Origin of the sequence: Paenibacillus hodogayensis (assembly GCF_039536325.1) — a bacterium.
GTDB classification, from domain to species: Bacteria; Bacillota; Bacilli; order Paenibacillales; family NBRC-103111; genus Paenibacillus_AB; species Paenibacillus_AB hodogayensis.
Genome location: NZ_BAAAYO010000002.1, coordinates 773,158 through 830,828, shown reverse-complemented (window position 1 = coordinate 830,828; position 57,671 = coordinate 773,158). Strand labels below are relative to the sequence as shown.

Here is a 57,671-nt window from a genome sequence, read left to right as displayed (position 1 = left end):
GAGCATAGCGGAAAGGTATTGCCGGCTTCGAATAGTCCGGTTATCGTCCGATTCCGGAGATGACCGTATCGAGTTTGGGGAAGGAGGGGGCCGGATTGTCGAAGAAAAGCGAGGGCAAGCTGCTTGCGCAGAACAAAAAAGCGTCCCACGATTATTTTATCGAGGACACGTTCGAGGCGGGGCTCGTGCTGACCGGTACGGAAATCAAGTCGCTGCGCGGCGGGCGCTCGAATATTTCGGACGCGTTCTGCACGATTCGCAATGGCGAGGCGTTCGTGAACAACATGCATATTAGTCCGTTCGAGCAAGGCAATCGCAGCAATCCGAGCGACCCTACCCGAGCGCGAAAGCTGCTGTTGAAGCGGGAGCAGATCCACAAGCTGCTCGGCTTGGCGAAGCAGCAGGGCTATACGATCGTACCGCTGAAGGTGTATATCCGCAACGGCTTTGCCAAGCTGCTGATCGGTCTGGCAAAGGGTAAGAAGCAGTATGACAAGCGCGAAAGCGACGCCAAGCGCGATGCTCAGCGGGATATTCAACGGGCGCTTCGGGAGAAGCAGAAAGTGGCAAGGTAATAAGCTGCTTCTGAAGACGCGTTGCTTTTGGGAATGGCACGGCTCCCAGCAACAAACAGCCGTGTGCGGCCCGATTTTGTGGTATACTGTGTTTACGACGTTAATGATTAGTTTATGACGCTAATGATTAGCATCGTCGGTATCCGGCACCGTAAGCCGTGTAGCGAAGCCACTCGTGCCAGCAAGCCGAGACTTCCGATCTCGGGGGCGTTCTTGGATTCGACGGGGATAGTTCGAGCATGAGTAGCGGGTAGTGGGGCTGCGTCCACTTCATCAACGCGAACGCCAATTAACTGGCAAACAACAACAATCCTACGCTTTCGCAGCTTAATAACCTGTGAGCGTGCTCCTACCTTCCATCGCCCATGTGGCGGGATAGGGGCTCAACTCTAGTGGGATACGCTGTCACATCTCCGCCTGGGGTGTGCTGAAGAAGACAATCAGGCTGACCCAAAGGGTAGTCGGTTACAGGACGACTCTAGGGTGACATCAAAGCTGTAACTACACCCGTAGAAGCTTGTGTGGCGTTATCTTCGGACAGGGGTTCGACTCCCCTCGCCTCCATCAAAATACGAAAAAGGCACTGACCGAACATGGGTCAGTGCCTTTTTCGTATACAAGGAGGTGGGAGGAGAAGCCCTGTCCGAAGGAGGACATTGGGGTCGATCGCGCGGACCGGAGCGAAGCGCAGGGAGCACGCAATTGAAATCAACCGCTGCGATCTGCATCGGGGAGTGGGCGTCTGGAGCAAGTTCAATGAGGATTTCAATACTCCCCTCGCCTCCATACCAGTACGAATAAAGGCACTGACCGAACATGGGTCAGTGCCTTTATTCGTACACAAGGAGGCTTTGGAGGAGAGGCCCTGTCCGAAGGAGGACATTGGGGTCGATCGCGCGGACCGGAGCGAAGCGTAGGGAGCACGCAATTGAAATCAACCGCTGCGATCTGCATCGGGGAGTGGGCGTCTGAAGCAAGTTCAATGAGAATTTCAATACTCCCCTCGCCTCCATACCACTACGATAAAGGCACTGACCGAAATATGGGTCAGTGCCTTTATTCGTATCCAAGGAGGCTTGGGAGGAGAAGCCCTGTCCGAAGGAGGACGTTGGGGTCGATCGCGCGGACCGGAGCGAAGCGTAGGGAGCACGCAATTGAAATCAACCGCTGCGATCTGCATCGGGGAGTGGGCATCTGGAGCAAGTTCAATGAGGATTTCAATACTCCCCTCGCCTTCACCACCATGAACACCATCCGCATGAGGATGGTGTTTTTGCTTTATCTCTTTAGATGAATTTGGTAGACTGTATATATATAATAAAAGTTATTACAGTTATAAGGTATAACTGATGGAATGCGGATTATACTTATAGAGAGGAGAATAACAATGAATGGTGTGGTCAAGGTGACGAATGATAAATCGAATGTGATGCGATATGCTCGAAAAATAGGTCGAATGGGTAACAGTCTTGGAGTGAGCTTGCCAAAAACTTTGGCTAAAAAGCTGAATGTCTCTCAAGGCGATGAGATTGAATTTGTGGAAAATGATCGCGGAGAAGTTGTCTTAAAAAAGGTTCGGCAAAATCAACTCCCCGATAATGTAAGGCCAGAGGTTCTTGAAGCGTTTTTTGACGTATTTGAAGAAGATGAAGGTATTCTTGAAGACTTAAGAGACCGATGAAATGATTATATTCCTAACTAAAGAAGAGGTCATTTCAGCCCACTATTTCATGATGCGAAAAATGAACGACGCAGATCAGTCAGGAGTGAAGGATCACGGCTGGCTAGAATCTGCGGTACACAGACCGCAACAAAGTATATTTGAAGAAGATGCTTATCCTGATTTATTTGAAAAAGCTGCGGCACTACTAGAGTCTCTGGTGAAGAATCATTGCTTCCACAATGGTAATAAACGTACAGCCTATTTGGTTACTAAATCATTCCTAATAATTAACGGTAAACATTTAAAGATGGAACGCGAATACGCTGTGGAGTTTATTGTAGATATCGCAAAAGGAATTCATTCCATGGATGCTACAGCAAGGATATTAAAAGAGTTTTCTGCAGATAGATAATTCATAGGGCGTTTGCTTGGGTGGCATCAAAACTGTGACTACACCCGTAGAAGCACATATGGAGTGATCTTCGGACAGGGGTTCAAATCCCCTCGCCTCCATACCAGTACGATAAAGGCACTGACCGACATTGGTCAGTGCCTTTATTCGTATCCAAGGAGGCTTGGGAGGAGAAGCCTTGTCCGAAGGAGGACATTGGGGTCGATCGCGCGGACCGGTGCGAAGCGCAGGGAGCACGCAATTGAAATCAACCGCTGCGATCTGCATCGGGGAGTGGGCGTCTGGAGCAAGTTCAATGAGGATTTCAATACTCCCCTCGCCTCCATTTTAGTACGAAAAAGGCACTGACCGAACATTGGTCAGTGCCTTTATTCGTATACAAGGAGGTTTGGGAGGAGAAGCCCTGTCCGAAGGAGGACATTGGGGTCGATCGCGCGGACCGGAGCGAAGCGCAGGGAGCACGCAATTGAAATCAACCGCTGCGATCTGCATCGGGGAGTGGGCATCTGGAGCAAGTTCAATGAGGATTGCAATACTTCCCTCGCCTCCACCATGTAGATCCACTACCGCATGAGGTAGTGGATTCTTGCTTATTTTTTCTATTATTATTGCCGAACCGGACGTGGCGCTCGTGATATAATTGTTATGCAAGTTGGCGTTATAGTCATCGATAATATGAAAGCGTATTCTTATAATATGGATTTTGAGGGAAATTTTAAGTCGAGGGAGCTGATCATCGATGGACGTTGTTTGCCAATTTGAAGAAGTAGCCAGACTTCCTTTGCCCGGGGATAACTGCGCCGTTGCGATTCGCCAATTGAACTCCGGTACTGTCATTCAGTACGAAAGCCAATCCTTCGTCTTGGATTATACGGTTATGGAAGGCCATCGATTTGCGGTAAAAGCGATTGCTCCTGGCGAAGAACTGCTTTCGTGGCAATTGCCTTTCGGCGTGGCGCTTAAGCTGATTCATCCCGGCCATTATGTGATTAACGAAACAGTTCTGGAAGCGCTCAATGTACGCAAGTTGGCATTCGTGCTGCCGTCGGATCCCAATTTCGCGGATCAAGTTCATCCTTATATCCTGGATGAGGAGAACTTCCGGCCGGCTCCGGCATCACCGGCTTATACGGAGACGCGCACCTTTATGGGATATCGCCGCCAAGAAGATCGCGGGGTCGGTACGCGCAACTATATCGTATTGCTTGGCACCACCTCGCACACGGGCAGCTATGTGAAAAAGCTTGCCGCGCGTCTGCAAGGCGAATGCGCGAACTATTCGAATATCGACGGCATAGTTCCCGCGGCTCATACGGAGGGCGGTACTACGATGCCGAACAACGTGGACTTGCTGCTGCGGACGCTCGCCGGTTTTATGATCAACCCGAATGTCGGTGCGGTATTGCTTGTCGATTATGGCAATGAATCGGTCACGAACAAGATGGTGGAGGCTTATGCACGCGAGCGCGGCTACCCTATTGATGAAGTGCTTCATAAGTTCGTATCGCTCGCGGGCAGCTTCGAAGAGGAACTGGTTAAAGGCGAAGCGCTAGTACGGGAGTGGCTGCCAACGGTCAATGCGATGCAGCGGACGCCCGAATCCATTCGCCACTTGCGAATCGGCTTGCAGTGCGGCGGTTCGGACGCCTTTTCCGGCGTATCCGCGAATCCGCTGCTCGGCTGGGTTTCGGAAGAACTGGTGCGTTACGGCGGCGCGGCCAGCCTGGCTGAAACCGATGAATTGATTGGCGCGGAGCCCTATGTCCTGTCGAAAGTGCGCAATGTGGAAACCGCGCGCAAATTTCTGGAACTTGTGAATCGATTTAAGGAGCGGACGTCTTGGCACGGCACCAGCGCGGAAGGTAATCCGTCCGGCGGTAACATGTATCGCGGGTTGTACAACATCTATCTCAAATCCATTGGCGCCGCAATGAAGAAAGACCCCGCAACGAGAATCGATTTTGCAACCGAGTACGGAGAGCTCATGAAGGCTGGCGGCTACTATTTCATGGATAGCCCCGGAAATGACCTGGAGAGCATCGCGGGACAGGTAGCCGCAGGCTGCAACATGATCTTCTTTACGACGGGAAATGGTTCGATAACCAATTTCCCGTATGTGCCGACGATCAAGGTGGTCACGACAACTCGCCGCTTCCAATTGCTGTCGAACGATATGGATGTGAATGCGGGGCAATATCTAGAAGGCAAGCCGATGGATGAGATGGGACAAGAGGTATTCGAATTGGCGATCCGAATTGCCTCCGGCCAGCGAAGCGTCGGAGAGAAAGCGGGCCATGCCCAGGTACAAATTTGGCGCAACTGGCAGCAGAACGATGCGAACCAGCTGGAGACGTTGCTGCACGCTCCCGCACCGACAGGAGCGCCAATCGAAATTCAAGATGATGCTATTCCGATGGCGAGCCCGATCCTATTTACCTTCACTCGGCAACGTGACCGACAGTCCAGTGACAATATCGGTTTGATTGTGCCGACCAGCCTTTGCGCCGGACAGGTAGCGGGCATGATTACGCAGCGACTAAACGGGCGAGGAGCAGGGCAGCCCGGTCTCTCGGGCTTTGTCGCATTGGCGCACACGGAGGGCTGCGGCACCTCGGGGGGGCCGGCCGAATCGCTTTTTGCCCGCACGATGATCGGCTACATCACGCACCCGATGGTGGAGCATTGTTTGCTGCTGGAGCATGGCTGCGAGAAAACGCACAACGATTATATGCGCCATCAGATGGAAGTGAATGGCGTTGATGCGAGCCGGCTCGGCTATGCCAGCATCCAGCTCGACGGCGGAATCGCCAAGGTGAGCGAGAAGGTCGAAGCTTGGTTCGCCGATCGATTGGCAGCGGCCGAGCCTGCGGAGAAGGTGACCGTCGGACTGGAAGGGCTGCGTATCGGGATCGTAAGCGACGGTGCCATTATCGACGATGCCGGCGAGCAGCTGGCAGCGCTGACCAAGATGATCGTCGGTGCAGGAGGCGTGGTCGTCGTTCCTGAAAACAGCGGATTGCTTGCTGCAGCTTCATTCCGTCAACATCTATTTACGGCATCTCAAGTTCGGCCATCCATCGCCTATGGGGAACATGTCCGCCGTAACGGATTCCACATTATGGAGACACCGACAACGCATTGGGTGGAGACGGTCACGGGACTCGCAGCGACCGGCGTGGAAATCGTGATCGCGCTGATCGGCAATCGTCCGATGCAGACGCATCCTTTCGTCCCGATGCTACAAATAACGGCAGAACAGGCCATGTTGCAGAAACATCAGCAAGATGTCGATTTGGTGCTCTCGGGCAACCCGGCCTCATGGGCAAATCAAATGCTCGAGCGCAGCAAACAAGTTTTGGAACATACTTATGCGCCGCGTCTCTATCAGCAAGGCAATATCGATTTCCAATTGACGCGGGGTTTTTTGGGCATATCGCTGTAATGCAGCCATCTATGAAAGCGAGGACCGGACAATGTCGAACACACTATTAACCAAAAGGCCGCTTGGCAGTACCGGCCTGCTCGTAACGCCGCTATGTCTTGGAGCCGCTCCGCTCGGGGAAATGCCGGAAACCTTTCAATATGGCACACCGGAAGAACAAGCATTGGTGACGCTGCGTACCGCCTTTGAAAGCCCGATCAGCTTTCTGGATACGGCTGCATCCTGATGGCTTAGGTGAGAGCGAGCGGCGGATCGGCAAGGCCATTCAAGCGAATGGCGGACTTCCGGCGGACTACGTGCTGGCCACCAAAGCCGACCGCGACTTGATGACCGGCGACTTCAGCGGTGAACAGATCAAACGTTCCGTGGAAGAAAGTCTCGAACGCTTGGGACTTGATCGTCTGCAATACGTTTATATCCACGATCCCGAACATACCACCTTCGAGAATGTCATGGGACCCGGCGGGCCGTTAGCAGTCCTGCAAGAGCTTCAAGATGAGGGAGTCATCGATCACATCGGCATTTCCGGCGGACCGATCGATATGCTCATTCGTTATGTAGAAACGGGCGCATTTACCGCTGTGGAAACCCACAACCGCTATACGCTGCTCAATCGAGCAGACGAGCCATTGCTTGATGTCGCGAGTCGCATGGGCGTCGCCGTCATCAACGCCGCTCCTTATGGCAGCGGCATCTTGGCCAAAGGTCCGGATGCATACGGCCGTTATGCCTATAGCGAAGCTTCGTCGGTCGTATTGGAAAGAGCGCGTTCGTTCGCCAAAGTGTGCCAAGAATTTAATGTGCCGTTGGCCGCCGCTGCGCTTCAATTTTCGCTTCGCGACCCGCGTATCGCCAGCACTGTCGTCGGCATGAGCAAACCGGAACGGGTAGCCCAGACGGTGGAGCTCGCGAATTGCCCGATTGCCCCTGAACTATGGCCGGCGCTTGACGCCTTCGGCTATGATAGGGGCGATCCCGAAGCGAATCGATTTGCTTAATGGATAGGCGTACGATAGCTGCATGTGTCAAGTGATTCATCGGCAATCGGATCAATAATCTCCTCCCTAAGATAATGTCTTTGGGGAGGAATTTTTAATTTGCTTCAAAAAGATGATAATTGTTCAGAAAGGTATAGTGGATTTACATAGTCGCGGTTCGCCTCCATAAGCCAAAGGGGCTGTCCCAAAAGTCATTTTGTGATTTTCTGAGCCCCACATAGAACCAATTTTCCTCGAGAAAAAGGACCTCAGCCCCCACTTTACAGTGGAATTTGAGGTCCTTTCGTGTGGAAATTGGGACGTTCCCATGTGATGCGAACACTTTTGGGACAGCCCCTTTTTGCTGTTTTAGTGAAATAAATATGAAACTAATTCGACAAGAAGCTGACCATATTGTACTTTTATTGTATGGAATTAGCACATTATATGGTGTATGATAAAATTATTTAATTTTTATACTTAGTGTTAACATCGGGAGGGCATATTAGTGGGTCCATTTGTCGAAGAAGTTTTTAAAGATTCCGGAGTACCCAAATATACGTTTGTAGAACCAAACGAATTTACTAAATTAGTCGTATACCTAAGAACAAAAGGTAAAGGGCTCGTAGTAGAGGGCCCTTCAGGTATTGGGAAAACATCAGGAATAAAGAAGGCAATTGAGAAATTACAACTCGAAGATACCGTATTAGAACTTACTGCAAGAGACCCAGAACATTTAAAGAGAATTGAGAATATACCTCATTAAGGCTTTCAAGGTATTGTTATTGTCGATGACTTTCATAGATTAGAGGACCGTGTAAAAGAGTCTTTAGCGGATTATATGAAGATCCTTGCGGATAGAGATGATGAAAAAACAAAAATGGTCATTGTAGGTATAAATAAAGCTGGGGATTCTTTGATAAAATTCGCAAATGACCTTAATAATAGAATTGATACTATAAGATTTAAGCCAGCGTTGCCTGAGCAAATTTTCAAGTTGATTACGAATGGAGAAACAGTATTGAACTTGGAAATCGATACAAAGGAAGAAATTTCAATAGCGGCTCAAGGTAGTTTTCATATTGCGCAAATACTGTGTAAGGAACTATGTCTGCAAGCAGGGGTAAGCGAAAAAGTTGAAGATACAAAGCGACTTTCAGTAAGTTTAGAACTTATAAAACAAAATGTTTATGAAAACCTAGACCGGACATTCGCAGAGATAGCTAGGATATTTGCAACAGGGCCGAAGATTCGTCGAGGGGGGCGTGCACCATACTTACATATTCTTAACTGGGTTTCTAAGAACTCAGAGTGGACTCTTGAACTAGATCTAGCTATTAGAGCAAATCCCAAGCACCGTTCTAGTGTTGGTCAGGTTGTCGATAAAGGTAACTTATCTAAATTCTATACAAAGAAAAAACAGATACTTGAAAAGGTTATTCATTTCGATCCAAATTCAAATATTATTGGAATTGAGGATCCAAAGTTTTTGTTTTATTTAAGAAATATGGATTGGAATAATTTTTCCAGGAAAATTGGGTATCCTAATATTTCTTTTTCAACAATGTATGATATAGCTTTATCGTTTGCTGGTGAAGAAAGGGACGTAGCTAATCAACTGTTTAAAAAATTAAGTAGCGAAGAGATTTCAGTTTTCTATGATAAAAATGAACAACATCGGATTCTAGCTGAGGATGTCGAAGAATATTTAGGTCCAATTTATAGAAGTGAGGCCAGATTTATATTGGTACTTTCCTCAAAGAACTACCCTAGGAAAATTTGGACTAAATATGAATCGGAACAGTTTAAAGAACGTTTTAATGGAGAGGTCATACCAGTTTGGTTCTCTGATGCTTTGCCAGGAATGTTTGATAAAACATCTGTTGTCGGAGGAATTACAATTGATGTTTCAAAGAAAATAGAGGTTCAAGTAAATAATATTGTTGAAGATATTGTAAGGAAGCTATCCGAGGTAAGAATTCAAGATAGAATAAAAGGGATTTCCTGATAAAGATAACTTGTGAGAAATTCTAATCAACATTAGTCGGCGGATTGTGGATTTGCCAAGCCACGCTTCGCCTCCATTTAAAATGAACGAAACGACAGCCAATAGCCGCTGTCGTTTTGTTTTTTGTATGCATGGTGGTTCGGGAACCAGTGATTTTAAGGGTTCGTTGCTGTGTGGCTTTGAATACATAAAATTTCGGATGCTGTGTGGAGGGTAGCGCTCCATTGTCATCATCATTTTTGATGCTACTAAGCTTGCCCTGTATTTGCTTCTTCACGTCCAGTCGGATTATTCAAATACTAAATGTTTTGATGAGACAAATTGGTATTTGTGGGATATAATTTTCGTTAAAGCAGTATTGACGGAGGAGAACGATGAAACAAGAACATACAATAACTAATGTTTCACAATACCTAGAGCTTATTAGAGAAAATAACTATTATCATTTTATATTTCGCGGCCAAAATGAGGCATATGGTGGCATACAAGCAAGCGGGTTTAGACCGTATAAAGGAGGGTGGTACACAGATACATTCTATGATATTGAAGGTATGAAAAAAGAGTTTTACAACAAGGTAATAAGAAGGCTTTCACCCGACGAGCGAGAACATTTCTTAGCCTTTTGTCAGCATCACGGGTTGCCTACTAATATAGTTGATTTCACAAGGTCTCCTTTAGTAGCCTTATTTTTCGCATGTAATGGAAAAAACCAACCTACTGAATCAGGCAAACCTAATAATTATGCCGAAATTTATTTAATTGATAAAACTAGGTTGATTGATATTACTGATTTACTCGTCAAATCTAAAAACGAGAATTTTTTTGAGGTTCTGGTCGAGAATGTAGATGTTCAGAAAGAGATTCTTGTGAAGATTGAGCAATTATTTCTTGAAAACACGGGGGAATTTATACATTGGATCAAGAATTTGATTGAGTGCTATGAAAATAATCATTTAGATATTTACGGTGATCGCAACATAGATATTAATGAGGATGATGAGCTTGATTCAGAGGAAACTTCGGGACAATGCTATAGTCTTACTGACTATAAAGATAAAATTAAAAATGACGGGGTGAACAGCCTAAAGGAATTATACATTTACGTATCAAGTGAGATTGAAGATGAAAATATCACTCATAGTGATAATTATTATATTAATGATTTGGAATATGGATACTATTGTAATGAAGCGATAGGTGCAAAAATATATCTGGCATTATTGATAAATCTTCTACAAATTTTTATTAATATAAAAGAAAGGATTGATATAAGACTAGATATATATTTTACTTATCAACCTCCGGATTTGTTCGATAGAATTACAAACCAAAAAGGACTGTTTATTTACCAGCCCTATTTGTATGGTGTAGAGAGTGTATATAAGTATGGTGTTTTGAATTATCAATCTATTATTCCTGATATCACCGTTAAAGTAGAAAACTACAATAATATATTAAAGGAGCTTAATTATTTAGGTATAAACTTAGAGAGCATCTATGGCGATTTTGACAATATAGCAAGATCAATAAAGTTAAACAATGATTTGCTTTTTCCGGAAAAAGTAAAAGCAAAGTTCTCGACGTATTAAGATGAAGTTACCAATAGTTTAGGCTACATTTGATACTATACATCGATTCATTTATTACAACATTGTTTTTCGATAGGAGTACATAAATTTGGAGGAGCCCTCTTGGTTCCAATGGTTGATTGTATTAGTGATAGAAAGTACAACTTCCTTGTCCTAACTGATAGTGGCGGCGGATTACTCCTTACTGTCGTCGCGTTGACGCGAGAAAACTGCTACGTAAACTTACGCTCCCATTCAAATTCGACCCCAGTCCAGTCTCTTTTTCTATTTCCATGATTGACAGCAACTTGGCGAACGTTTACTCCCCTATTGAGAGGGTGTTTTGCTGCGATACCTCTCCTTCCGGCGTATAAGTGTAAAAAAATAAAATTGGTACAGCGTCCCATTAATTGTGCACTGTACCAGTAGGTGTGGCTGTCGAATTATATAGTCTTTTTATGTGCGTTTTATATAGCCGGTTAAAGCCTCTGGAATCACCAGCACCTAATGGGTGCTTCTTTTTTTTTTCACCCAAAAAAGGAAAATGTCGGATAGTATCGAAATAGAGCAATAGGCTTATTTATATAGGTCTTAGGTTTTATCGGGACTGCGAAACCTTACGCGGTAAGCATAGGGGGCGAACTGAATTGGAAGCGACGAAACACGTACATATTTATTGGGAAGGACCGTTTACTCTGGAACAAATGGTCGAGATTCAGGACAATACGAGAGATTACGGCCTCTATCAGATTTACGGGGGACATCCTGTATACGGATCAAATGTCCTTCTGTACATTGGCAAAGCGGATCGCCAAACCTTCGGAACAAGAATTTCGCAAGAGAATTGGATTGTAAACCGCAACGCAGGAGCATTAAACATTTATATCGGAAGATTGGCGGGGCAACAACAACCCACGGATGATGAATGGTCACGGGAAATTGCACTCGCTGAAAAAATACTCATCTTCGCACATGCTCCTGCTTGTAACAGCCAATTTATTTCATTGACGAATGAAGAAGGTTTGGAGAGCATTCATATTCTTAATTGGGGCAGCCATCGCGATCTCATGGCCGAAGTGTCAGGAAGGAGATGGACTTCGAAATACCAGAACGAAATCCATCAGGTGTACAAGTATGTTTACTAGCGTCTGGAGTGGCGAGAACTATTTGATCTACATCATGGCAGGACTCATGCTGGCCGTTATTATCCTATCCAAATCGCCGACGCTTAAAGGAAAGATCGGCGAAGCTTCGATACGGAGTAAGTTAAAGAAGCTCGATCCAAAGGAGTATCACGTACTCCACGATATCATGATCCAACAGCCTGACGGAAAGACAACGCAGATCGATCATTTGGTGATATCCAGATATGGTGTATTCGTCATCGAAACGAAGAATTACACGGGCTGGATTATGGGGAGCGAAAGGGCAGAATATTGGACGCAAGTCATCTATAAACGTAAGGAAAAACTGTATAATCCGATCCGACAAAATTACGGCCATATCAAGGCGCTGGAAAACTTCCTTGGTGAAAGCGGGATTCCCTTTATCTCCATTATTTCCTTCAGCACAAGAGCGACCCTCAAGCTGGAAGCGATGAGTGCTGAAGTCATTTACTCTACGCAAGTGGTGCGGACTATCCTTAAATATAAAGAAGTGCAGCTTACTGAAGAGCAAAGAGAGCAGATTTATAAGGCGTTGTCTGTCAAGACGATCCATACTCGAGAAGAACGAAAGCAGCATGTTCAAGACATCAAGGGAAAGCTGAAGGAAACGAAACAGATGGTCAGTGCGGGGATATGTCCTAAGTGCCAGGGAGAGTTGGTCGAGCGGAGGGGGAAGAACGGTGCGTTTACAGGATGCAGCAATTTTCCTTCTTGCCGTTATACAAAAGCGCTGTAGTTCTTGAAAGGTTAAAATTCAAAATAACGGGTGGATCATGGAATACTTATCAATGCTGTTAGCTTCTAATGCAATAGAGTTTCCGAAGTTACCATTCGGACCTGCTGTCAGTTGGATGTTGGCTATAATGTTCGCTCTCAGTATCCTTACTGCGGTTGTGGACAAGGCGACACGGCAAAAGCGGAAACGGCGAAAGCGGTCTCCTGCACCGAAGAAGGCGGTAACTACTAAACGCACATCAAGTGGACCCAAGTCCGATGAAGCGATCCTTTCTGCTCCGTTCTCTGATTTGTCTGGTGCAGAATTCGAACGGTTATTGGCGCTATATTTCCGCGATCAAGCGTATACGGTCAAGGAAGTCGGAGTCGGAGGGAGTGATGGTGGGGTAGACCTGGTGATCATTGACAAGCGCGGGGAAAAGACAGCGGTTCAAGCTAAATGCTATTCCGTATCAAACAAAGTCCCTGTTCAGACTGTGAGGGAATTGGTTGGTGCGAAGAGAAACCATGATTGTATTCTGACTTTGCTTGTCACGACTTCGGATCTGACAGGACCAGCGAAAGCTGAGGCGGAGCAATTCAAGGTTGAATATTGGCATGGAGCTTTACTGGAACAGAAGTTAAGATCTTGGGGGAAGTGGCAACCTGGCAAGAAGATTGGTCGGCAGGAAGCTGCGGCTAAATCTGAGATTAGGAAGGCACAACTGGAAGTGGCTGCGGCATCGACATCAATTACATGCGGTAAGTGTGGTGCTCCGATGGTTAGAAGGAAAAGCAAGAATGGTGAGGAGTTTTTGGGATGTAGCAAGTTTCCAAGTTGTCGGCAGACTAAACCGATCTAAGTACAAATGATGGGCATGATAGCCTGCATTGGAGAGGCAAAGCCCAGTAGAGATGCCTCTTTTGCAGTAAATCATGCCCATAGAGGCTCCCTGTCGAACTATGGTCGCTTTCCTAGATTTAACTTTACATAGGTGTCTAAAAAATAATTGAAACAATGATCTTTGGAGGTTTGTATGGAGAAACTCTTAGATGAAATTTTTAATGATACTAGCGGTGAATCAGAGGGGATTACACTTGCGAACTTCTGGGATCATTTGAAGTATGAAACTTCCTTTTTTGTAAAGGTCTCAAGTTCGAAAAAGAAGTGGTACATTCGGAATATCGATATGGCTAAAAGTGATCAAGACATCATTACTGAGCTCATTCATTCACTTGGAGATCAATATGTAGATGAGTATAGGTTAGAGGATAGGGACCCAGATTATATTTATGGGTATAAAAGTGAAGGGTTGATTAGAAGTTCAAATAGTATTCAGATAGCATTTGCAGACCGTGCTGAAAATGAATTTAGCACTGAAAGCGATAATGGCGAAGAACGACAAGAAATAACCATTCAAAATTTTGAAGGAAGTAGCTATCCCAAAAATGACGAAATCAAATTAATCGTACACAGATTGCTGATAGGTAAATCTAAATTACTGGCATTCTGTAGTCAGACTCATACAAGTCTTGCTACTGCAAGTATAAGAACGCGTATTAATAATCAGTTGAAGAGCATCGAGAAGGATGACTATTACAAAATTAATAACAGTATATCTTTTCTTATGACACCGAGTAGTTATTACATTAAGTCGGTAGATTACTTCGAGAGTTTGTTCTCTTTTAGTAGCCAAATATCACGCAGGAAGCAAGTGGCAATGACGACACTAGCCGATAGTCAGTTAATAGAGGGATTCGATCAAGTAATTCCTGAATTAAATAAAGGGTATATGGCTCGATCGATCTCAATGATCGGGATGAATAAGCAGGAAATGAAGGATTATGTCAAAAAAAATAAAAGTATTATCTCTACATTTTGTAGGGAGTACCAGGCTGGCGTGAGTTTTAATTCAAGGACGAATAAGTTTACCGTTATCGATGGGAAAACTGCATCGCTCTTTCTAACGTATTTGTTTTCAAATAGAATGGCCCAGAATATCGAAGGGGAGCTAGTGTACTTCAAAACTTTTGGAAAATTAAACAAGACAGCACCTGTCACTACTTAGTCTAAAAATTATTTCAAGTATGTAACCAGTAACTAGGAAGGTGGTGGAGGGCGTTTATTTCTTTTTCTACTTTTTCTATTTGATAGGGGCTCAATTTCCTTTATTTCTTTTATTGTTAATACGGAACATAAACAACGAGAATGCTAGTATGTTTATTTACATGTTATTGGCTTCGTTATTAATACTTATTATATTGTTGACGATTGTGAAAGTTAGAATGGCCACTAAGAGTAGGCCGAAGTCTAACATGATAATTAACTCTGAGAACATGGCTAACACAACCATGAGTGAATTCTTGTCATTTTTCTTGCTTCCTTTTTTTACATTCAATCTGATTACTACGAATTCCATTTCACAGCAGTTGTATGAGATGTTGTTTCTATTCATTTTGCTTACGATTTTCCTCCATCGTAGTGAGAATCTACTTATCAATCCTTTGATATTTGTATTTTATAATATGTACAAAGGTTCATCTCCAGGAAGTAACTATAATGTCATAATGCCTAAACATAGAACAAGTGCTAGCGTTGAAACTCAAAATAAGGAGAACTTTGTTCGAATAACAAACAAGATTGTGGTGTTCCATAGTAATACAAATGACCTTAGGCTGATTAACAAGTTTCTAAACTGGTCATTGATTATATTAACTGTAGTATCCATAGGTTGTGTGCTCGTCATATTGGATATTCCGCACTTAGTAGTATCTTGGGTTAGATCAACGATTTAATTTGTAAGCGTCAAATAGTCCCCACCTAGTCGGAAGACGGGGACTCAGATAAACCGTTTTGTAGCGTGAAACACGCGATGGGTTGAATGAGCCCAACTCTTTTTCGACTTTGAGACTAGGCAACTGCGGCAGTTTCACCAGCAGATACGTCAAGTAGTAAAACGGATGCAAGTGATTCTCATTGGCCTTCACAACGAGACGCAGCTTAATTAGAGATTGAGAAGACCCAAAGGGAAGTCGGTGACGGGGAGTTTCTAGGGTGACATCAAAGCTGTCACTACACCCGTAGAAGCTGATGTGGCGTTATCTTCAGACAGGGGGGGCGATCGCGCGGACCGGAGCGAAGCGCAGGGAGCACGCAATTGAAATCAACCTGGATCTGCATCGGGGAGTGGGCGTCTGGAGCAAGTTCAATGAGGATTTCAATACTCCCCTCGCCTCCATACTGAAAACCCGCTCACAGAGCGGGTTTTTTCCTATTTATGGGTAGTTATGCGCAATCGATTTATAATCAGCCGGAGAGCCGGAGTGTGGCTGGATGGTATGGAGATTATTTCAACCCGGAAGTCGTGTAGTTCTCGATAATATGCTTCTGGAAGATGATGAAGATGATGATGATCGGAGCGACCATCAGCGTGGCCCCAGCCATCTGCAAGGCAAAGTTCTGGTTGGACTGGCTCCGCATCAAGGCCAGGCCGACGGATAACGTGTAGAACTTCTCGTCGTTGGCAATGATCAGCGGCCAGAGGAAGCTGTTCCAACCGGCGATGAACGTCAGGATGCCCTGTACGGCCAGGATCGGCTTGGAGATGGGCAGTACGATCTGCAGGAAAATACGCAGCTCGCTTGCTCCTTCCAGCCGGGTCGCTTCGAGCAGTTCATTCGGGATTGTCGCCATGAACTGCCGGAACAGGAAGATGCCGAACGCTCCGACCAGGGCTGGGAGGATGATGCCCGGCATGGTGTTGGTCAGGTTCATCGAGTTCAGGATGAGATACACGGGAATCATGGTAACCTGACCCGGAATCATCATGGTTGCCAGCACCAGATAGAAGAGAGGGCCCCTCCCCTTGAACTCGTACTTGGCAAAGCCGAAGCCAGCCATGGCATTCAAGAGCATGCCGAAGAACGAGAAGGCGACAATGATAAGCGTATTCCTGAGATAGACGCCGAAGTTCATACTGACGAACAGTTTTTCCAGGTTAGCTAGTGTAAAGACTTTCGGCCACAGAGTAGGCGGGATACTCAGCACTTCGCTGTCTGTTTTAAAGGTAGACAACACCATCCAGATAAAGGGCAGCAGCATCAGCAGCCCGAATATGGTCAAGCAAATGCCGGCCAGCCATTGGAGCAGCCGCTCGTTTTTTCCGGATCCGACAGGTCGATTTTGTAGAGATTTTGCAGACATGACGGGTACCTCCTTTCTCGGTTAAAGATCGGTGTCCTTGTTCTGGAACCGGAATTGGACCAAGGTCACAATGATGATGGCAATGAACAGAATGAAGGATCCGGCAGCCGCGTAACCGAAATGGCTGAACTGGAAGCCGTTGCGATAGATGAACAAGGCAACGGAAGTCGTGCTATCGAGCGGACCGCCCTGTGTCATAATGAAAGGCTCCTCGAAAAATTGCAGCCAGCCGATCATGGTTGTAATGGACACGAAGAAGATGGCGAAGCGCAGCATCGGGATCGTGATGTATCTCATCTGCTGGAAGCGGGTCGCGCCGTCCAATTGAGCTGCTTCGTAGTACGATTTAGGGATGCCCTGCAGGCCGGCGATAAAAATAATCATATTCAGGCCGATAGCTCGCCACAACGCCAGGAAGATCAGCGATATTTTCGCAACAATAGGATCAGTCAGCCAAGGTACAGGACCCAGGTGAACCAGATTAAGTAAGTAGTTGAGTAACCCGAAGGTCGGGTTGTAAAGGTAAAACCAAACGACGGCAACCGCAACAACGTTCGTTACGGAAGGAAGGTAATAAATCACCCGGAACGCTTTGAAAATACGCGAGGTGCCGAAATTGATCAGCAAGGCAACGCCGAGCGAGCACAGGATAACCAGAGGCACCCCGACGATGACGTAGAACAAGGTGTTGAAGATCGCTTTGATGAATATAGGGTCGGTCAGCACGTCTTTGTAATTTTGCAGCCCGATGAACTTGATGTTCGAATAGTCGGCCAGTCCGGCCAAATCCATGTTGGTGAAGCTGATGACCAGCGCGATCAGAATCGGTATCAGGGAAAACAGCGTCAGTAAAATCAAGGTAGGTGCGATAAAGAAATAGGGCGCTTTGTTGTTGGTGAATCCCTTCATGACAGGTCCTCTCCTTTGCGAGGGGTGGATCGCGTATAGGAATGAACAGCAGGCCGGCGAGAACCGGCTAGTACAAAGTCAGACCTTAAACGGTATCCGTGGAATGGACGAATCCCTCGCGCTGCAAGGGATCCAGTCTTCCCGAATACACAGGATTAGCTCTGACTTTGTACTGGCTGTTCATTTTCAGGTAAAGCTGTTATTTGTTTAAGATGGATTCAGCTTTTTTGTTGAAAGCGTCCAATTCGGTTTGTACGTTGTTATTGGCACGGTAAATGTTTTCGAAGCTCTTCAGGAAGTTCTGCGCGATTTCCTCGAACGGTTTAACCAGCGGCATCGGTTCGGAAGCGTTCATTTGCTGGCCGATCACTTTATAGTTCGGATCGCTGGTCAGAGCTGGATCTTCCCAAGCTTTCTTCGTAGCTGGCAGCGTATTGGTCAACTTCAGCCATTCCAGCTGTGTTTCCGGCTTGCTCATGTACGCGATAAATTTGAGAGCTTCGTCCTTATGCTGGGTATATTGGAATACCGACAGATCGGAGCCGCCAAGCGACGAAATGTTGTTCAGTTTCTTAGGCAGCACGGCCGTCGCCCACTTGCCCTTGAGGTCAGGAGCCTGATCGTTGATCAGCTTGATCATCCATGGACCGCTGATGAACATAGGGGTAAGCCCTTTCTGGAAAGCAGGAACGATGTCCATGCCGAGATCCTTAGGAGCCGAGCCGTTCTTGAAGAAGCTGTTCAGGTATTCCACAGCGCCGACGAATTCAGGTTGGTTGAAGAGCGGCTTATTGCCATCGAGCAGCTTGGAACCGTTCTGACGTGCGAACATGAATGCGAGAGACTGTTCTTTGGTGTCGATGCTCATACCGTAGTTGCCGTTGCCGCGTGCAGCCAGTTTCGAGGCGACTTCAGACAGCTCTTCCCAAGTCTTGGGAGCCTCGTTGTAACCGACTTCCTTCAACAGGTCCGTACGATAGTAAAGGACACGGGTATCGATATACCAAGGAATGCCGACGACAGCGTCTCCTTGCTTGGTTGTCGCGATGGCGCCCGGGTAGAAGTTAGCTTCTGAGAACTCCGGATATTTGCTCAGCTCCGGCTTCAGATCCATCAGAGCTTTAGCGGAAGCAAACTCTGGAATCCAGGTTGTACCCATCTGGATAACGTCTGGACCTTTCTTGGAAGCAACGGCTGTCAGCAGCTTGTCATGGGCTGTATCCCAAGGCAGCGCCTGGACGTTGATTGTAATATTCGAATTTTCCTGCATAAATTTTTCTGCGATTTTCGGAAGCGATTTGGCTTCTTCCCCCATACCCCATACATTCAGTGTTACTTTTTGTCCCTCGGCAGGGTTTGCAGTGTCTTTCGATGTGTCGGTCTTGGAAGCACATCCTGCCAGGACGCCGGTTGCCAGCAGGGTGCCGGCCAGTACAGTTGTAATCGATTTACGCATTTCTTATTCCTCCCCGGTTTTTCATGATTTGTTTCATAGGGTGCGCGCTATTCCGGAAAATATAAGTAATGACAACTTTTTTTCTTTAACCTGTACCCTCTGGAATAGAAACGTATTCCCTACTGCAAATTAAAATAGATGTTCAGAGGTAGCGCTCTTTCAAAAGAGAAACGTTTCGATATGTGGATTAAATCGAAAAAATAATATTAGTTTTGACTAATTGAAACGTTTCGATATCATTATAAAACAACTTGTTATCGTATTCAACTACCTATTTTTTAATTAAAGAAACGTTTCGAATCGTAATAATTTAAAAATTTTGATTCGTTGACGTTAAAATTTTTAGTGACTATAATATAAATAGAAACGTTTCGAAAACCAATATTCGAATGCTCGAGGAGGCGTCTTAATGACGGATCAACCCTTAATTGACCTGCTGAAGAAGCTGACTCTGGAGGAGAAAATCGGTCAATTGCTGCAATTGGCCGCACCTTTCTTCGAGGGGACGGGCACCGATGGTCAGATTACCGGCCCGATGGCGTCCATGGGGATTACCGAAGATATTGTCAAACATACAGGCTCCGTCCTGGGCTTGTCCGGGGCGAAGGAAACGATCGCTGCCCAGCAAGCCCATATGAAGAAGAACCGGCTGGGGATTCCGCTGCTGGTTATGGCGGATATCATCCATGGTTATAAAACGATCTTCCCTGTACCGCTGGCGATCGGCTGCTCCTGGGATATGGAGGCGGCTGAGCGAAGCGCGGAGATAGCAGCGGCGGAGGCGTCGGCGGCTGGCGTTCATGTCACGTTCTCCCCGATGGTCGATCTGGTGCGGGATCCCCGCTGGGGACGCGTCATGGAGACGACAGGCGAGGATGCCTACCTGAACGGCGAATTCGCCAGAGCCTTCGTCCGCGGTTATCAAGGAAAAGATCTGAAGCATGACCTGACCCGGCTTGCCGCATGTGTGAAGCACTTTGCGGCTTACGGCGCTGGCGAGGGTGGGCGCGATTACAACACGGTAGATATGTCCGAGCGTCAGATGCGCGAGTATTACTTGCCGGCTTATCAAGCTGCCCTGGATGAGGGCGCGGAGCTTGTGATGACGGCCTTCAATACGGTTGATGGCATTCCAGCGGCAGGGAACAAACGGCTGATGCGGGATTTGCTTCGTCAGGAGTGGGGATTTCAGGGCGTCGTGATTTCGGACTGGGGCGCTGTGAAGGAGATGATCCCGCATGGTGTGGCCGCTGATGAAGCGGAAGCCGCCTGCAAGGCTATGCTGGCCGGCGTCGATATCGAGATGATGACGACTTGCTATGAGAATCATCTGAAGGAACTGGTGGAAAGTGGAGAGATCGAGGAAGCGCTGATTGACGAAGCTGTGCTCCGCATTCTGCAGTTGAAGCAGAAGCTGGGGCTGTTCGATCGTCCGTTCCGTGGAGCTGATCCTGACCGGGAGCGCGATATTGTGATGAGTGCGGAGCACCGGCAGGCGGCCCGCGAGATTGCGACAAAGTCGTGCGTTCTGCTGAAGAACGACTCTGTACTCCCGTTGAACCGGGAACAGAAGGTAGCGGTGATCGGTCCATTTGCCCAGAACGGGGATATCCTCGGTCCGTGGTCGTGGCTCGGTTCCAAGGATGAGACCGTGCAGCTGATTGACGGCCTGAAGTCCAAGACTGATGCTTCGCGCATCCTCACAGCTGAGGGCAGCGGTATCGAGACGGTAACGGAGGAGCAGCTGGAGGAAGCGCTGCGTACTGCTCGTCATGCGGACGTAATCGTGCTGGCGCTCGGTGAGCATTCCGATATGAGCGGCGAGGCGGGAAGCCGGGCCGATATCCGGCTGCCGCAGGCGCAGCTGAAGCTGACGGCTAGGCTGAAGGCCGCAGGCAAGCCGATGGTGGCGGTACTGTTCAATGGACGCCCGCTCGATCTGCATGGCATCTACGATGTGGCTGATGCAGTGCTCGAAGCATGGTATCCGGGAACCGAAGGCGGGGCAGCGGTCGCCGATCTGCTGTACGGGGACCGTAATCCATCCGGACGGCTGACGATGTCGTTTCCTTTTGCCGTGGGGCAGGTTCCGGTGTATTACAATCACTTCAATACAGGACGCCCGCAGGGAGTACCTGATGCGCAGGTACGGTATGTTTCCCAATACCTGGATATTCCGAATGAGCCGCTGTATCCATTCGGATACGGTCTCGGCTATACGACATTTGGCTACAGCAACCCCGCGATTTCATCCGGGGTAATGACCGTGGATCAGCCGCTTACCGTAACGGTTCACGTCACCAATACCGGCTCTGTCGCCGGAGAAGAAGTGGTGCAGTTGTATGTGCGGGATCTCTCAGGTGAGGTCGTCCGTCCGGTCAAGGAGCTGAAGGACTTTCGTAAAATCAAGCTGCAGCCGGGCGAGACGCAAGAGGTGTCGTTCCAACTGACGGAGGAGCAGCTTCGATATCACCATGCGGATCTGGCCTTTGCGAGCGACGCCGGGAAGTTCTCCGTATTTGTCGGGGCGAACAGCCGGGACGTGCAGGAGCTTGAGTTTAGACTAGATAAGTAAGTCATAGGAAAGCGAGTGGAGCGGTATGACAGTTGCAGAACATACTGAGTTTCAACTAAAGGCGGGAGATTTGCAGTTTTCCTTCCTCAGCAGTGGGGAAATCCGCGATATTTCCTACCAGAATACGATGATCAACCAATGGATCGCCAACCCCGTTGACGGTTCTTTGAATAACTTGTATGTGCGCTTGCATACCGCCGAAGGAATCCAAGTGGCACCGCTGATGGGAGTTCGCTCCAACAGCCGCGTGCAAGTTTCGCAAGCCCGGGTATCCTGGGAGGGCTCGGCATTCGGAGTAGATTATGAACTGACCTTTCATCTGACGCCCCAGCATATCTGGTTCTGGGAAGTTCAAATCAAGGGATCGGATGCTGAGGTGGACATCGTCTACGGGCAGGATATCGGTCTAGCCGATCAAGGCGCTGTCCGCGGTAACGAAGCGTATTTGTCCCAATATATCGACCATGCCGTATTCAGCCGGGGACAGCAGGGCTACGCCGTTTGCTCCCGTCAGAACATGCCGCAGCAAGGGAAATTCCCTTACCTGCAGCAGGGCGGGATCACCCCGGTAGCTGGATACTCGACCGACGGATTCCAGTTTTTCGGCTTGTCGTACAAGGAAACGAACGAGCCGGAGGCGCTGAGCTTAGCCGAGCTGAACAACGAGGTCTATCAGTATGAATTCGCCTATACGGCTCTGCAATCCGAACGGGTGAAGCTGAATGGCAAGGCCCAATTCGTCTTCTACGGTCTGTTCCGACCGGATCATGCGGCGGCTGTTACGGCTCTGGAGTTTGAGACGGACGTACAGGATGCATGGAAGTTTGCTCAAGCCGGAAGCCGCGATCCTGGCAAGCCGCTCAGCCAGGGGAAACCGTCCGCCAAGCTCGGGGCTCCGCTTTCCACCTTGTCTATGACCGTGGAGGAGTTGGACCGGTACTTCCCGCATCGTCGGCAGGAAGAGCGTGACGGCGAGGTTCTGCTATCCTTCTTCACCGAGACCCGTGAGCATGTCGTGCTCAAGGAGAAGGAGCTGCGCGTGGAGCGTCCGCACGGTCATATCCTGATGTCCGGAGATAATGCGCGGCTGAAGGAGGATGTCATCACGACGACCTCCTATATGTACGGGATTTTCAATTCCCAGGTCGTTGTAGGCAATACGTCGTTCAATAAAATGCTGACGAACGCAAGGAATGCGCTCAACGTGATGAAGACTTCGGGGCAGCGGATTTATGTGGAGGTGGACGGCGAGTACCGTCTGCTGACGATGCCGTCGATGTTCGAGCTCGGGTTCAACTACGCGCGCTGGTACTACAAGACCGCGAGCGATACGATCGTCATCACCAATCTGACGGCTGTGGATACGCCGGAAATTCACCTGCAGGTCCGTTCGGCCAGCGGCAAGGCGTACCGTTTCCTCGTGACGAATCAAGTTACGATGAATAATAATGAGTATGAAGCGCCATTCCGCTTCCGGCAGGACGGGCAGACGTTGTCTTTCTACGCGGACAAGTCTTCGGACAGCGCGAAGGTTTTTCCTGAGCTGTGCTACCGGATGAACGTGGCGGGTGTGAGCATGAAGGTCGGCGATGAGTCTCTGCTGGTACGCCAGCTCGAGCGGCCTGCCGCATCTCTCGTTGTGCTCGAGCTAGGCGAGAGCAGCGAGTGGAGTCTGACGATCCAGGGACTGCTGCAGGGTGGCAGATTGCCGTTCAAGGAAGCCGATGCTGCCGCAGAGATCGGGCGGTACCGGGATTTCCTTGCCACTGTCATGAACGGATTCCATCTGTCTCAGGACGGCGTTACACCTGACAAGCTGGATAAAGTAAACACCCTCGCCTGGTGGTATACGCATAACATGCTCGTCCACTACTCGGTCCCTCATGGATTGGAGCAGTATGGCGGAGCGGCCTGGGGCACGCGCGACGTGTGCCAGGGACCGACGGAATATTTCCTGGCGACGCACAAATTCGGCGAAGTCCGCGACATTCTCAAGACGGTCTACTCCCACCAGTACGAGGATGACGGCAACTGGCCGCAGTGGTTTATGTTCGACCGCTATGCTGCGATTCAGCAGGAAGAAAGCCACGGCGATATCATCGTGTGGCCGCTGAAAGTGCTCGGCGATTACCTGAACGCAACCCGGGATTACGGGATTTTGCAGGAAGAAGTACCGTATACCGATCGTCATACATTCCAGTTCACGGACAAGAAGAGGTCTATCCTGGATCATGCCAGAAAAGAAATTGCGTATATCCAGGATCATTTCCTGCATGGCACGCATCTCTCTTCTTACGGAGACGGTGACTGGGATGACACGCTGCAGCCTGCCAACGCGCAGCTTAAGCAGTACATGATCAGCAGTTGGACGGTTGCATTGACATATCAGACGTTCAACCAATTGTCCGCGGCGCTGGCGGAGCCGGCGCCTGAACTGGCAGCCGAGCTGCGGACACTGGCGGAAGGAATCCGCGCGGACTTCAACCGCTATATGCTGGGCACCGATGTGATCCCGGGTTTTGTCTACATGGAGGAGCCTGGCAAGGCTGAGCTGATGCTGCACCCGACGGATACGAAGACACGGATTCAATACCGGCTGCTTCCGATGACGCGCAGCATGATCGGCGAGCTGCTGACGGAGGAGCAGGCACTGTCTCATTACCAGATTATCAAGGAGGAGCTGTACTGCCCGGACGGCGTCCGTCTGATGAACCGCCCGGCTCAGTATGCCGGAGGCGTCAGCTCGAACTTCAAGCGTGCAGAGCAGGCGTCGAACTTCGGCCGCGAGGTCGGCCTGCAGTATGTCCACGCGCACATTCGCTTCGTCGAAGCAATGGCCAAGCTCGGCAAGGCCGACGAGGCTTGGAAGGGACTTGAGATGATCAACCCTGTCGGCATCCGCGGTGTGGTGCCGAACGCAGAGCTGCGTCAGAGCAATGCCTACTTCAGCAGCTCCGACGGGAAGTTCAATACGCGTTATGAAGCACAGCAGCGCTTCGGCGAGCTGAAGGAAGGCTGCGTCGCGGTCAAGGGCGGATGGAGAATTTACTCCAGCGGTCCGGGAATCTATATGAACCAGCTGATCTCCAATGTGCTGGGCATCCGTCTCGATGGAGGCGATCTGGTCGTTGACCCGATCCTGCCTCAGGAACTGGACGGGCTGCGATTCGAGTTTAAGGTGAAGGGACGCCCCGTAGTCTTCGTCTATCACCTGAGCGGGCAATCTATAAGCCGCGTTACGGTGAACGGACAGGAAGTCGCAGCGGAAGCTACGAGCAACCGTTACCGTACCGGAGGGCTTTGCATCGGGCAGCAGCAGCTGAGCGGTCTTTTTACCGAAGATCCTAACGTCATTGACATATATATGTAAGGTTCAAAGGCGATCTTTCGGGGTCGCCTGTTTCCCTATAAGCAAACAGCTTTGTGATATACTAGGATGAGAGCGTACACAAGTTAGGAGCGGTTGTTGTGATCAGCATTAAAGATATTGCCAAAAAAGCGGGCGTCTCCATTTCGACGGTGTCTTACGCGCTGAACGGCAACCCGAAGGTAACGGAAGAAACCCGCATGCGTATATTGAAGATCGCCCAGGAATTAAACTATGTGCCGAATGCCGCTGCGAGAACGCTGAAAAACCGGGTCTCGAAAATCATCGGCGTTTATTTAAATGATTTCAGCGGAGCGTTCTACGGGGAAGTGCTGCAAGGGATGAAGGAAGTGCTGAACAAGCGGGGCTATGACCTAATCGTGTGCAGCGGCTCCTACTCTCACCGCTGGCTGCCGCAGCGGATGATCGATGGTGCGATCGTGCTCGATCATTCCTTCGCGAGCGAAGAACTGCTCCACCTTGCCGGCAACGGACATAAGGTGGTCGTGTTGGACCGGGAGCTGAACCACCCGAACGTCAATCAGGTTCTGCTGGACAACAAGGCGGGAGCCTCGCTGGCCGTTGAATTCCTGATCGACAAGGGCCACAGGAAGCTGTATGTCGTGTCAGGTCCCAAAGGTTCTTATGACTCCAGGCAGCGGATGCAGGCCGTCAAGCAAACGGTCGAACGTCACCCGGAAGTGGAGTGCATCGAGATTGAGGGCAATTTCGATAAGGAATCAGGAGAAGAGGCGGCTAAGCGGATCGTCGCTGAGTATAAAGAACCGGCTGCCGTGTTTTGCCTGAACGATGAGATGGCTATCGGCGTGTACAATACGGTGATGAAAGCGAATTATCGGATCGGCGAGCACATTCATCTCATTGGCTTCGACAACATCGAACTGACCCAATATACACAGCCTCGACTGGCGACGATCGATTATTCCAAACGCAAATGGGGCACCTTGGCTTCGGAACAGGTGCTCAAGCTGATTGCCGGGGAAGAGGTGGAGCATGAGCGGATCTATGTGACCCTGGTTGAAGGCGAATCGGTCGGGCGAGGGTGAAGAGTCTTAGCATGAAGGCGAGGGCGCATGCCTCAGCAATCGGGCTCTCTGTTTTAATACATTACGGATTCCTTCGGGAGTCCGTTTTTGCGTTGAACAGGCAAGTTGGCGGGGTGACCGGATGCGAAATGCTGAGAAGTAGCCATATACCGACTGCTGCGCTTTAATTAAACGAAATATGATCGACACGGATCGTTTGCTTGCTTGAACGAAATTTGCCTGGGGATACACCCGTTGACTTGCGAAACACTTTATTGAAGTAGTTCTCATCCGAATATCCCGTAAGCCGTGCTATTTCGCCCAAATTGAGTTTGGTTTGGCGAAGCAGCTCCATTGCCTTTTCCATGCGAGTTTTTGTTAAATACTGCATAGCGGTCATGCCGCATGTGGCGTGGAATAATCTTGAAAATTTGTACTTGGAGATGCCAAGCGACCGGCTAAGCTCCTCAATGCTGTTGATGATCGCGTAATTTTCCTGAATCTGCTTTAACGCGTGTACAACCACTTCGGGCCAAGTATCGGGCGAAGCTTGATTATATTTAAGGGACTGGTAAACCTCCATGACAAACTGGGCAGCCAATCCCGATGCTTTGTAGCCGTTGGTGATGAACCTTTTGTTCGCTTCCAGATAAATGTGTTCCAGTATGCGAATCACCGGCGAGTCAGGATCGAAATGAACCACGGGGCCTGAATGATTTTGGACAGCGGACCAGCACTCCAAAGCTTCCGGCCCCATTAAGGTAATAAAGATAAACTCCCAACATTCGCTGTCTTGTGGAAGGTAATATCGATGGTCGGTTCCGGTTACGACTAGAAAGGCAGAATTTCGTTCGAGTGGGTATGTTTGAGTCCCGATGCGAACTTCCCCTTTTCCAGCAAGCGTGTATTGAAAAATACATTGATTGTTTGTAGCCCTCTGCAGCCCATCCCAATAGTAATACGTATTCCGCTTTTCCCGTCCTACGTAAACGATTTGAGCAAATGGTGTAGACGGACCATCCTTGAATTGAAAACCGTAAACACTCATAGCGCATCCCCTTGCAATTTTTTACCCATATATCATAATTCATTACCATTGAGGTCCATCTAAATCTATTATAATATTCAATTTGTGCAAGGCAATACATAATGTGAATATTCAAATTCGGCTGCAATTTTCTCCACTTTTATTAAGGTTTTGTAAAACTCGAATGAAGGGATTGAAAACCAATGAAAGCGAAGTTGAAAATGAGATTTGCATTATCGGTTGTTCTTTTAGCCAGCATGTTGGCGGGTTGCAGCTCAGGCAGCTCGAATTCCGGCGCTTCTCCAGCCGCCAGCACAGGGAAAGCCGAAGAACATCACGAACCTGTGAAGCTAATGCTGCACCCTGGCCAATTGATCACCCCGGAAGACTTGGAGCTTATGATCAATGAACCGCTGCACCGAAAGTATCCCTATATTACCGTCGAGGTGATAGACAGGACTAAAAATGATTTGCAAAATCATGTGGCTTCAGGAAGTCAATTGGATCTAATCACAACCTGGAACGGCAGCCTGTCTGCAGCAATGGACCTAAGTGTAATCGAAGATTTGACGCCGCTGGCAAAAGCAAATGGTTTTGACTTAAGCCGGTTTGACCAGCAAGCGCTTGAGACTATCAAAAAAATTTCCGATGACGGGAAGCTGTACGGCCTGCCTTACAACAGACAGTTTAATGCTCTTTACTACAATAAGGACATTTTTGATAAATTCGGAGTGGAGTATCCGAAGGACGGCATGACCTGGGAAGATGTGATTCAGCTATCTAAAAAGTTAACAAGGATGGAAAACGGTGTTGCTTATCGTGGTCTGGATCCGGAAAGCATTCAAAGAATGAGCTTTCCTTTGTCCTTAAATATTGTTGACGCCACTACCCATAAAACAACCATCGGTTCCAACTACGATACTTATAAAAAGCTGTTTGAATTAGGCAAGGATGTGTATGCTTTACCCGAGAATAAACCGCCTAAATGGGGGGCCAGCACATACGATTCTTTTATTAAAGATCGAACAGTCGCCATGACGGCAACCGTCAATATGTTCCCCTATATCGCACAAGTCCCCGAGTACAATTGGGATGTTGTCCAATATCCGAGCTACAAGGATAAACCTAATGTTTCTGGGATGTACGACCTGCACATCATGTCCATCAGTAAAACTAGCCGACACAAAGAAGAAGCGATGAAAGTGCTTGAAGTTTTGTTTTCGGACGAAGTGCAAATGATCGCTACTAAAAAGACTGGACGCGTTTCGCTGCTGAACGATCCGAAATTCCAGCAGGCTTACGGTGCGGATATGCCTATTTTGAAAGGAAAGCATTTGGAAGGGATTTTCAAGAGCAAGCCTGCACCTGCGCCGCGGTTATCCATCTACTATTCCAAAGCTGTCAGCATTCTGGAAAGCCACTTCAGGCAGTATGTTGACGGCGTTAAAGATACGAATACGGCGCTTCGTGAAGCTGAGGATGAGATTAATAAATACGTTCAATCGCAAACCGGAAAGTAATAAGTCGCGACCATCCATACTTTAAATCCTCGGGAAAATCTCCCGGGGATTTTTTTAGCACATAAATCGTTAAGGGTGTGAGTCTCGACCTTGTTGGAAAAAAATGGACTTCCTAAAGGCAAGGTGACAGAAAGGTTATTGCAATTAATTGAGAAGCGAAGAGATTGGAAAGGGAAGGTTGGAAATGCAATGGAGGAGTGCTGCAATGTAGCTTTTATAATTAACTACATATAAAATCATGTTATGTGGTGATGGGGGTTAAAACTGAAGTTAAAGTTGAAGTTTAAAGCTCTAAAGCTTCTTTTGTAATCTTTTGGATGTCAATAGGACAATTGGAGCTTTCCTTAACAATGTCAGGTAAGATGTGATTTAAAAAATAGTCTACGCAATGTAGCTTTATATTTTTGATTTTAATGAGCGCTTCGCGATACATAATCACAAATTCCTTCTCTGTGTTGCCTCTTTGCAATTCAGTAAGGGCCTCGTAGACTTGATCAAGTTTATCGGCCAATTCAAGAATTAGACCTTCGACGGAATCGTCCTTGCCTTCGCGCAGTTGTCTGCGGAAAATAGGCTTGAACTCCTCTGGAATATTTTCTTCTATAAAATGAGCAATCATTCCTTCCTCTACCTGCTGCAGCATGCCGCGCAGTTCCAGTGAGTAATGCTTAACGGGCGTTTTAATATCTCCAATAAATATTTCACCATAATCATGGCTGCTGGTAATCTCGTAAAGCTTCTTCCAATCTATCGAGACGCCCTTACTTTCTTCAATGTCTGCTAATGTTTTTGCGTATTGTACAACCTTCCATGAATGAGCGGAAACGCTGTGCTCTTCAAATTTAAATTTTCCAGGACAGCGAATAATACGTTCGAGATCGTTAAGTGATTGAAAGTATTTATGAATTCCCATAAGATGCAATTCCTTTCTATATATAATGTATAATGTGAATCGTTAGAGTTAGTTTAATGCTTATTTGTTAAGGGACGATTAAATTGAAAATAAAATATATGGAATTGATGAGATTACGAGGGAAGTACTCGGACGATATTAAATATGTGACTACATCAGCTTTTTCCATTGGACTATATCCTTGAATCATAGCAAGGTTGGTTACGATCCAGCATCTTATGAAACACGCTTCGGTTTATTGCTACATTCGGCTCGATAGCAAGCGATGGTTGCACCTGTGCTATAATGGCATAAAGCACGTTGGTGTTTCAAAAACAACCCACACTTCCTATAATAAATTTATCGGACAAAGGACGCATGGACCAATCATGATAGAGGCTCAAAATTCCAACCATCACAAGTTGTTTATTATCGGCGCAGGCGCTGCAGGACTCATGGCCGCCGTAACTGCGAAGGACCTCGGCATCGACACCGCGATTCTAGAGAGGAACGACCGAATCGGGAAGAAAATAGTAATGACAGGCGATGGTCGCTGTAATATTACAAATGAATCTACTGCGACGGGTATGGATGAAGTGGTCGCCTTATCGCGCAAGTTTCACGGCGTTCAGGCTGGATTTCCGCTACCGGTGCTGCAGCAATTCGGCGTCCGTCAAACCATCGATTTCTTCTTCGCGCTCGGGCTTCCACTCACAAGATTGAAGGAAGGCATGATGTATCCCATGTCGCTGCAGGCTGCATCGGTACTGGATATTTTTCAGCTAGCGCTGGAGGATCGAGATGTCCCCGTATACTTCAATAACAAAGTGGTGGATGTGATCGTCTCGACGGATCATCCGCGTTTTACAATCATATGCGAGACGGAGACAGAGGAGAAGGTCACTTATACCAGTGAATACTTATTTCTATGTGCCGGTGGCCTTACCGCTCCGAACTCGGGAACAGATGGTTCCGGCTATACGCTTGCCCAACGTTTGGGGCATACCTTGGTCGACCCTGTACCGGCCATTGTGCAATTGAAGCTGCAATATCCGCATTTGAAGGCGTTGTCTGGCATCAAATTGCAGGGCAAGGCCCATATCGCGGTCAACGGGGAAGTGGTTCGCAGCGAATCTGGTGAAATTCATTTCGCGGAGTACGGCTTATCCGGTCCGCCTATTCTCCAGCTAAGCCGAAAGGCTGCGTATCATCTTGCGATAGGAGATTCGGTGACCGTAACGGTTGATTTGATGCCGGGCCGCACGGACGAACAATTGGTTGAATTTCTGGATACGCACTGGGGGATCTTCGGACACCGGACGATTGTGGATTCCTTTATAGGAATTTTACACAAGAAGCTCGTTCCTGTATTGCTGAAGGAGGCAGGGATCGACCAACAGCCGCACCTGCTTTGTCAGGATCTATCGTGGAAGACTAAAAAGATTTTTTATCGCATATTGAAGCGTTGGGAATTTAAAGTGACCGATACCAATGGCTTCGCAAATGCGCAAACGACAGCCGGAGGCATCGGTACAACGGAGCTAATAGAAGGAACGCTGGAATCCAAGCTGGTGCCCGGACTTTATTTGGCGGGCGAAGTGATGGACGTTGATGGGGATTTTGGCGGCTATAACCTGCAATGGGCCTGGAGCTCCGGCTATGCGGCTGCGATGGCGCTTGCTAAACAAATCTCCGAAGGGAAAAACAAGTGAATCTTGGACAAAAGGGTGCAATCGATCAAATGAATAAGAACCAAATTTCTAAGCATCACCAGCTGATCATTATCGGTGCAGGCGGTGCCGGGCTAATGGCTGCGGTTACGGCACGGGACTTGGGTATTGATGCGGCAATTATTGAAGGCAACGATCGGATTGGAAAAAAGGTACTAACGACGGGCAATGGACGTTGCAACATTACGAACGAATCAACGGCAATGGGTACAGATGAGGCGACCGCTCTGTCGCGTAAATATCACAGCAGTCAAGCGGGATTCCCGCTGCCTGTGCTGCAACAATTTGGCGTCCGTCAAACGATCGATCTCTTCTCTACGCTCGGGCTTCCGCTGATCAGTTTGGAGGATGGCCGGATGTATCCGATGTCGCTGCAGGCTGCGTCGGTGTTGGATATTTTTCAGCTTGCGTTAGAGGATCGGAATGTTCCGGTCTACTTCAAAAACAAAGTGCTGGATGTTATCTTTTCGACGAACCATCCGCGCTTTACGATTATATGCCGGACCGAGGCAGAGGAGCAGGTGGTTTATACCAGCGAATACCTATTTCTATGTACGGGTGGCCTCACCGCACCGAAAACAGGAACGGACGGTTCTGGTTATGTGCTTGCCCAACGTCTGGGACACACTCTGGTCAGCCCTGTGCCGGGAATTGTGCAATTGAAGCTGGAATATCCGCATTTGAAGGATTTGTCCGGCATCAAATTCGAGGGATTGGGCCATATCATCGTCAGAGGTGAAGTCATCAGAAGCGAATATGGTGAAATTCTGTTTACGGACTACGGCATCTCCGGCCCGCCGATTCTCCAGCTAAGCCGGAAGGCTGCCTATCATCTCGGAAGAGAAGAAGCTGTGACCTTATCGGTTGATTTGATGCCGGACCGCACGGAGGAGGAGGTCGTTGAATTTCTGGATATGCACTGGGGGATCTTCGGACACCGGACCGTTGCGGACTCCTTTATCGGCATCTTGAACAAGAAGCTCATTCCTGTCCTCCTGAAGGAGGCAGAAATCGATCAGCAGCCGCATCTGCTTTGCCAAGATCTTTCGTGGAAGACGAAGAAAACATTTTATCGCATATTAAAGCGTTGGGAATTTAAAGTGACGGATACCAACAGCTTCACGAATGCGCAAACGACAGCCGGCGGCATCGATACGGCGGAGCTGAAAGAAGGAACACTTGAATCCAAGCTAGTGCCGGGGCTCTACTTGGCTGGCGAAGTGATGGATGTGGATGGAGATTGTGGCGGCTATAACCTGCAGTGGGCCTGGAGCTCCGGCTATGTCGCGGCTACGTCGCTTGCTAATCGCCTTTCGGGTGCATGAGGTGGATTTCTTTTTTGTGCCGCGCTTTGCCTCCATATGGGAAATCCACAATCAGCTGAGATTGTGGATTTTTGCTTCTTCCTGCATCTTTAGTTTCAATATCAGCATTCGATGTCCTACGGGGGAATAGCGCTCTTTAAGTCTTGCTTCGGTGAAGGTTCGGTGGTGTGTGAGCGAATATACGTCCCGTTATCCGGACACCTTGCCGCAGCTTGAGAAGACTCACAATCCAGACGAGGTACCAGCCAAAGCACTACCGTTGTTGCGATGGTACGCGGAGCGGAACATTTGACTATAATCATTTTCATTGGAGAGGGCCATGCTACAATAGGCTTAAAACGGGAGGGATCGAAATGCACATAGACTTGTCGCTGGTCCCGTATGAAGATAAAACGATCCTTTATCATTTGATCCAATTGTACGAGTACGACAGCAGTGAATTTGACGGACATGTTTTATCCCGGCACGGATTGTACGGATACAAATACTTGGATCACCAATGGACGGAAGAGCATCGGCGACCGTTCCTTGTCCGAGTGGATGGAGAGATTGCGGGGTTTGCTCTCGTCAGTCTGGACGTTCCTAAGGCGTATATGAAACTCAGCACAGCCGAAAAAACGAATACAATCGGGGAGTTTTTTATTATGCGCAAGTTCAGACGGAAAGGAGTCGGCAAAGAGGTTGTGTTCTCGTTGTTTCAACGATTTAGCGGGACATGGGAAGTCAGACAAACGATAGCCAATCAACCGGCTTATGCGTTTTGGAAACGCGTGATCTCGGCCTACAAAGGGGATGAGTCCTATCAGGAAGCGCTCATCCAGGATCAAAGCTGGAATGGCCCTGTGTTCGTGTTCCGAACGTGATAAAAGCTCATTGAAAAAGCCCTCGGCCGGCGAACTGGTTGTCGGCTTTTTCGTTGTGATATAATAAGGTACAACCTTAATGATAACATGGAGGATAACGAGCGTATTCGCAAAGATCCGGAAGGGATCTTGCCGGAATGAATGATGCAGGTAAAGTACACACCGCACAAGTGCGGGAGCGATTTGAAGTAGTTGTTGATCCTTGGCCAAAATGTTGCGCGACTCGATCCCGGAGATTCGCGAGGTCCGTACAGCGGATCCGTTTATTATTGTTGAGAATACATAAGATAAGTACCAAATTGGTCCAATGGAGCACTTGCAGCAGCACGTTTTATCGCACGGCCAACAACATTCCAATAGCAGACTGTTTCTAGGGGTTCGATGGGTTCAGTTTGACGCGAGAAAGAAGAGAGGAACATAAGTGGGAGCAGCATCTAGACAAGCAATCGTCAGAAAAAAGATAACGAAGGCCGTTTCAGTGATCATCGGCGGTTTAATTACAGCTTATGGTTTGGAAGCCGTGCTCATCCCCAACAATGTATCGGATGGAGGCGTGACCGGCTTGAGCATCGTCGGCTCGGCATGGACCGGCCTGCCACTGGCTCTGCTGATTGCAGTGATCAACATTCCGTTCATCTTTTTGGGGTACAAGCAGATTGGCCGAAGCTTTGCGATTTATTCGGTGATTGGTATTGCATCGCTTGCGATCGGCACGACCATGATGCACCATATTCCGACGATTATTAAGGGCGATACGCTATTGGTTACCGTTGTCGGCGGTATTATTATCGGTTTTGGCATGGGTCTGGCGCTGCGGAATGGCGGCGCGTTGGACGGGATCGACATGCTGGCCGTGCTGCTGTCCCGAAGACTGCCATTTGGGACAAGCGATCTTATTTTATTTCTGAACCTGTTCGTCTTCGTGGTTGTCTCGACGGTGTTTGGGCTTCAAGGCGCCATCTTGTCGGGCATCGCCTATTTTATCGCTTCCAAGGTCATACATATCGTGGAGGAAGGATTCAGCGGCTCCAAAACGTATAAAATCATTACCAGTCAGGCGGAAGAGATGATCGAGACGATCCGCGACCGGTTGGGTCGGAGCTCCACCTATACGTTCGTCCACGGCGGCTATTCCAACGAGCAATTCAAAGAAATTACATGCGTGATCAACCGGCTTGAGGAAAGCAAAATGAGGGAAATTATCAACGAGATCGACGATAAAGCCTTTATTATTGTGTATGATATAGCGGAAGTGAAGGGCGGCAATTTCAGTAAGCGCAATATCCATTAGACGGAGTTCGCGATGGCGTTCGTTCAAAGCAGCGCCACAATGGCCACCATACAGAGGAAGCACTGGGCAGCGGAATGTCCCGGTGCTTTTTTGCTTATAATACGATGTTTTTGTTTCCGTGTCCCGCGGGCGACGCTTCAGAACAGGCGATTCGTTGCGAAAGGTTTGACTGGACCCGCTTGAATAAGGCACTATGGGTAAAAGGGTACATGAAACTAGGAGGCGCTATGGATAGATCAAAAGCGATTCTGGCGTTGCTGGTGATCAATATGCTGGCAGTGCTATACGTCGGCTACACGACCAGGTCGGAGATTCGCGGCCATGACAACAACACAGGCGAGGAACTCCGCAGGCTGCAGCAGCAGGTGCAGATGCTGGAGAGCCAGATCGTAAACGGCATCAGCCGCGAGCTGACTGCCCGGGCCGACAAGGTAGAGCGGCTTGACTATGTATTGACCGAGGCTGATCTGGTTCAGAAGAAAGCGAAGGTCGGTTTGCAAATTGCGTTGAAGGAAGTGTCGTCCTCCGCCGTCATTGCAGTGTCTTTGAAGCGCGACGATCAGGGCCAGCCGCAGGAGGCGGTGCTGGAACATCAAGGAGGCATGCAGTATGGAACAGAGCTGGAACTGTCGCTGGAGCACAACTACGAGTTGACCGTGTGGGAGCGGAGTGGCGCAGGGGAGAAGCAACTGAATGCCGAGACGCGCCAGTTGCCGCTGCTGGACGATGTGTATCGGAACCGTGTGGTCAAAGCGAGTACGGGCACCGGGATTTCCAATGAACGATTGAATGCGGACTTTTCCTTTTTATTAAAGGATTTGGGGATACCGGGAACCGGACTGGAGAAGGCGCTGCTTCGAATCCGCAAAGGCGGTGCGGTGTACGACGAGATCGATGTGACTCGGCAAGCTACGCCGCGCTCGGGCCAATATGGGGAGATGGAGGATCGTTACAAGGTAGCGCGAGCTTCCGGTCAAATCGACAACTCCGTGACGTTGGAGCAATTTGCCCGCGACAACGGCTTCGATCCGGATCGGTACGTTCCGACCGCCAAAGCTGGAGATCCATCGCCGTATGCGCAATACTCGTTGTTCTATACGATCGAGTTTGCCAAAGATTATCCGGAACTGAAGCTTACCCGCGATTCGGCGGGACAGCTTTCCTTCGAGTGGGTGCTGCGATTCAAAGACGGGTATGAGCATCTGAATTAAAAAAGGGAAAAGAAAACCCAGTCCGCATAAGGGCTGGGTTTTCATTGTGGAGAAGAAAGTGACTATTTTGCGTTGGCATCCGGTTGATGAATGCCAATCAAGTTGTTTTCTGTGTCGATGTAATAACCTTGCCAGGCCATACCGGGAAGGGCGTACTTGGGTAATGCGAGCTTACCCCCATGCTTGAGAATTTTTGCTTCGGTAGAATCATAGTCCTCTACTCCCATCGTACATGCAAAGCCGTTTAAAGGCTGGCCTGGATCCGGAGAGGGACCTCGGCGTTTCATCAACGCTCCGTTAATTCCAAGCGCATCTGCATCGCCAGTCACAGCTCCGAAATAAGGCATGCCAGCGTAACTGCTCCAGTCCTCAAACGTCCATCCGAATACTTCTGCATAAAACGTTTTGGCCCTCTCCATGTCATCGACATGAATCTCAAAATGAACTAATCTGCCCATGGCTACCTCCTGCGCATTGGATTTGTAACTCTTTAATGAATTAGGCGGTTCTATTGAATTATCCTTCTTTAGTGTTCCACTTCCGTGCAAAATTACAATTCCCAAATTGACTGACTAAACCGATTGGTTTAATATGTTTATAACTTGAAATGGCAACCTTCTCCCCTGAGAAACGGAGCGAAGCGAAAGGATTGGGAATAACACCATGAAGAAAACTGTCTTTGTTCGCCTGCTGTTGCAGCTTACGCTCGCCGTTTTTATCGTGGCCATGGTCGTAGGCGCCATGGTTTTCCGCTATACGAACCAGCTGCTGCAGGAAACGAAGCAGGAAGCGAATGCCGAGCTGCTGGCCCAGACGAAGAAAATCGTTGAGCAGGCTTTAGGGGAAGTGCAGCAAATCTCCAACTCGCTAGCGTTGAATGTCGACGTGCAAAAATCGTTCCTATTCCCTTGGAAGCTAGAGGATCATTTTGGCTACCTGAAAAAAACATCCGATCTTTTCAGCGAACGGGTCAATTCTTCCAATTATTTGCACTCCGTCTACTTATACAGCGCTCAGAATCAGAAGCTCCTCTCCGGCTCGGGGCTAAGCGACTATGATTCTTCTCCGTTCAAGGCCAGTATCGAATCTTTTTTGAATCAGCATCTTTCTTCAGCCTGGATCGCTTCCCGTTCGCTGTCATCGATGGGGGGATCCGAGCATGTGGTCACCTATCTGTACCGTTTCCCGGTTCAGTACAGTCAAACTACCGGCGTGTTGGTCATCAACCTGAAGGAAAGTATCCTGTACAACGCTATCGTCAATACGAACAGCCAGAAGCTGGGCAATGTCGCCATCGTGAATGCAAACGGCGAGCTTATCTCTTATCAGGACAAAAGCCTGCTGGGCACAACATTCCAGGAGGCGGTGCTGGAGCACATTCATACGGCGGGAGACAGTTCCTTCTTTGCCGATCTGGACGGCTTGCCGACGCTCGTCTCGTCCATGACCTCCTCGTTCAACGGCTGGACCTATCTGGCCCTGACGCCGCGATCGGAGCTGGTTAATCATTCCGGACAACTGGTCGTTGTGACGCTGTCGATCTCGCTCGCCGGCTTGCTTGTCGGCATTCTGCTGATGATCGTGGTGTCCAGGCGCTATTACCGTCCTGTCCGACATATGGTGCAGACGATTTCCGCAAGTATGGCCAAGCCGGCTACGAACGGCCGCTATTCCGACGAATTCAGCTACATTAACGACTCGTTCAGCCAATTGTATCTGGAGAATGAATCGTACAGAGTGAAATTCGAAGAGCAAATGCTGCTCATGCGCGACCATGTGCTGCTGTACCTCTTGACCGGCAGCGTGACCAACGAGGAGTCGGCGCTGGAGCAGCTGCGCTACTACCGGATCGCCCTGGGGCCCGGTCCGTTTGCCGTGCTCGCTTTGCGCCTCCACTGGAGTCCCGCTTTGGCTGGAGACTCTTCTGACGGTAACCGGGAACAGTTGGACAACGAAGTCCGCTTCCGGATGCGCACTTTATGCGAGACACTGCTTTCCCGATACGGGGGCGGTGCGTACGTAAGCAATTTTCATAAGCAGGACGTCATCATCATGAACGTCGCGCCGGACGAACCGGTTGAAGGCATCGATGCGGCAGGTCGGGCCAAAGCGCTTGCGGCCGCGTTGATGGCTGCCATGCGCGCCGAGCTTGGGGAGGCGGCTGTCAGCATCGGAATCGGCGGAAGCTGCAATACGCTGGCCGATATCGCCTTGTCGTATCGGGAATCCAATGAGGCGCTCTTGTATGAGCGGTTCGCCGGAAGCGGCAGCATCATCTCGATTGACGACCTGCAAATGAACCATTCCAATCGCAGCCGTCTTGTTCACTACCGTCAGCAAGTGGAACGCATTATCCATGAGTTAAAATCAGGCCGTCTGCCCGAAGCGCTGGAGCTCCAGGAGCAGATGATCCGCAAACTGGGTGAGGATACCGAAGCCGGCTACAACCTGAAAAATATGATGCTCTCGCATATGCTCAACAGCATCGTGATGCTGCGGATGGAACTGGCGGGAGAGCAGGAGCAAGGCGGCGATGGAGACCGGAAGCTGCAGCATGCCTTGTCGGGTCTGTACACGCCGGACGAGCTGCGCGACTGGTTTGCCCGGCTGCTCGCCGACACCTCGCTAGAGCTGCAAAATAAACGCAAGCTCAATAACCATGATATCGTACGCAAGCTAGTCCTCTATGTGGAGGAGCACTTCAGGGAACCGCTTAGCCTGCAGACATTGGCCGATCTGTCCCTCATGAACCAGCAGTACATCTCCAAGCTGTTTAAGGAAGTGACCGGTACCGCTTTTGTCGACTACTTGACGGATATACGCTTCCGGGAAGCATGCCGGCTGCTGACCGAAACCGATGAGTCTGTGGCTTCCATTGCGGAGCAGACAGGCTTCGGTCATAAGCAGAACCTGTTTCGCACGTTCCGCAAACATATCAACCTCACCCCGAGCGAATACCGCAAACAAGCCGTGCTGGAGCGGCTGGACAACGCTCCGGGCATCTTCTAAACCGAAAATGACACCTTTTCCAAAAGATGAAACCCGCCTTTTCCCCGTTATTCGGACGGATGACGAAATTTGCGACTTGTCCGCCGTCCCCTTCCTTTCTATGATTATTCCTATAGGATAACTAAACAAGAAAGGAGGGGGGATTTTGCCGCAGTCTCTTGCGGAAACCGCCATAAGCTCCGGCGAACATGCCGTCGTGCCGTCCGGCCCGCGCGCTTCCGGAAAAAAGCGCTGGAAGACCGTTTTCCGCCACCGCTATTTTTATTTGATGCTGCTGCCCGCCATCGCCTACTATCTGATCTTTCATTATTACACGATGTACGGGGCGCTCATCGCTTTCAAACAGTTTAAGCTTGCCAAAGGCATTCTCGGCAGTCCATGGGTCGGTTTCGAGCATTTTGCGTATTTGTTCAGCCTGGATAAGTTTTGGCAAATTTTCACCAATACGATCATCATCAGTCTGTATCGGCTGATCTTCGGTTTTCCGCTGCCGCTCATTGTCGCCATTCTGATGAATGAGGTCCGTGTCCTGCTGTTCAAGCGCTGGGTTCAGACCGTGATTTATTTGCCGCACTTCATTTCCTGGATCATTATGGGAGGCCTTCTCGTCAACATGCTGTCCATCGACAGCGGCTTTATCAATCAATTGCTTCGCGATGCAGGCTTGCAGCCGATCGGATTTTTGACCGATGAAAGCTACTTCCGCGGAACGCTCGTATCCTCGATGATTTGGAAGGAATTCGGCTGGAACACCATCGTTTACATGGCTGCGCTCGCCGGCGTGAACCCTCAGCTGTACGAGGCGGCCTTCATCGATGGGGCGAACCGCTGGAGGAGGATCTGGCATATCACGCTGCCCTGCATCCGCAGCACGATCGTCATCCTGCTCATCCTGCGGATCGGCAGCATGATGCAGGCCGGCTTCGAGCAAATTTATGTCCTGTATCATCCCGGCGTGTACCGCGTATCGGATATTATCGATACCTACGTATACCGGATCGGGCTGACCGAAGGACGATACAGCCTTGCCGCCGCTGTCGGCCTGTTCAAATCCGTCATCAATTTCGCGCTGCTGGTGGTCGCCAACTGGCTGGCCCGAGCCATGGGGGAACGCGGTGTCTATTAGCGATATGCGGAAATAGAAGCCGGCGACGTCGGTCACGGATTACCGGACCTGCCGCGTCCCCGCCACCACGCAAGCAAGGAGAGCTGGAGCTGGTATGAACCAAGTAAAACACGGCAGCCGGCTGTTCGACTTTGTAAACACGGTCGTTTTGCTGATGCTGTCTCTTGTCACCCTGTATCCGTTCTGGGATTCCTTTGTCGTGTCTATCACCCCTCTGAAGGAGTCGTTGTCGACGAGCCTGCACCTGTTTCCGCGGACGGTCACCTTCGAGGCTTACCGGCACATCCTGTCGATCAAGCAGCTGTGGTTGTCCTATAGAACCAGTGTCATCGTTACCGTCCTGGCGACGCTGATCAGCATGATCGCCACCACGCTGGCCGCGTATGCGCTCAGCAAGAAATCGCTGCCCGGCGGGCGCTCCATCATGTTCGCCATTGTATTCACCATGATGTTCAGCGGGGGCATTATCCCGGCCTATCTGGTCGTCAAGCAGTTGGGGATGATGAATTCGATCTGGGCGATGATTATTCCCGGTGCGATTCACACGTACAATTTGATCCTCATGCGCAATTTTTTCGAATCCATTCCCGAGGAGCTGGAGGAGTCGGCGCGGCTGGACGGCTGCAGCGATCCGGGCATTTTGATCCGGGTCGTGCTTCCCTTGTCCATGCCTGCCGTCGCTACGGTGTCGCTGTTTTATGCGGTGGCGCAATGGAACGAGTTTTTCACCGCTGTCATGTACATCGTCGATCAAAGGCTGTGGCCTCTCCAGCTGTTCCTGCGCGCGATGCTGATGGACAACGGCGCAGCGGCGCAAACGGGCGACGACAGCCTGTTCCTGATGGGTAAAGCCATCAAAATGGCCACCATCATGATTTCCGTCATCCCGGTCATGCTGATTTATCCGTTTTTTCAAAGATATTTCGTGCAGGGCGCCACGCTTGGCGCCGTTAAGGAGTAGAAGCTTCACACGCATTGAAACCCATACAGAAAGGAATTTGATCTCATCATGAACAAACTGAAAAGAGCCACGCTGCCTGTCTTGATCGCCACGCTAACTGTCGGAGCCGTCGGCTGCAGCAATGGGAAATCGGCGACTCCCGCCCCGCAATCCGATCCCAATGAGGTCGTCAACATCCTGTTTTTGACGCCGGGCGCCGTAAAGGCTGACGCCATGAAGCCGGATAACCGAATCATCGCGGAAATCGAGAAGCGGCTCAAGATCAAGCTCAAGGTCCAAACCGTGCTGGAGAACAACTTCGAAAAAATCAACGTGGCGATGGCTTCCGGCGATCTGCCGGATGTGGTCACGATCAATTATCCGTCTACGTCCGTCAACCAATGGATCGATCAGGGGTTGATCGTGCCTCTGAACGACTATTTGCCTTCTCTGCCCACGCTAAAAAACCGTCTGGAGGGCAGATACAGCTGGACCGCGGTAGACGGCAAATTTTACGGTTATCCGTTCATTGAGGAGCAGTCCAACGTCACGATGACCTACCGGGCGGACTGGCTGGAAGCATTGGGCCTCAAGCCGCCGCAGACGCTCGATGAATTTTACGAAGTGCTCAAGGCGTTTAAGACGCAGGACCCGAACCGCACCGGCAAAAATGACGCCTATGGCTTTACCGCCCAGAAGACGGCCGGCTATAACACGTCGTTCAACTTTGTCCACTTCGCCTACGGACTGCCGCACGGCGACTGGGTGTTGGACGAGAAGGGCAAGCCGGCCCCGATCTTCGAGCACCCGGCCTTTAAGCAGGGCTTGACTTATTTGCGCAAGCTATGGGATGAGAAGCTGATCGATCCGGAATTCCTGCTCAATGACACCCAGAAGCGCGAAGAGAAATATTACCAGGGCAAGGCCGGGGTCATGGGAGCTCCTCTTTTCCGAAATCTGAACAGGCTGGAAACGAATCTGCAGAAGGTCAACCCGCAGGGCAAGCTGGGCTTCGCCGCGCCTCCGGCCGGACCTAACGGGAAGCGCGGCATGAATATAGCGCCGAAAAGCGGCCTGTTCACCGCCGTTACCAAGCATGCGGCCAATCCGAAGCGGGCGGCGGAGTTCATCGAATTCATGCTTTCCAGCGAAGGCCGCTCTCTGCTGGAGCTCGGGATCGAGGGCATCCATTATACGAAGGATGGAGATAAAATCGTCTATAACGAAGAGGAACGGGCAAAGGATGCGTTCGATCCGAACGGCTGGTCCCACCCGCTCGCTTGGGGAAGCGTCGTCTACCCGCTGACCGAGAACTACTTACCGCAGGCCGAGCCGCAAATCGTCAGAGCCCGCGAGTCGGTGAAGATCGCCACCGAGAATATCGTGCCGAACTTGACGAACAATACGACGAATGAAGAAGTGGAGCTGGGCGGCGTACTTAATGAACTGTTCAATCAATACTACATCGATATCTTGATCGGAAAGAGAGAGATTGACGCCGGCCTCGCCGAGCTGTCCAAGAAGTGGCGCGAGCAGGGCGGGGAAAAAGTGCTGGCCGCCGTGGCCAAGGAATACGAGGCGCAAAAGAAAAAATGAGCCACTCCACTCCTGAGAATAAGCAGCCGAATATCGTCTTTATTCTAAGCGATGATCAGGGCGCCTGGGCGATGGGCTGCGCCGGAAACCCGGAAATTCGCACGCCCAACCTGGATCGTCTGGCCGCGGAAGGAACCCGCTTCAGCAGTTTCTTCTGCACCTCGCCCGTATGCTCTCCGGCCCGAGCTTCCCTGCTGACCGGACAAATTCCGTCGCAGCACGGCGTGCACGACTGGATTCGCGAAGGCAATGCGGGCGAGCGTCCGATTCAGTACCTGCAAGGGCAGATTGCTTACACGGAGCTGCTGGCCGCCGCCGGATATACGTGCGGCCTTAGCGGCAAATGGCACCTCGGAGACAGCGCAGCACCGCAAAAGGGCTTTTCCCATTGGTATGTGCATCAAGCGGGAGGCGGCCCCTATTACGGGGCCTCGATGATCCGGGACGGCCGGCCGGTCACGGAGCCGGGCTATCTCACCGAGGAAATTACGAGCGACGCGCTGGATTTTTTATCGCGACAGGATGGGGGCACTCCCTTCTACCTCGGCGTCCACTACACCGCTCCGCATAGCCCGTGGATCGACAGCCATCCGAAGGAGCTGGTCGACGCTTACGCCGATTGCCCCTTCGAATCCTGCCCCCAGGAGCCGAAGCATCCTTGGTCGATCCGCACGGCGCCATGGGCCGACGATCCGCGCGAAAACCTGAAGGGCTACTTCGCCGCGGTAACGGCGATGGACGAGCAGATCGGCCGCATTCTGGACTATCTGGACGATGCCGGACTGCGCGAGCGAACGCTTATCTGCTTTCTAAGCGACAATGGCTTCAACTGCGGTCATCACGGCATTTGGGGCAAAGGCAACGGCACGTTCCCGCTCAATATGTTCGATACCTCGGTCAAGGTGCCGGCTCTGTTCAGCCAGCCCGGGCGCATTCCGCAAGGACGCGTCTGCGACGAGCTGGTGAGCGGCTACGACTTCATGCCGACGCTTCTTGCCTATGTCGGCCTTCCGCTGCCGGAGACCGAAGTGGCGCGGCTGCCGGGCAGGAGCTTTTTGGAATTGCTGGAGGGCCGCGAGGGGGCGTCGCGGGAGCACGTTGTCATCTATGATGAGTACGGTCCCGTTCGCATGATCCGCAGCAAAAACTGGAAATATGTGCATCGCTATCCGTACGGCCCGCATGAGCTGTATGATCTGGCTGCCGACCCCGGGGAACGCCGCAATTTGGCCGAAGGGGCGTGGCCGGAGAGGCAGCCAGACATCGCTGCCCGTCTGATCGAGCTGCGCGGGCAGCTGGCGAACTGGTTCGCGCAGTATGCCGACCCGGCCCGCGACGGCTCCCGCGAGCCAGTTAGCGGCTTGGGCCAGATCGACTTGGCCGGCACGGCCGCACAGGGGCGCTCCGCCTATGTTCCTCCTTACCCGAATCAAGACGGGGGATGAGCGGTATATCCATACCCGCTCATTTCCTAATCCCCCCTATTTGCCTTCACCGCTAACACACCGCAAAAGTGCTACCCGCCGGACTGTATTTCGCCGATTCAGTGGATGACGTCGACAGGAAAATGTAGAAAAACGTCGAATAATAGTAACAAGACATGAACTGAGCTTTACTCCCGGAGGATTTACATGATCATAAGTACGAAGCTTCGTATCCCCCACGTGCGTAAAGCTTTGGTAACCCGACCGGCGCTTATGCGCAAGCTGAATGAGGGAATGAAGAGCAAGCTGACGCTTGTTTCGGCGCAGGCCGGTTATGGGAAAACCACTTTATTAAGCGAGTGGGCGAATCAATGCGGCGTGTTTGCAGCCTGGGTCTCGTTGGACCAGAGGGATAACGATTTTACTCAGTTTTGGGGCCTCGTCACCGCTTCGATCCAGCTCGGGGTTCCGGATTTTGGTAAAGCGGTTCACAATTATCTTGAAAAAGGTCCTTCGGTAGCCATGGAGCATGCCATCCCGGCATTGCTGAATGAGTTAAATGAATTAACCGACGAACAGGTCATCGTTCTGGACGACTTTCATTGCATAGAACTTCCGGCAATCCACCAATCTTTCATCTATTTTCTGGATCACCTTCCTCCGCATATTCATCTTTATCTCGCCAGTCGCACCGATCTGACCATACCGACCGCCAGGTTTTTGGCCAAAGGGGATTACCAGCGGATTCCCACGCACGAACTGCGGTTCCACTTGGATGAGGGGATCGTCTTTTTTCGGGAGACTGCCGATTTACTCCTGACGGTCGAACAAGTGACGGAACTTTTTCATCAGACCGAGGGGTGGATCAGCGGCCTACAGCTGGCGGCCATTTCTCTGAAGCGAAGTGAAAACATAACCGAGACGATTCGTCGATTTAGTGGTCGGCAGCAGCATATATCGGATTATTTGCTGGAAGAAGTTCTTCAGTATCAATCGGAGTCCACGTTTACCTTTTTATTGGAGACGTCCGTTTTAAGCCGGATGAATCAATCCATTTGTCAGGCAGTCACCGGTCAGGAGAACAGCCAAGAGCAATTGGAAAAATTGGAAAAAATGAATTTGTTTCTGATTCCGCTGGATGACCAAAGGGAGTGGTATCGTTACCATCAGCTGCTTTCCGACTTTTTGCAGCATCATTTGCTCCAGAGAGATCGCGGCCTGTGGATACGTTCACATCTTCGTGCAGCCAACTGGTTGGAGGACCATGGCCTTGACGAGGAAGCGATAGAGCATTACTTGGAGGGAGAGCAGTTTGCCGATGCCGTTCGGCTTATTGAGAAGCATCTCCACAGGTTGGTTCAATCGAGAAGCGTGGCGCTCCATAGATGGGTTTCCCGATTGCCGGATAACGCCTTTGCGCATAAGCCTATGATGGAAATGTTCTATATATCGGTATTGCTGGGAGTCGGAGAATGGGAAGCCGCTTCCCGAAGAGTGGAGCAAGCTGCAGCCCGGTTTGAAGCGATGCAAGGAACTTGGGGGGACACGGAATGGAAGCGGGCCATGGGCAACATTTCCTTCTTCTGTTCGATTATCGCTTACCTTCAAAAAGATTTAGCGAAAACTTCCGATGATTTCGAACGGGTCGAACAGTACATACCGGAGGGCAGCTTCTTTCAAACGATGGGACGCAACCGGTATCAAGGCTACGATCTGTTTGACGATCATTTGGCGTACATCAACGATCTTCATGCGGCTCAAGCCTTCCTGGAGAAATGGTCCTCCATTTTGGGGAGCAAGGAGTCGTATCCGTTTGCCGGTCTTGTACTAGCTTCTTACAGCAAGCTTCTGTACGAATGGAATCGGCTGGAAGAGGCGGAACGGTATGCGAGCCAAGCGCTGCAACGACGGGATCTACTGCCCTATGCGCGGATTTTGCAGCAAGTGGCGTTTAGCGCTTCAAGGATCCAGCAGGCGCTCGGACATGCCGACCGGGCTTCGGAACTGCTCTCGCAAGTCAAGCTGCAGATCGATTCCCCCGATTATGAGCTATTCCTGCTGAATATCGAGGCGGAACAAGCGTGTCTTTCTCTACGGCAGGGTTCGTCCGAATACGCGATGGATTGGCTGGGGCGTTGCGGGCTTTCGCATACCGATGAGATTTCGATGAATCGGGTTCAGGAGTACTTGGCATTCGCTCGGGTGCTTGCTGTGTGCGAACGGACGGAGAATGCGCTGCATGTGCTGGAGCGGTTGCATCGATTGTTGAGCAAAGAGGATCGTCTCCGGGATCGGATCAAAGTTCTTGTTTTGCATAGCGTGACGCTTCAACGTTCAGGACATACGAAAGCAGCTCTTGTCAAGCTGGAGGCCGCCTTGCAGTTGGCAGAGCCGGAGGGGTATATCCGCAGCTTTATAGACGAAGGAGGTGTAATGAAGGAGCTGCTATCCGCGTATGTGAACGTACAGCAAGGCCAAGCCGGTCTGCTTGGGCATACGGGACATTCCTTTCCGGTTACGCCGGCTTATGTAAAGCAACTGCTGCAAGCTTTGCAGCTCGTGTCGGCAAAGGAACATGCTCCTAAAGGGCGATTAACCGAACAGGAAACGAATATACTGCTGTTGATCGCGGAAGGATTGTCGAACAAAGAAATCTCCCGTCGCCTGAACATCGCCGATGAGACCGTAAAGTATCATCTTAAAAATGTGTACAGAAAACTAGGAGTCAACAATCGCGTTCAAGCAGTACAGCAATCCCAAAAATTCACGTAAGGAATGATAATATCCCCCCCGTTTGGGGGATTTTTTTTTCATTGAAATAGTCTTAAAGTAGGAAAGTATTGATCCAGGTTACTCAGAGGATCGATGAGAGGAGAAAGAGGTAACGTATGAATCCGAGAAAAGCAAAGCAGGTTATGGGCAAATGGTTTGTATCGGGCCTTATGCTGTTGATTGTATGTATATTTGCGATCCCGGCACAAGCGGCCGAACAATGGAGTCAATATGGACAGATAGGAACAGTTCGAAGCATAAATGCAGGGGGATTTAATTATCCGTCCGGAGTGGCGGCGGACAGCAGCGGAAATATATATATAGCCGATTCGGGAAACAATCGCATACAGAAATGGACCGCAGCTACGGGGTTGTGGAGCGAATGGGGAGCGGGCGGAGGCCAATCCGGAACAGAAGCGGGACAGTTTAATAATCCAAAGGGAATAGCAGTAGACAGCAGCGGAAATATATATGTCGCCGATTCGAGTAGCAATCGCATACAGAAGTGGACGGTAGCTACCGGAAATTGGACCACTTGGGGAAAGGCCGGCGGTACATGGGGAAATGGGCCGGGAGAGTTTTTTTATCCCCAAGGTGTGGCGGTAGACAGCCAAGATTATGTGTATGTGGTGGATACGTATAACCATCGCATACAGAAATTAACTTCAACGGGGGATTGGATTGAATCGTTGGGCGGATCGGGAACTCAATTGGGCCAATTTAGTTATCCGAAAGCAATAGCGGCAGACGGCAGCGGGGATATATACGTGTTGGATGAAAATCGCATACAGAAGCGAACCGCAGCGGGCTGGAGCGAGTGGGCAAGCATTGACCCCGGAGATGGTTTGGGGCAGTTCGATTCTCCAAGTGGATTGGCCGTAGACAGCAGCGGGAATATGTATGTGACCGATCAGTCGAACAATCGCATACAGAAGCGATCCGCAACGACCGGAGAATGGTCCGCATGGGGAAAGAATGGCCGTCAAAATGGAAGTGGGCTAGGCGAGTTTAACGATCCACGGGGAGTGGCGGTAGACAACATCGGGAATGTGTATGTGGCCGATGCCAATAATCATCGTATACAGAAGTTAACCGTAACAACGAATGTATGGAGTCATTTTGGCTATGAGGGGATAACTTACGGTACGGACCCAGGCGGGTTTATTTATCCGAATGGAGTGGCGGTAGATAAAAGCGGGAATGTGTACGTGGCGGATACGGATAATAATCGCATCCAGAAGCGGAGCGCAGACACGGGACAATGGACCGAGTGGGGAAAGAGCGGCGGCCAATCCGGAAATGAATTGGGCGAGTTTACTTATCCGAATGGAGTGGCGGTAGACAGCAGCGGAAATGTGTATGTGGCGGATTCGGATAATAATCGCATCCAGAAGCGGAATGCAGACACGGGACAATGGACCGAATTGGGAAACCAATATGGAGGTGAGTTAGGCCAGTTTGCTTATCCAACGGGAGTGGCGGTAGACAGCAGCGGAAATGTGTATGTGGCCGATAAGTATAATCATCGCATCCAGAAACGAAACGCAGAGACGGGACAATGGACCGAGTGGGGAAAGAGCGGCGGCCAATCCGGAAATGAATTGGGCCAGTTTACTTATCCGAATGGAGTGGCGGTAGACAGCAGCGGAAATGTGTATGTGGCGGATGCGAATAATAGTCGCATCCAGAAGCGGAATGCAGACACAGGACAATGGACCGAATGGGGAAAGAGCGGCGGCCAATACGGAAATGAATTGGGCGAGTTTGCTTATCCGAATGGGGTGGCGGTAGACAGCATCGGAAATGTGTATGTGGCGGATTCGGGTAATAGTCGCATCCAGAAGCGAAACGCAGACACGGGACAATGGACCGAATGGGGAAAGAGCGGCGGCCAATCTGGGAATGAATTGGGCGAATTTGATTATCCCATGGGAGTGGCCGTAGACAGCCGGGGAAATGTGTATGTAGCCGATCCGGAAAACAATCGCATCCAGAAGCTGACTATGACGGTTGAACCGGATGCGCCTACGGGTGCAAGGGTAGAAGCGGGAGACGGACAAGCGGTCGTCAGCTTTACGACACCTGCCTATGATGGAGGAAGTGCGATCACGGGCTATACCGTAACGGCCAATCCGGGTGGGATCACCGCTACCGGAGCGAATAGCCCGATTGTCGTGACGGGTTTAACGAATGGAATCAGGTATACCTTTACGGTGGTTGCTATGAACCAATTAGGGAATAGCGTGGCTTCTGAAGCTGCCAGCGCAACACCGCAAGTGCCGGCGCCCGGAGCGCCGGTCCTCCAGTCAGCCGTAGCAAGCAATGGGCAAGTCACGCTGGCTTGGAATCCGGTCAACGGTTCGACAGGGTACAAGGTATTCCAGAGCAACAGCTCCGGAACGTATGGAGCCGAGATAAACACCGTAAGCGGCGCCGTATACAGCTATAGCGCCACCGGCCTGACCAACGGCACCGCGTACTACTTTGTCGTGAAGGCGACCAACGCCGGAGGGGAAAGCGCGATTTCCAACGAAGTGAGCGCTACGCCGCAAGTACCGGCACCTGGAGCGCCGGTTATTCAGTCTGCCGCAGCGGGCAATGGAGAAGTCACGCTGGCCTGGAATCCGGTCAATGGTTCGACAGGATACAAGGTATTCCAGAGCAGCATCTCCGGAACGTACGGAGCCGAACTCAATACGGTTAGCGGCGCAGTGTACAGCTACAGCGCCACCGGCTTGACCAACGGCACGATATACTACTTTGTCGTGAAAGCGATCAACGCCGGAGGGGAAAGCGCGACATCCAACGAAGCGAGCGCTACGCCGCAAGTGCCGGCGCCTGAAGCTCCGGTCCTCCAGTCTGCCGTAGCAGGCAATGGGCAAGTCACGCTGGCCTGGAATCCGGTCAACGGTTCGACAGGGTACAAAGTATTCCAGAGCAGTATCTCTGGAACGTATGGAGCCGAACTCAGCACCGTAAGCGGCTCGGTGTACAGCTACAGCGCCACGGGCCTGATCAACGGCACCACGCACTACTTTGTCGTTAAGGCGATCAATGCCGGAGGAGAAAGCGCGATTTCCAACGAAGCGAGCGCTACGCCAAAGACCGTCCCGGGAACTCCGACGGGTGTAACGGCCATCGCTGGCAGCAGTCAAGCTACGATTTCGTTTACGGCACCTGCGGATAATGGCGGAAGTCCCATTACGGGCTACGAGGTAGCTTCCACCCCCGGCAACATCGCCGTTACGGGAACGACAAGCCCAATCACGGTAACCGGCTTGTCGAACGGCCTGACCTATACCTTTACGGTAAAAGCGATCAACAGCGTTGGCGGCAGCACGGCATCCGCTGTCTCCAATGAAGTCACGCCGAAGTCGTCATCCGGCAACAACGGCAGCGATGGCAGCGGCAACAGTGGAAGCGGAGGCAGTGGCGGAGGCCCGGCTTCCTCCAGCAACAGCACGGTTACTTCCACGGACGGCAAGCTGACGATACCTGTCGGCAGAGGCGGCAAGGTTAGCTTGGGAGATACGGTCACGATCGTAATTCCTGCCCATGCAACGAGCAAAGAATTGAAAATAACGGTAGAGAAATTATTGGATTATCAAAAGCTTTTAACTGACAAAACGGTTCTGGCCAGCCCGGTCTTTGAGATTTTGAAAAACCTTACAGAAAATTTCAATAAACCGGTAACCGTTACTTTAGCTTTTGACCCGACTGTATTGAAAGGCAGTCAACAGCCCGTCGTATTCTATTATGACGAGGCCAAGCAAGTATGGGTCGAAGTGAAGGGCGGCAAGATTCAGGGATCCACGATTTCCGTAGATGTAGATCACTTTACGAAATTTGCGGTATTCGCTGTTGATCCGGAAGCTGCTGTGAAAGTACCGGAGACGAAGCCGGCGATTAGCTTTAGCGATATAGCCGGACATTGGGCCGAGGCGAACATCAAGCAGGCGGTAAGCGTGGGAATCGTGACAGGCTATCCGGACGGGACGTTTAAGCCCGGGAAAGCCGTGACGCGCGCGGAGTTTGCGGTGATGCTGATGAATACGCTGAAGCCGCAAGGGGAAGGGAAGGCACTGACCTTCACCGATAAGGCGAATATTGGAACATGGGCGCAGAAAGCCGTAGCGCAAGCCGTGCAGGCAGGAATTATTCAAGGGTATGAAGACAATACGTTCCGAGCGGACGCGGAAATGACGCGCGCGGAGATGTCGACGATGATCGCGAAAGCGCTCGGCTTAACGATCGAAGCGAATACGGCAACCGGCTTCGCCGACGAAAAGGACATTCCGGAATGGGCGAAGGGTGCCGTGGCAGCCAATAAGAAATTGGGCATTGTAGAAGGCAAAGACCTAAACCGGTTTGACCCGAACGCGAAGACAGTAAGGGGAGAAGCGGTGACGGTTCTACTGAAGGTGCGGTCGCACCAAAGCAAGTAAGCGGCTGCTCGGAGCAGGTCGTAAGGTTTCTAACCTTCACGTAAAGAATTGATAAAATACCCCCCGATTGGGGGATTTTTTTTTCATTGAAATAGTCTTAAAGTAGGAACGTATTGGGCTAGATTACAAGCCGGCATTGGAGCAGAGGAGCTGCTGCAAAGGCTATCCGGCGAACCAGGGTAGGAGTAAGGCTAGAGCAGATGATGATCAAAGAGAGGAGTAAGGAATATATGAATTCGAGAAACGCAAAGCAGGTCAAGCGCAAATGGTTCGTTTGGAGCCTTGTGCTGTTCATGGTGTGTGTATTTGCGATCCCTGCACAAGCGGCCGAGGAGTGGAGTGCGCTTGGCAATGAGGGGGGCGAGCCAGGCCAGTTTAAATTTCCGGATGGAGTAGCGGTAGACCGTGACGGGAATGTGTATGTGGCGGATACGTCGAACCATCGTATCCAAAAACAGACTGCATCGACAGGAGAGTGGAGCTTTTGGGGCAAGAGCGACAACAGCGCTGGATTTAACGAGGGCGAGTTCAATTCTCCAAAGGGAGTGGCCGTTGATGGCAGAGGAAATGTGTATGTCTTGGATGACAATTACGGTCATATCCGCAAGCTGAATGTGGACACGAATCAGTGGGAAAAACTCTATCCGACTATGGGGTTAAGCGCTCCGGGCGGAGTGGCGGTAGACAGCCTTGGCAATGTGTATGTGACCGATTGGACGATGAATCGCATCCTAAAACTAACGGTAGAGACGGGACAGTGGACCCTATTGGGGGGGACGGCAGGATATGGTAGTGGACTAGGCCAGTTTAAAGCTGCCTTCGGAGTGGCGGTAGACAGTCAGAACAATGTGTACGTGGCGGATTCACAAAACAATCGCATCCAGAAGCAAGCGGCAGGGACGCAAACGTGGGTCGTATGGGCAGGTGGTACTATTGGGAGTCTGCCAGGCCAGTTTTATAATCCCTTCGGAGTGGCGGTAGACAGCCACGACAATGTGTATGTAACCGATCAATACAACTACCGCATCCAAAAGAAAGATGCCGTGACGCAACAGTGGAGCGTATTGGCAGGTGGATATGGGAATGGGCCAGGCCATTTTAATACTCCAAACGGAGTAGCGGTAGACAGCCGCGACAATGTGTACGTGTCCGATACGAATAACCATCGCATCCAGAAGCTGACGAAGTTGGTTGCGCCGGATGCGCCTACGGGAGTAACGGCTACCGCGGGGAACGAACAAGCGACCGTCAGCTTTACGTTGCCTGCCTATAACGGAGGAAGGGAGATTACGGGGTATAAAGTAACCGCCAATCCGGATGCGTTCACCGAAACGGGTCAGATCACCGCTACCGGGACGGATAGCCCGATTGTAGTCACAGGACTCACGAACGGCACGACCTATTCGTTTACGGTAGTCGCTACGAACAGTCAGGGGGATAGCGTCGCTTCCGCGCCTGCCAGCGCGACTCCGCAAGTTCCGGCGCCGGGCGCTCCGGTCCTCCAGTCTACAGCAGGAGACGGACAAGCGACGCTCAAGTGGAATTTGGTAAACGGAGCAACAGGCTACAAGATATTCCAAAGTAATGCCCCCGGAACGTATGGAGCGGAACTCAACACCGTCAGTGGATCGGTATATAGCTACAGCGCCACCGGTCTGACGAACGGCACCCCGTATTACTTTACCGTGAAGGCGGTCAATGCCGGAGGAGATAGTCCAGCCTCCAACGAAGTGAGTGCGACTCCGCAAGTTCCGGCGCCGGGCGCTCCGGTCCTCCATTCTGCTACGGCAGGCAATGGACAAGCGACGCTGACGTGGAATTTGGTGAACGGAGCAACAGGCTACAGGGTGTTCCAGAGCAATACCCCGGGAACTTACGGAGCCGAACTCGGCAGCGTCAGCGGCTCGGTATACAGCTACAGCGCCACGGGTCTGACGAACGGCACCACGTACTACTTTACCGTGAAGGCGACCAATGCCGGAGGAGATAGTCCGGCCTCCAACGAAGTGAGCGCAACGCCGCAAGTTCCGGCTCCGGGAGCTCCGATCCTCCAGTCTGCTACAGCAGGCGACGGGCAAGCGACGCTGACGTGGAGTTCGATAAACGGAGCGAACAGCTACAAGGTGTTCCAGAGCCAGATTCCGGGAACGTATGGAGCGGAACTCAATACCGTCGGCGGATCGGAGTCCAGCTACAGCGCCACGGGTCTGACGAACGGCACCACGTACTACTTTACCGTGAAGGCGATCAATGCCGGAGGAGAAAGCGCGGCTTCCAACGAATTGAGCGCGACTCCGCAAGTGCCGGCGCCCGGAGCGCCGGTCCTCCAGTCAGCCGTAGCAAGCAATGGGCAAGTCACGCTGGCTTGGAATCCGGTCAACGGTTCGACAGGGTACAAGGTATTCCAGAGCAACAGCTCCGGGACGTATGGAGCCGAGATAAACACCGTAAGCGGCGCCGTATACAGCTATAGCGCCACCGGCTTGACCAACGGCACCACGTACTACTTTGTCGTGACGGCAATCAATGCCGGAGGAGAAAGCGCCGCCTCCAACGAAGTGAGCGCCATGCCGCAAGTTCCGGCGCCTGGAGCTCCGGTCGTTCAGTCTCTCGCAGCAGGCGACGGGCAAGCGACGCTTACATGGAATCCGGTAAGCGGGGCAACAGGCTACAAAGTATTCCAGAGCAAGACGGCGGGAACGTACGGAGCCGAACTCAACACGGTTAGCGGCTCGGTGTACAGCTACAACGCTACGGGTCTGACGAACGACACTGCATACTACTTCGTCGTGAAGGCGATCAATGCCGGAGGAGATAGCTCGGCCTCCAACGAAGTGAGTGCGACTCCGCAAGTTCCGGCGCCGGGCGCTTCGGTCATCGAGTCTGCTACAGCAGGCAATGGACAAGCGACGCTGACGTGGAGTCCGGTAAACGGAGCAATAGGCTACAAAGTATTCCAGAGCAATACCTCCGGAACGTATGGAACCGAGATAAGTACCGTAAGCGGCGCGGTTTACAGCTATAGTGCCACGGGTCTGACGAACGGCATCGCGTACTACTTCGTCGTGAAGGCCATCAACGCCGGAGGAGAAAGCGCGGCTTCCAACGAAGTGAGCGCTACGCCGAGAACGGTCCCTGGAACGCCGACCGGCGTAACGGCCGTCGCAAGCAACGGCCAGGCAACGATTACGTTTACGGCTCCTGCGGATAACGGCGGAAGTCTCATTACAGGCTTTGAGGTGATCTCCAGTCCGGGCAACATCGTGGTAACCGGAACCGCAAGTCCGATTACGGTAACCGGCTTGTCGAATGGAGTAACCTATAAGTTTACGGTGAAAGCGATCAATAGCGTCGGCAGCGGCGCATGGTCCGCTGCTTCCACCGAAGTAACCCCGAGATCGTCAACTGACAGCGGCGGTAATAACGGCAACAATGGCAACAACGGCGGCGGAAGCGGAGGCAGTGGCGGAGGCCCGGCTTCCTCCAGCGACAGCACAGTTACTTCCACGGACGGCAAGTTAACGATACCTGTCGGTAGCGGCGGCAAGGCTAGCTTGGGAGATACGGTCACGATCGTAATTCCTGCTTATGCAACGAGCAAAGAATTGAAAATCGCGATTGAGAAATTATTGGATTATCAAAAGCTTTTAACTGACAAAGCGGTTCTGGCCAGCCCGGTCTTTGAGATTTTGAAAAACCTTACAGAAAATTTCAATAAACCGGTCACCCTGACGTTCATGTTTGACCCAACCGTGCTGAAAGGCAGTCAACAGCCCGTCGTATTCTATTATGATGAGGCCAAGCAAGTATGGGTCGAAGTGGAGGGCGGCAAGATTCAGGGGTCGACGATTTCCGTAGATGTAGATCACTTTACGAAATTTGCGGTATTCGCTGTTGATCCGGAAGCTGCTGTGAAAGTACCGGAGACGAAGCCGGCGATTAGCTTTAGCGATATAGCCGGACATTGGGCCGAGGCTAACATCAAGCAGGCGGTGAGCGAGGGAATCGTGACGGGCTATCCGGACAGTACGTTTAAGCCGGGGAAAGCCGTGACGCGCGCCGAGTTTGCGGTGATGCTGATGAATACGCTGAAGCCGCAAGGAGAAGGGAAGGCACTGACCTTCACCGATAAGGCGAATATTGGAACATGGGCGCAGAAAGCCGTAGCGCAAGCCGTGCAGGCAGGAATTATTCAAGGGTATGAAGACAATACATTCCGGGCGGACGCGGAAATGACGCGCGCGGAGATGTCGACGATGATCGCGAAAGCGCTCGGCCTAACGATCGAAGCGAATGCGGCGACCGGCTTCGCCGACGAAAAGGACATTCCGGAATGGGCGAAGGGTACCGTGGCAGCCAATAAGAAATTGGGCATGCTGGAAGGCAAAGACCTGAACAAGTTCGATCCGAATGCGAAGACGGTACGGGCTGAAGCGGTGACGGTTCTGCTGAAATTACGGGCGCACCAAAGCAAGTAAGCGGCTGCTTGGTATTGGCCGCTGCGTGATCTGACATCCATTGGGAATAAGAGCAGTTGTTACAGAGGTTGTTCCTCTGCGACAGCTGCTCTTTATCGTTTACATGAGGGCAGGAAGCCGGATTTCCGCTGTCCATCCTTCGCCGACATCGCTGGACAGGTTTAAGGATCCTTGGTGTGCCTTCGCGATTCGGGCCGTCATCGGCAGCCCCAGGCCGTGCTCATGCGAGCCGGGACGCTTTCGTTTCGAAGAGTAAGGCAGCTCAAGCAGCTCGGACAGCTCGCTTCGGGCTTTTCCTCGGCCGTCGTCGGATACGAAAAAGCTGCAAGTACAAGCGTCGGTATCCAGCGTTGTCCGCAGCCGGATCTCGCACCCGTCGGAGTTATGTTTGATGCTGTTGTGCACCAGATTGGACATGGCGCGCAGCAGTAGTCGTTCATCGGCCATGACCTGGGCGTTTTCGTTCAATTCGTCGATTTCAAGCCTATAGCGGGGGTCCAGTCCGTTATTCAGCATATCCGAGGCGATCTGCCGGGCCAATGCCGCCAACCGGACCGGCTTCGGCACCAGCGGCTGCATGTCGTATTCCAGCATGGACACTAGGTTCAAATCGCTTACTAGGGAACGCAGTTTTTCGGCCTGACGGCGAATGACCCCGGCATGTCCTCTCTGCTGATCGGAGATACGGCCATCCTCCTCCAACTCGCTTGCATAGCCGAGCACCATGGACAATGGAGTACGGATGTCGTGCGAGATGCCGGCGATCCAGTTGGAGCGGGCTTCGTCCCTTGCTTTTAAAGCGTCGTTCTTGCGACGCAGCAAATCCGCGGCATGATTGACGCTTCGCGCCAAGTGCTCCAATATTCCCTTGGGCTCTACATATGCCGGCTGGTCCTTGGCCAGAGCGTGGATGGCTCGCGTCAGCGGACGAATGGAGCGGACGAGCCTGGAGCCGATCAAGAGCGACACCAGCAGCGCCAGCACGATGTTGCCGATCAGCAGGGACAGTGCCCGCAGCGGCAGATTCTCGACCCAGCGGGTGGGAAGAATATGCTGGTATTTGGCCAAGCTTCCCTGCGGGTAGCCGATCACGACAAGCCCGGCTTGGTGTGCCCATACGAATACGGGATAATCGTTCAGGTAGCGAAGGGAAAACTTCGCTACATCGGTTACGGAATAGCGATTGGGGAGGTCGTCGGGCACATGATGCCGCCAGATGACTTGTCCCGACTCGTCCATCAGCATCGCCCACACCTGCAGATGATCGAGCGTCTTTTGGGGCGTAGCCTCCAGCGCGTACGCGCCATCGACAGCATGCAGCCCTTCCGCTACGCTTTGCACGACAGACGCCGGCGATTTCCCTTCGTTCATGCCTTTGCCGATCCAGACAAGCAGCAGGACAAGGTTGAGCAGCAGCAACGAGATGGATATCAGCATAGTGGCGCCGACAAACCGTTTTAAAATACGATGGGTGCCTTCGATCGCTAGTCCCCCTTTACCAACAGCTTATAGCCCAAGCCGCGAACGGTCAGCAGATGCTCCGGACTGGAGGGAGCTTCTTCGATCTTCTCACGAATCCGGCGTATATGGACCATTAGCGTATTCTCATAGCCGTAATAATCGTCGCTCCATGCCGCTTGGCATAAGGCATCGTTCGTCACGATGCGGTTCCGGTTCTCGTAAAATTTGGACAATAGGGCGTGTTCCTTGGCCGTAATAGGGTACTCGCTGCCATTATACCGCACCGTGCCGCTTTCCAGATCGACGACCCGGTCGCCCACCTGAAAGACAGGTCGCTGCTCTTGCCGCGGAGGCGCATATACTCTGCGCAGAATGGCCGTCAGACGCAAAACCAGTTCCCGGGGCAAAAACGGCTTGACCATATATTCATCCGCGCCGAGCCCGAGACCCAATAAGCGATCCGCGTCCTCGCCCCTGGC

The 57,671-nt window shown here is 50.7% G+C and carries 38 protein-coding genes and 1 other RNA gene (1 of these 39 running past the window's edge); 31 read left to right on the top strand and 8 right to left on the bottom strand.

Annotation, left to right across the window (positions count from 1 at the left end):
• The first annotated feature begins 95 nt into the window (after positions 1 to 95).
• The 14 genes from smpB (at position 96) to ABD796_RS08980 (ending at position 14,594) form a co-directional block, all read left to right on the top strand.
• The gene (gene smpB / locus ABD796_RS09045) at positions 96 to 575 is read left to right on the top strand and encodes an SsrA-binding protein SmpB (protein ID WP_344906147.1); all 480 of its coding nucleotides are present in this window, start codon (positions 96 to 98) and stop codon (positions 573 to 575) included.
• A gap of 203 nt (positions 576 to 778) precedes the next feature.
• Positions 779 to 1,142: a transfer-messenger RNA gene (gene ssrA, locus ABD796_RS09040) on the top strand.
• A gap of 820 nt (positions 1,143 to 1,962) precedes the next feature.
• Positions 1,963 to 2,256, top strand: a complete 294-nt coding sequence (locus tag ABD796_RS09035; RefSeq protein WP_344906144.1) for an AbrB/MazE/SpoVT family DNA-binding domain-containing protein — start codon at positions 1,963 to 1,965, stop codon at positions 2,254 to 2,256.
• Between the two features lies 1 nt (position 2,257).
• Positions 2,258 to 2,650, top strand: a complete 393-nt coding sequence (locus ABD796_RS09030) for a type II toxin-antitoxin system death-on-curing family toxin (protein WP_344906141.1) — start codon at positions 2,258 to 2,260, stop codon at positions 2,648 to 2,650.
• Between the two features lie 739 nt (positions 2,651 to 3,389).
• Positions 3,390 to 6,092 (top strand): UxaA family hydrolase, encoded by a 2,703-nt coding sequence (locus ABD796_RS09025; protein WP_344906138.1) that lies wholly within the window; start codon positions 3,390 to 3,392, stop codon positions 6,090 to 6,092.
• Positions 6,093 to 6,123: 31 nt separating this feature from the next.
• On the top strand, positions 6,124 to 6,318 hold the full coding sequence (locus tag ABD796_RS09020; RefSeq protein ID WP_344906135.1) for a hypothetical protein: 195 nt from the start codon (positions 6,124 to 6,126) through the stop codon (positions 6,316 to 6,318).
• Complete coding sequence (locus tag ABD796_RS09015; protein ID WP_344906132.1) at positions 6,278 to 7,090, top strand: aldo/keto reductase; 813 nt, start codon at positions 6,278 to 6,280, stop codon at positions 7,088 to 7,090. Before ABD796_RS09020 ends, ABD796_RS09015 begins: the two co-directional genes overlap by 41 nt.
• 487 nt (positions 7,091 to 7,577) lie before the next feature.
• The gene (locus tag ABD796_RS09010; RefSeq protein WP_344906129.1) at positions 7,578 to 7,835 is read left to right on the top strand and encodes a hypothetical protein; all 258 of its coding nucleotides are present in this window, start codon (positions 7,578 to 7,580) and stop codon (positions 7,833 to 7,835) included.
• Between the two features lie 75 nt (positions 7,836 to 7,910).
• Positions 7,911 to 9,077 carry a TIR domain-containing protein gene (locus tag ABD796_RS09005; RefSeq protein ID WP_344906126.1) on the top strand — a complete coding sequence of 389 codons (1,167 nt, stop codon included), beginning with the start codon at positions 7,911 to 7,913 and terminating at the stop codon, positions 9,075 to 9,077.
• Positions 9,078 to 9,451: 374 nt separating this feature from the next.
• A complete protein-coding gene (locus ABD796_RS09000; protein WP_344906124.1) occupies positions 9,452 to 10,666 on the top strand; it encodes an FRG domain-containing protein in 1,215 nt (404 codons plus the stop codon).
• 626 nt (positions 10,667 to 11,292) lie between these two features.
• Positions 11,293 to 11,790 carry a hypothetical protein gene (locus ABD796_RS08995; RefSeq protein ID WP_344906121.1) on the top strand — a complete coding sequence of 166 codons (498 nt, stop codon included), beginning with the start codon at positions 11,293 to 11,295 and terminating at the stop codon, positions 11,788 to 11,790.
• The gene (locus ABD796_RS08990) at positions 11,780 to 12,547 is read left to right on the top strand and encodes an NERD domain-containing protein (RefSeq protein WP_344906118.1); all 768 of its coding nucleotides are present in this window, start codon (positions 11,780 to 11,782) and stop codon (positions 12,545 to 12,547) included. Before ABD796_RS08995 ends, ABD796_RS08990 begins: the two co-directional genes overlap by 11 nt.
• Before the next feature lie 37 nt (positions 12,548 to 12,584).
• A complete protein-coding gene (locus tag ABD796_RS08985; RefSeq protein ID WP_344906115.1) occupies positions 12,585 to 13,388 on the top strand; it encodes a restriction endonuclease in 804 nt (267 codons plus the stop codon).
• Between the two features lie 174 nt (positions 13,389 to 13,562).
• On the top strand, positions 13,563 to 14,594 hold the full coding sequence (locus tag ABD796_RS08980; RefSeq protein ID WP_344906111.1) for a Kiwa anti-phage protein KwaB-like domain-containing protein: 1,032 nt from the start codon (positions 13,563 to 13,565) through the stop codon (positions 14,592 to 14,594).
• 1,277 nt (positions 14,595 to 15,871) lie between these two features.
• Here ABD796_RS08980 and ABD796_RS08975 read toward each other — a convergent pair.
• From ABD796_RS08975 to ABD796_RS08965, 3 genes are all read right to left on the bottom strand, one after another.
• The gene (locus tag ABD796_RS08975; RefSeq protein ID WP_344906108.1) at positions 15,872 to 16,729 is read right to left on the bottom strand and encodes a carbohydrate ABC transporter permease; all 858 of its coding nucleotides are present in this window, start codon (positions 16,727 to 16,729) and stop codon (positions 15,872 to 15,874) included.
• A gap of 21 nt (positions 16,730 to 16,750) precedes the next feature.
• Positions 16,751 to 17,638 (bottom strand): carbohydrate ABC transporter permease, encoded by an 888-nt coding sequence (locus ABD796_RS08970; RefSeq protein WP_344906105.1) that lies wholly within the window; start codon positions 17,636 to 17,638, stop codon positions 16,751 to 16,753.
• Positions 17,639 to 17,837: 199 nt separating this feature from the next.
• Positions 17,838 to 19,094, bottom strand: a complete 1,257-nt coding sequence (locus ABD796_RS08965; RefSeq protein ID WP_344906102.1) for a sugar ABC transporter substrate-binding protein — start codon at positions 19,092 to 19,094, stop codon at positions 17,838 to 17,840.
• Positions 19,095 to 19,503: 409 nt separating this feature from the next.
• Here ABD796_RS08965 and bglX point away from each other — a divergent pair, with 409 nt between their 5' ends.
• The 3 genes from bglX (at position 19,504) to ABD796_RS08950 (ending at position 26,103) form a co-directional block, all read left to right on the top strand.
• Entirely contained in the window at positions 19,504 to 21,669 is a 2,166-nt protein-coding gene (gene bglX / locus ABD796_RS08960; protein WP_344906100.1) for a beta-glucosidase BglX, read from the top strand.
• 25 nt (positions 21,670 to 21,694) lie between these two features.
• Positions 21,695 to 25,039, top strand: a complete 3,345-nt coding sequence (locus ABD796_RS08955; protein ID WP_344906097.1) for a GH36-type glycosyl hydrolase domain-containing protein — start codon at positions 21,695 to 21,697, stop codon at positions 25,037 to 25,039.
• A 98-nt stretch (positions 25,040 to 25,137) separates the two neighbouring features.
• The gene (locus tag ABD796_RS08950) at positions 25,138 to 26,103 is read left to right on the top strand and encodes a LacI family DNA-binding transcriptional regulator (protein WP_344906094.1); all 966 of its coding nucleotides are present in this window, start codon (positions 25,138 to 25,140) and stop codon (positions 26,101 to 26,103) included.
• 163 nt (positions 26,104 to 26,266) lie between these two features.
• On the opposite strand, the gene ABD796_RS08945 is transcribed toward ABD796_RS08950, so the two are convergent.
• On the bottom strand, positions 26,267 to 27,130 hold the full coding sequence (locus tag ABD796_RS08945; protein WP_344906091.1) for a helix-turn-helix domain-containing protein: 864 nt from the start codon (positions 27,128 to 27,130) through the stop codon (positions 26,267 to 26,269).
• 182 nt (positions 27,131 to 27,312) lie between these two features.
• Here ABD796_RS08945 and ABD796_RS08940 point away from each other — a divergent pair, with 182 nt between their 5' ends.
• Positions 27,313 to 28,629 (top strand): ABC transporter substrate-binding protein, encoded by a 1,317-nt coding sequence (locus ABD796_RS08940; RefSeq protein WP_344906088.1) that lies wholly within the window; start codon positions 27,313 to 27,315, stop codon positions 28,627 to 28,629.
• Between the two features lie 283 nt (positions 28,630 to 28,912).
• On the opposite strand, the gene ABD796_RS08935 is transcribed toward ABD796_RS08940, so the two are convergent.
• The gene (locus ABD796_RS08935) at positions 28,913 to 29,542 is read right to left on the bottom strand and encodes a YfbR-like 5'-deoxynucleotidase (RefSeq protein WP_344906085.1); all 630 of its coding nucleotides are present in this window, start codon (positions 29,540 to 29,542) and stop codon (positions 28,913 to 28,915) included.
• Between the two features lie 368 nt (positions 29,543 to 29,910).
• Between ABD796_RS08935 and ABD796_RS08930 the strand changes: the two genes are divergently transcribed.
• The 5 genes from ABD796_RS08930 (at position 29,911) to ABD796_RS08910 (ending at position 35,941) form a co-directional block, all read left to right on the top strand.
• Positions 29,911 to 31,233 (top strand): aminoacetone oxidase family FAD-binding enzyme, encoded by a 1,323-nt coding sequence (locus ABD796_RS08930; RefSeq protein WP_344906082.1) that lies wholly within the window; start codon positions 29,911 to 29,913, stop codon positions 31,231 to 31,233.
• On the top strand, positions 31,230 to 32,576 hold the full coding sequence (locus ABD796_RS08925; RefSeq protein WP_344906079.1) for a BaiN/RdsA family NAD(P)/FAD-dependent oxidoreductase: 1,347 nt from the start codon (positions 31,230 to 31,232) through the stop codon (positions 32,574 to 32,576). The genes ABD796_RS08930 and ABD796_RS08925 overlap by 4 nt, the downstream gene beginning before the upstream one ends.
• 353 nt (positions 32,577 to 32,929) lie before the next feature.
• Complete coding sequence (locus ABD796_RS08920) at positions 32,930 to 33,439, top strand: GNAT family N-acetyltransferase (protein WP_344906076.1); 510 nt, start codon at positions 32,930 to 32,932, stop codon at positions 33,437 to 33,439.
• A gap of 445 nt (positions 33,440 to 33,884) precedes the next feature.
• A complete protein-coding gene (locus ABD796_RS08915; RefSeq protein ID WP_379116601.1) occupies positions 33,885 to 34,730 on the top strand; it encodes a YitT family protein in 846 nt (281 codons plus the stop codon).
• Between the two features lie 227 nt (positions 34,731 to 34,957).
• The gene (locus tag ABD796_RS08910; protein ID WP_344906070.1) at positions 34,958 to 35,941 is read left to right on the top strand and encodes a hypothetical protein; all 984 of its coding nucleotides are present in this window, start codon (positions 34,958 to 34,960) and stop codon (positions 35,939 to 35,941) included.
• A gap of 62 nt (positions 35,942 to 36,003) precedes the next feature.
• Here the strand turns inward: ABD796_RS08910 and ABD796_RS08905 are convergent, their stop codons facing one another.
• The gene (locus ABD796_RS08905; RefSeq protein WP_344906068.1) at positions 36,004 to 36,399 is read right to left on the bottom strand and encodes a VOC family protein; all 396 of its coding nucleotides are present in this window, start codon (positions 36,397 to 36,399) and stop codon (positions 36,004 to 36,006) included.
• A gap of 205 nt (positions 36,400 to 36,604) precedes the next feature.
• Here ABD796_RS08905 and ABD796_RS08900 point away from each other — a divergent pair, with 205 nt between their 5' ends.
• From ABD796_RS08900 to ABD796_RS08865, 8 genes are all read left to right on the top strand, one after another.
• A complete protein-coding gene (locus tag ABD796_RS08900; RefSeq protein WP_344906065.1) occupies positions 36,605 to 38,950 on the top strand; it encodes a helix-turn-helix domain-containing protein in 2,346 nt (781 codons plus the stop codon).
• A gap of 145 nt (positions 38,951 to 39,095) precedes the next feature.
• Positions 39,096 to 40,076: an ABC transporter permease gene (locus ABD796_RS08895; protein WP_344906062.1), complete on the top strand. Its 981-nt coding sequence runs from the start codon at positions 39,096 to 39,098 to the stop codon at positions 40,074 to 40,076.
• A gap of 94 nt (positions 40,077 to 40,170) precedes the next feature.
• The gene (locus ABD796_RS08890) at positions 40,171 to 41,037 is read left to right on the top strand and encodes a carbohydrate ABC transporter permease (protein WP_344906059.1); all 867 of its coding nucleotides are present in this window, start codon (positions 40,171 to 40,173) and stop codon (positions 41,035 to 41,037) included.
• A 48-nt stretch (positions 41,038 to 41,085) separates the two neighbouring features.
• Complete coding sequence (locus ABD796_RS08885; RefSeq protein ID WP_344906056.1) at positions 41,086 to 42,612, top strand: extracellular solute-binding protein; 1,527 nt, start codon at positions 41,086 to 41,088, stop codon at positions 42,610 to 42,612.
• The gene (locus ABD796_RS08880) at positions 42,609 to 44,057 is read left to right on the top strand and encodes a sulfatase family protein (protein ID WP_344906053.1); all 1,449 of its coding nucleotides are present in this window, start codon (positions 42,609 to 42,611) and stop codon (positions 44,055 to 44,057) included. The genes ABD796_RS08885 and ABD796_RS08880 overlap by 4 nt, the downstream gene beginning before the upstream one ends.
• A gap of 186 nt (positions 44,058 to 44,243) precedes the next feature.
• On the top strand, positions 44,244 to 46,808 hold the full coding sequence (locus ABD796_RS08875) for a winged helix-turn-helix domain-containing protein (protein ID WP_344906050.1): 2,565 nt from the start codon (positions 44,244 to 44,246) through the stop codon (positions 46,806 to 46,808).
• A 116-nt stretch (positions 46,809 to 46,924) separates the two neighbouring features.
• Positions 46,925 to 51,253, top strand: a complete 4,329-nt coding sequence (locus ABD796_RS08870; protein WP_344906047.1) for a fibronectin type III domain-containing protein — start codon at positions 46,925 to 46,927, stop codon at positions 51,251 to 51,253.
• Positions 51,254 to 51,483: 230 nt separating this feature from the next.
• A complete protein-coding gene (locus ABD796_RS08865; RefSeq protein ID WP_344906044.1) occupies positions 51,484 to 55,731 on the top strand; it encodes a fibronectin type III domain-containing protein in 4,248 nt (1,415 codons plus the stop codon).
• 99 nt (positions 55,732 to 55,830) lie between these two features.
• Here ABD796_RS08865 and ABD796_RS08860 read toward each other — a convergent pair whose 3' ends face one another.
• Positions 55,831 to 57,213 (bottom strand): sensor histidine kinase, encoded by a 1,383-nt coding sequence (locus ABD796_RS08860; RefSeq protein ID WP_379116598.1) that lies wholly within the window; start codon positions 57,211 to 57,213, stop codon positions 55,831 to 55,833.
• 2 nt (positions 57,214 to 57,215) lie between these two features.
• Positions 57,216 to 57,671 carry the 3' portion of a response regulator transcription factor gene (locus ABD796_RS08855; protein WP_344906038.1) on the bottom strand. It continues 255 nt past the right edge of the window, so the window shows 456 of its 711 coding nt (coding positions 256-711); the start codon falls outside the window, past its right edge — the gene reads right to left on this strand; its stop codon occupies positions 57,216 to 57,218.

Coding starts and splice junctions, on each gene's coding strand:
- ABD796_RS09035 (WP_344906144.1), top strand. CDS start 1,963: ATGAATGGTGTGGTCAAGGTGACGAATGATAAATCGAATGTGATGCGA.
- ABD796_RS09030 (WP_344906141.1), top strand. CDS start 2,258: ATGATTATATTCCTAACTAAAGAAGAGGTCATTTCAGCCCACTATTTC.
- ABD796_RS09025 (WP_344906138.1), top strand. CDS start 3,390: ATGGACGTTGTTTGCCAATTTGAAGAAGTAGCCAGACTTCCTTTGCCC.
- ABD796_RS09020 (WP_344906135.1), top strand. CDS start 6,124: ATGTCGAACACACTATTAACCAAAAGGCCGCTTGGCAGTACCGGCCTG.
- ABD796_RS09005 (WP_344906126.1), top strand. CDS start 7,911: ATGAAGATCCTTGCGGATAGAGATGATGAAAAAACAAAAATGGTCATT.
- ABD796_RS09000 (WP_344906124.1), top strand. CDS start 9,452: ATGAAACAAGAACATACAATAACTAATGTTTCACAATACCTAGAGCTT.
- ABD796_RS08990 (WP_344906118.1), top strand. CDS start 11,780: ATGTTTACTAGCGTCTGGAGTGGCGAGAACTATTTGATCTACATCATG.
- ABD796_RS08985 (WP_344906115.1), top strand. CDS start 12,585: ATGGAATACTTATCAATGCTGTTAGCTTCTAATGCAATAGAGTTTCCG.
- ABD796_RS08980 (WP_344906111.1), top strand. CDS start 13,563: ATGGAGAAACTCTTAGATGAAATTTTTAATGATACTAGCGGTGAATCA.
- ABD796_RS08975 (WP_344906108.1), bottom strand. CDS start 16,729: ATGTCTGCAAAATCTCTACAAAATCGACCTGTCGGATCCGGAAAAAAC.
- ABD796_RS08970 (WP_344906105.1), bottom strand. CDS start 17,638: ATGAAGGGATTCACCAACAACAAAGCGCCCTATTTCTTTATCGCACCT.
- ABD796_RS08965 (WP_344906102.1), bottom strand. CDS start 19,094: ATGCGTAAATCGATTACAACTGTACTGGCCGGCACCCTGCTGGCAACC.
- bglX (WP_344906100.1), top strand. CDS start 19,504: ATGACGGATCAACCCTTAATTGACCTGCTGAAGAAGCTGACTCTGGAG.
- ABD796_RS08955 (WP_344906097.1), top strand. CDS start 21,695: ATGACAGTTGCAGAACATACTGAGTTTCAACTAAAGGCGGGAGATTTG.
- ABD796_RS08945 (WP_344906091.1), bottom strand. CDS start 27,130: ATGAGTGTTTACGGTTTTCAATTCAAGGATGGTCCGTCTACACCATTT.
- ABD796_RS08940 (WP_344906088.1), top strand. CDS start 27,313: ATGAAAGCGAAGTTGAAAATGAGATTTGCATTATCGGTTGTTCTTTTA.
- ABD796_RS08935 (WP_344906085.1), bottom strand. CDS start 29,542: ATGGGAATTCATAAATACTTTCAATCACTTAACGATCTCGAACGTATT.
- ABD796_RS08930 (WP_344906082.1), top strand. CDS start 29,911: ATGATAGAGGCTCAAAATTCCAACCATCACAAGTTGTTTATTATCGGC.
- ABD796_RS08920 (WP_344906076.1), top strand. CDS start 32,930: ATGCACATAGACTTGTCGCTGGTCCCGTATGAAGATAAAACGATCCTT.
- ABD796_RS08910 (WP_344906070.1), top strand. CDS start 34,958: ATGGATAGATCAAAAGCGATTCTGGCGTTGCTGGTGATCAATATGCTG.
- ABD796_RS08905 (WP_344906068.1), bottom strand. CDS start 36,399: ATGGGCAGATTAGTTCATTTTGAGATTCATGTCGATGACATGGAGAGG.
- ABD796_RS08900 (WP_344906065.1), top strand. CDS start 36,605: ATGAAGAAAACTGTCTTTGTTCGCCTGCTGTTGCAGCTTACGCTCGCC.
- ABD796_RS08890 (WP_344906059.1), top strand. CDS start 40,171: ATGAACCAAGTAAAACACGGCAGCCGGCTGTTCGACTTTGTAAACACG.
- ABD796_RS08885 (WP_344906056.1), top strand. CDS start 41,086: ATGAACAAACTGAAAAGAGCCACGCTGCCTGTCTTGATCGCCACGCTA.
- ABD796_RS08880 (WP_344906053.1), top strand. CDS start 42,609: ATGAGCCACTCCACTCCTGAGAATAAGCAGCCGAATATCGTCTTTATT.
- ABD796_RS08875 (WP_344906050.1), top strand. CDS start 44,244: ATGATCATAAGTACGAAGCTTCGTATCCCCCACGTGCGTAAAGCTTTG.
- ABD796_RS08870 (WP_344906047.1), top strand. CDS start 46,925: ATGAATCCGAGAAAAGCAAAGCAGGTTATGGGCAAATGGTTTGTATCG.
- ABD796_RS08865 (WP_344906044.1), top strand. CDS start 51,484: ATGAATTCGAGAAACGCAAAGCAGGTCAAGCGCAAATGGTTCGTTTGG.